Source organism: Rhodococcus sp. NPDC055112 (genome assembly GCF_053607505.1).
This window is the reverse complement of record NZ_JBSGTR010000046.1, coordinates 1-44,465: the sequence shown is the minus strand read 5'-3', so window position 1 is coordinate 44,465 and position 44,465 is coordinate 1. Positions and strand designations below refer to the sequence as shown.

The window sequence follows — 44,465 nt, the reverse complement described above, 5'->3', positions numbered from 1 at the left end:
GGCTGCACACCTACAATCACCATCGGCAACACTCCGCCATCGGCAGGAACGTTCCCTTCAGCCGTTTGACTAACGTCCCTGGGCAGTACAGCTAGTCCCGCGGACGGGCCTCGACGATCGCCCGCACGGCATCGGGCAGCCGGTCCCGGCGACTCTTCGGCGGACGCGCACCGGCCTGGAGGTAGCGTCCGGCGAAGCTGTACGGCAGGTCGACCAGGGCCAGCACCACCAGGTCCGTCTCGCGCTTGCCCGCCCGCCCGAACACCGCGCGCGCCAGCTCCGCGATCAGGCTGCCTGTCTGCTCGTCGGCCCGTCCGACCTCCGCGATCAGCTCGTCGCCCAGGTTCAGGTGCAGCACGTCCTCGCGGCGGAGCCGATCGAGCAACAGCATGTCGCCCGGCTCGGCGACGCAGTGGTCGTAGAGCGCGAGGGCCAGCTCCACCACCACCTCGACGGGCTCCCCGGTGGGCTCGAACCCGGTTGGCCGGACCTGCTGGGTGCGCCGCACGGCTCGCAGCCAGGTCCGCGCGAGCAGTTCGTCGATCGAGGCGAAGCGGTGGTAGATCGACCCGGTCGGCGCACCCGCCCGTGCGGCGATCAAGGCGACCGTCGCGGACCGCGGACCGCGCTCGAGGATCACCTCTCGCGCGGCGTCGAGCAGTGCGTCGGTGGAGAACGTGGTGCGGGCCATGCGCCGAGTATCGCAGAATCCGGGGCTGGACAGCCATCCGCTCTAGAAGATAGTTTCTAGAAATGACATTCTCAAACACTCCCGACGGCCTGCCGACCCTGAGCCGAGACGGCGACGTCTTCGTGCTGAGTCTGGGGTCCGGCGAGAACCGCTTCAACCCCGACTGGCTCGACGCGGTCGACGCGCACCTCGACACCGTCGAGGCCGCCGAGGGTCCAAGGGCCCTCGTCACCACCGCCGCGGGCAAGATCTGGAGCAACGGCCTCGACCTGCAGTGGTTGATGGCCAACGCCGACCAGATCCCGGTGTTCGGCGCGCGGGTCGAGGCGCTGTTCGCCCGCGTACTCGTCCTGAAGTTTCCGACGGTCGCGGCACTGCAGGGACATGCCTTCGGCGCGGGCGCCATGCTGGCGCTCGCCCATGATCAGCGGGTCATGCGTGCCGACCGCGGGTTCTTCTGCTTCCCCGAGGTCGACATCCAGATCCCCTTCTCGGCGGGCATGTCCGACCTGATCGCCGCCAAGCTCCCCGTGCGTACCGCGCACGACGCCATGACCACCGGCAGGCGCTACGGCGGGGCCGAGTCCACCGCCGAGGGCATCGTCGACGAGGCGGTCGACGAGCAGTCCGTCCTGCCCGCCGCGATGGACCGCGCCCGGGCCCTCGCACCCAAGGCGGGCGAGACCCTGGGCACGATCAAGCAGCGCCGGTACCGCGCGGCGCTCGCGGAGCTACGGAACCCCGCCTAGACCCGCTACTCCTCGGCGAGGTCGCCGTATTCGGGCTTACCCGAACGCTCGTAGGAGCTGATGACCACACCATTACCCGTGACGCGCGACTGCGCCAACGTGAAGGCGGACGGCAGCGCGTCGGTCGGGAACAGCCGCTTTCCGGTGCCGAGCAGGACCGGGAAGGACAGCAGGTGCAGCGTGTCGATCAGACCCTCCCGCAGCAGCCACCGCACGAGCTCTCCGCTGCCGTGCACCTGGAGCTCTCGACCCTCCTGCTCCTTGAGCGCGGCCACCGCCTTGCCCGGGTCGCCGGTGATCAGGCGGCTGTTCTGCCAGTCGGCCGCAGAGAGGGTGGTCGTGACGACGTGCTTCGGCAGCGTGTTGAGCCGGCTGGCGATCGGATTCGCTGGGTCGTCGTGATTCGGCCAGTACGAGGCGAAGATCTCGTACGTCTTCCGACCGAGCAGAAACGCGTCGGCCTGGTCGAACACCTCGATGATGAAGCGGCCGAAGTCCTCGTCTCCGTACGGCGCCGACCAGCCGCCGTGGACGAACCCGCCGCTGGGGTCCTCCTGGGGACCGCCCGGCGCCTGGTAGACGCCGTCGAGAGTGACGAAGGTGGTGACGGTCAGTTTCATCGTCGTGCTCCTGTGTGCTCGGTGTCGCGGGTGTCAAAGGTTCTGACTCCCGGACAGACCAAAACTCATCGGCTACCGAAACGTCCCGAGCAGCCGGTCGCGCTCCCGTTCGGCGGTGTCCCTGATCTCCTCGACCACGGCCGCCACCTCCCGCCTGCGTAGCGCCTCCGACCGGGCCACCAGCCAGTAGGTCAGCTTCGTCGAGACCAGTTCCGGCAGCAGCCGCACCAGATCCGGGTGCCTGTCGGCCATGAAGCAGGGCAGCAGCCCGATCCCCGCCGCGGCCCTGGTGGCCTCCACGTGCACGAAGACGTTCGTGGAACTCACCGACTCCCGCATCTCGGGAGCGATGCTCCGCGCGACGTCCAGGTCGTCGACCTGCAGCATCGAATCGACGAAGTACACCAGGGAGTGTTCGGCCAGTTCCGCGATCGCGTGCGGGGTGCCCCGCTCGCGCAGGTAGTCCCGGGAGGCATACAGCCCCAGCACGTAGTCCGCCAGCGGCAGGGCCTCGGCCCGGTGCACCTGCGGCCGTCCGACCACGATCTCCACGTCCATGCCCGACCGCTGCCTGGACGCCCGGCGGGTGGTCGCCACGATCTCCACCGCGAGGTCCGGGTGGCGCCTGCGCACCCGCGCGGCGGCGGGCGCGGCGATGTACGCGCTGAACCCGTCCGTCGCGGACACCCGCACGACCCCCTTCAGCCTGCCCTGTCCGGAGGAATCGGAGGCGAGCGCGTCGACCACCGCCTCGACGCTCTCCGCGGCGGCCAGCGCCTGCCTGCCGAGGTCCGTCAGCTCCCAGCCACCCGCCGCCCGCTCCAGCAGCCGTCCGCCCAGGCTCTTCTCCAGCGCGGCGATGCGGCGGGAGATGGTCGTGTGGTTGACGCCGAGGTCCTCGGCGGCCGAGGTGAAGCGCCCGGTCCGGCCGACGGCGAGCAGCACCAGGAGGTCGTCGGCGCTCGGACGACCCAGAGAATGCCGATCCACGGAATCCGCCATATCTGCATCCTTGCAGATCCAGGGTGCGATTTTCCTCATTGTGGGCCGCATCGCGTGCACCAATACTCATCGCAGGACGCCGAATGTGGACTGCATCACATGGCGAACGCGATTGTCGGGCCGAGCACACGAGGAGTCAGCGATGAGTACCGAACAACTGTCACGGGCGGGCGGGGGCGACCCGGCCCCGGCCCAGGACACCGCGCCGTCCGGGCTCAAAAAGGTCGTCGGTGCGTCGATGGCGGGCACCGTTGTCGAGTGGTACGAGTTCTTCCTCTACGGCACCGCCGCGACACTGGTCTTCTCCAAGGTCTTCTTCCCCGCGGGCGGCAACGAGCTCGATGCGATCATCGCCGCGTTCGTCACCTACGCGGTCGGCTTCGCGGCCCGGCCCATCGGCGGCATCGTCTTCGGACACTTCGGCGACAAGTTCGGACGCAAGAAGCTGCTGCAGTTCAGCCTGCTGCTCGTCGGCGCGGCCACCTTCCTGATGGGCTGCATCCCCACCTTCGGGCAGATCGGCTACTGGGCGCCGGCAATCCTGGTGGCGCTGCGATTCATTCAGGGCTTCGCCGTCGGCGGCGAATGGGGCGGCGCGGTGCTGCTCGTCGCCGAGCACAGCCCCAACCGCAGTCGCGGGTTCTGGGCCAGCTGGCCGCAGGCGGGCGTCCCTGCGGGCAACCTGCTCGCCACCGTCGTGCTGCTGGTCCTGACGACCACGCTCTCCGACGCGGCCTTCCTCAGCTGGGGCTGGCGCGTGGCGTTCTGGCTGTCCGCCCTGATCGTGTTGGTGGGCTACTACATTCGCACCAAGGTCAGCGACGCACCGATCTTCCTCGAGGCACAGAAGCTGGTCGAGAAGAACAAGGCCGCCTCGTACGGCGTCTTCGAGGTGCTGCGCCGTTACCCGCGCGGCGTGCTCACCGCGATGGGGCTGCGGTTCGCGGAGAACATCATGTACTACCTGGTGGTCACCTTCTCGATCACCTACCTCAAGGTGGTCGTGCACGCCGACACCAGCAAGATCCTGTGGATGATGCTGATCGCCCACGGCGTGCATTTCGTCGCGGTTCCGCTGTGCGGCCACCTGTCCGACACCCTCGGCCGGCGCCCCACCTACCTGATCGGCGCCGTCTTGGCGGGCACATGGGGCTTCTTCGCCTTCCCGATGATGGACAGCGCGCACAACGCGATCGTCCTGGCGGCCATCGTGATCGGGCTGATCATCCACGCCTTCATGTACGCCGGTCAGCCCGCGATCATGGCGGAGATGTTCCCCACCCGGATGCGCTACTCCGGCGTCTCGCTCGGCTATCAGGTCACCTCGATCGTCGCGGGCTCGCTCGCGCCGATCATCGCGGCCAGCCTGCTCAGCCGCTTCGACTCGTCCCTGCCGATCGCCTTCTACCTGCTCGGTGCCTCGGTCGTGACCGTCATCGCGGTCGCCTTCGCCCGTGAGACCAAGGGCATCTCGCTCGAATCCGTCGATGCCGCGGACGCGAGGACCCTCGCCGAGGAGAACGCGGCGGCCGCACCGCTCGTCACCGGCCAGAGCGCGGCGGTGGCCCGATGACCGCGCAGACCCTCGCCGGGCGCTCGGCCCTGATCACCGGCGGCGCGAGCGGGATCGGCGCGGCCACCGCCAGGGCGCTCGCGGCCAGGGGCGCCCGCGTGGTGATCGCCGATGTCGACGAGGTCGCGGCCAAGACGCTCGCCGATGAACTCGACGGCCGGGCCTGGGCCGTCGACCTGCTCGACACCGACGCGCTGGCCGGGCTCGCGCTCGAGACGGACATCCTGGTGAACAACGCGGGCGTGCAGAGCATCAGCCCCATCGAGGATTTCCCGCCCGCGGAGTTCCGCAAGCTGTTGACCCTGATGGTGGAGGCGCCGTTCCTGCTGATCCGGGCGGCCCTTCCGCACATGTACGCCAACGGATTCGGCCGGATCATCAACGTCTCCTCGGTGCACGGGCTGCGCGCCTCCGAGTTCAAGTCCGCATATGTCACCGCGAAACACGGCCTCGAAGGGCTGTCCAAGGTGACCGCGCTCGAGGGCGGCAGGCATGGGGTGACTAGCAACTGCGTCAATCCCGGGTATGTGCGAACACCCCTGGTGGAGAAGCAGATCGCCGACCAGGCCGCCGTACACGGCATCCAGGAAGAGGAAGTGCTCGCGCGGGTGATGCTCACCGAGAGCGCGATCAAGAGGTTGGTCGAACCGGCCGAGGTGGCCTCGCTGGTGGCGTGGCTCGCAGGCGACGAGGCCGGCATGGTGACCGGCGCCTCGTACACGATGGACGGCGGGTGGAGCGCGCGATGATGGACAAGACCGTACGCACGGCCGCCGAGGCCGTCGCGGGCATCACCGACGGCTCGAGCATGGCGGTGGGCGGGTTCGGGCTCTGCGGCATCCCCTCGGTGCTCATCCAGGCGGTGCTCGACGGCGGCGCATCGGATCTCGAGGTCGTCAGCAACAACTGCGGCGTCGATGACTGGGGCCTGGGATTGCTCCTCGGCGCAGGCCGGATCCGGAAGATGGTCTCCTCATATGTCGGGGAGAACAAGGAGTTCGAGCGCCAGTTCCTCTCCGGCGAACTGGAACTGGAGCTGACCCCGCAGGGCACGTTGGCGGAGAAGCTCCGGGCAGGCGGCTCGGGCATCGCCGCGTTCTACACCCAGAGCGGAGTCGGCACCCAAGTCGCCGACGGCGGGCTGCCTCGACGGTACGACGGCGCAGGCGGCATCGCGGTGGCCTCACCCGCCAAGCCGGTGCAATCCTTCGGCGGCCGCGAATACGTGCTCGAAGAGGCGATCAGCACCGACTTCGCCCTCGTCCACGCCGCGCGGGGCGACCGTCACGGCAATCTGGTGTTCGATCTCTCGGCCCGCAACTTCTCGCCGTTGGCGGCCATGGCGGGCCGGATCACCGTCGCCCAGGTCGAGGAATTGGTGGAGCCGGGCGAACTCGATCCCGACGCCGTGCACCTGCCGGGGGTGTACGTGCACCGCGTCCTCGAGGTCGGCCACGGCATCACCAAACGGATCGAGAAGCGCACCGTCAGAACGACTACCGAGAGCGAGCGATGAGCATGGCAGGCGGCAACAACACGGCGGGCGCCCGCACCCGCGAGGAGATGGCGGCGCGGGCAGCGCAGGAACTGCGCGACGGCTGGTACGTGAACCTGGGGATCGGGCTGCCCACCCTGGTGCCGAACTTCGTGCCGCCCGACTGCTCGGTGGTGCTGCAGTCCGAGAACGGAATCCTCGGCGTCGGGCCGTATCCGACTGAACCCGAGATGGATCCGGATCTGATCAACGCGGGCAAGGAGACGGTGACGGTGCTGCCGGGCGCATCCTTCTTCGACTCCGCACTCAGCTTCGGGATGATCCGGGGCGGCAAGATCGACGCGGCGATCCTCGGCGGCATGCAGGTCTCGGCGACCGGCGACCTCGCGAACTGGATGATCCCCGGCAAGATGGTGAAGGGGCCCGGCGGGGCGATGGACCTCGTGCACGGCGCGGGCCGGGTGATCGTGCTGATGGAGCACTGCGCCAGGGACGGCGCACCGAAGATCGTCGAGCGCTGTTCGCTGCCGCTGACCGGTCGGGCCGTGGTGCACCGCATCATCACCGATCTGGCCGTCATCGACGTCACCGCCGACGGCCTGGTCCTGCGCGAGGTCGCGCCGGGTGTCGAGGTGGCGCAGGTGCTGGCGTGCACCGAACCGGAACTGATCGTCGATCTGCCGCTCGCGGTGGCGTCGGCCTGAGCGGCCCGTCCGCACGGTCCGATGAACGCGTTGCATTTTTGATGGCGATCCGCAACTCGAAACCACCGAAATTCGGAGGCCGAATGGCCTCGGAGACCAGTTCGAGATGGCTTTCCAGGCGTTATCCGCAGTTTCTGACACAACTTGTTACCCGACCGTAACTTGCGGTGCCTGTAGTCAAAACTGCAACAAGTTCCCGATTGCGGTGGCACAGTGTGGGCAATTTCATCCAACCGATGCTCGACATCTCTCCCGCGAGTCGGGCGCAAGGAGTGTTATGTCCAAGTCCACAGTGCGGCAATGCGCCGTACCGGTCACGTCCGTGGCGCTGGCCGCGGGTCTGCTGTTGATCGGCAGCCCCGCGTCCGCGGCACCCACGACCACCTCGTTCAAGAACGCCTGCCAGGCCAGCGCGGTTCTCACCGTGCACAAGGTGGCCGACACGTCGATGACCGTCGACGCACCGGCCTCCGTGACGGCGGGTGAGACGTTCACCTACCGCATCCAGCCGAGCGGCTCGTCGTTCCCGAACAGTGAGTCGGGCGCGACCACCACCAACATCTCGCGACTCAAGGTCGACTACGCGATCCCCGCGAACGCGACCTTCGTCAGCGCCGCCGTCGTGGCGGGCAGCGGCATCAACCTCGACGGCGCGGCGCCGACCGTGGATCGCGTCAACGACGCGGGCAACCCTGATGGCGCCGGTGGGCTCCTGCGCCTGTCGGGCGGCAACCAGGTGATCGCCAACGGCGGATCCTCGAGCACCAACAGCGAGGGCGGCATCCGCGCGCCCAAGCTGAAGAAGAACCTCGACGGCAGCACGAACGGCAACGGCGACAGCTGGTACCGACTGCCCGCCATCGATGTCACCGTCACCGCGGGAGCGGCGGGCGTCATCACGCCGAAGGTGCGCACCGCGGGCAACGCCGCGAACTACAACGCGAACGAGAGCTACTACACCTTCCTGCCCAGGGCCACCTTCCTCGGCGGAACCCAGTGGGCGCCGACGCGCTGCACGCCTCGTGACGCGCAGGGCTCCGCGCTGAACGCGGGCGCAGGGCCGCTGGCCACGATCAACGTGGGCGCCGCTGCCGCGGACACCACCACCACCCTGAACGTCCCGGCCACCGCCAAGACCGGCACCGCCGTCGACCTCACCGCCACCGTCGCCCCCGCGGGCGCCACCGGCACCGTCCAGTTCAAGGACGGCACCAACGACATCGGCAACGCCGTCCCGGTCAACAACGGCACCGCCACGCTCAACCACACCTTCACCGCGGACGGGGCGCACGCCATCACCGCCGTGTACAGCGGTGACGCCGCCAACAAGCCGTCGACCTCGGCCGCGGCAACCGTGACCGTCAGCACGGACCCGGTCATCGTCGATACCACCACCACCCTGAACGTCCCGGCCACCGCCAAGACCGGCACCGCCGTCGACCTCACCGCCACCATCGCCCCCGCGGGCGCCACCGGCACCGTCCAGTTCAAGGACGGCACCGACAACATCGGCAACGCCGTCCCCGTGAACAACGGCACCGCCACCATCAACCACACCTTCACCACCAACGGGAACCACGCCATCACCGCCGTCTACAGCGGCGATGCAGGCAACAAGCCGTCCACCTCCGCGGCGTCCAATGTCGATGTCACCACCGATCCGGTCATCGTCGACACCACCACCACCCTGAACGTCCCGGCCACCGCCAAGACCGGCACCGCCGTCGACCTCAGCGCCACCGTCGCCCCCGCGGGCGCCACCGGCACCGTCCAGTTCAAGGACGGCACCGACAACATCGGCAACGCCGTCCCGGTCAACAACGGCACCGCCACGCTCAACCACACCTTCACCACCACCGGAAACCATTCCATCACCGCCGTTTACAGCGGTGACGCCGGCAACAAGCCGTCGACCTCGGCGGCATCGAACGTCGACGTCTCGGTCAACGCCGTCGACACCACCACCACCCTGAACGTCCCGGCGACCGCCAAGACCGGCACCGCCGTCGACCTCACCGCCACCATCGCCCCCGCACCCAGCGGCGGCACGGTCCAGTTCAAGGACGGCGACACCAACATCGGCGGACCGGTCACCCTCAACGGTGCCACCGCAACCCTGAACCACACCTTCACCACCGACGGTGCGCACCCGGTGACCGCCGTCTACAGCGGCGCCGACGGCTTCAACACCAGCACCAGCACGGCCTCCACCGTCGACGTCTCCACCGACCCCGTCATCGTCGACACCGTGACCACGCTCAACGTCCCGGGTGAGGCGAAAACCGGTGACTCGGTGGACCTCTGGGCCCTGGTGAAGGACAACGAGGGCAACAACGCCGCCGGCGGCACCGTGCAGTTCAAGGACGGTGGCACCAACATCGGCGGCCCGATCGGGCTGGTCGACGGCGGCGCGAAGCTGGCCCACACGTTCACCACCACCGGAGCACACTCGATCTCCGCGATCTACAGCGGCGCCGAGAACTTCAACGGCTCCACCGGACAGGCACAGACCGTCACGGTCACCGATCCGGCGCCCGTCGAGGTCGCGACGGTGACCACGCTGACCGCCCCCGGCACCGCCACCAAGGGCACGCCGGTGGACCTGTCGGCAGCGGTGAAGACCGAGTCCGGCGAGGCGGTGACCTCGGGCACCGTCACCTTCATGGACGGCAACACCGCGATCGGTGAGGCGGTCGACGTGGTCAACGGACAGGCCACGCTGTCGCACAAGTTCACCCAGACCGGTGACCGTCAGATCAAGGCCGTCTACAGCGGCGCAACCGGATTCAAGGAGTCGACGTCGAGCGCGTCGACCGTGAAGGTCTCCGGCGGCGGCAACCCGGGCGGCACCGGATCGCTCGGTTCGCTCGGCAGCATCTTCGGTTCCTAGCAACACCCTGACGAACGCCCCCACCCGCCAGGTGGGGGCGTTCGTCGTCCGTCCGGGTCGAGGTTTCACGTGAATCACCGGCGTCTGGCCGGTACCGCCGAGGCAGGCGAATTCTCCCTGAGCACAACCCTCTCGCGGGCCGGCGCAATGACCTATGTTGGCCGGATGACCATGGCTCCCCCACGGCTGAACAGATCGACCGTCACCGGCTACTCGCTCGGCTCGGTCGGTACCGGAGGCTTCGCCACACTGCCCGGGCTGGTACTCGCCTACTACCTCACCGACACGCTCGGGGTCGCCGCCGCTGCGGCCTCACTGGTGGTGTTCGCACCCAAGGCGCTCGACGTGCTGATCAACCCGTACATCGGTTCGCGGAGCGATGCCGACGCGGCCCGCACCGGGACCCGACGCCGGTTCCTGCTCCTCGGCGCGCTGGCCCTGCCGGTGTTCTTCGCGCTCACCTTCGCGGTGCCCGCGGGTGCCTCCACCCTCGTCGGCTGTCTCTGGGTGACCGCGGCCTTCATCCTCGCCGCGATCGCCTTCGGCCTGTTCCAGGTTCCATACATCGCGCTGCCCGCCGAGCTGACCGAGGACTATCACGAGCGTTCCCGGTTGATGTCCTGGCGCGTCGCGGTGCTCGCCGTCGCGATCCTGCTGTTCGGTGCGGGCGGCCCCGCGCTGCGCGAACTCGGCGGCGGGGGCAGGACGGGATACCTGCTGATGGGCGTGATCGCCGGGCTCACCCTCGGGCTCGGCATGCTCGGCGCCTGGCGGATCGCACCGCGCGGCGTCGGCGTCGGCGTCGAGCGCACCCCGGTCGAGACGTCGTCGGGTCACGGGCTCGCCGACAGCCTCGACGCTGTGCGCTCGAGCGGCCCGTTCCGATCCCTCCTCGGCACCTTCGCCCTCCAGGCCCTGGCCATCGGCTGCATGCTCGGCTCCGCCCAGTACGCGGCCACCTACGTGCTCGACTCCGAGGGCGCGGTGTCGATCCTGTTCGCCGCCCTGGTCGCCCCGGCGCTGGCGGTGATGCCGATGTGGATCCGGCTGGTGCGGGCGTGGGGCAAGCAACGCGCATACTTCCTGGCATCGGGCCTGTTCCTGGCGGCCTCGGTCGCGATGCTCGGTCTGATCGCCGCCCCGGGGCCGTGGGTCTACGCGGTGGTGGCGGTGGCGGGGATCGGTTATGCCGGCATGCAGATGCTGCCGATGTCGATGTTGCCGGACGTCATCAGCGACCACGAGAACACCACAGCCGGATCGGTGCGGGCCGGTGCCTTCAGCGGGGTCTGGACCGCGGCGGAGACTCTTGGCTTTGCGCTCGGCCCCGCGGTGGTGCTGGCCATCCTCGCCGTGACGGGGTTCGTGTCCTCGACCGGCGACCACCCCGTCGCACAGTCGGACGGGGCGATCACCGGGATCGTGATCGCTCTCGCCGCCGTGCCGGCGGTACTCGTGGCCGCGAGCATGGTGACCCTGCGCGGATACCGACTGGCGGCCGAAGAACGGAACAGGAGCAACAAGTGATCTTCGAACGCAGCACCGCCGAGGTGCTCGCCCAGCTCGACGAGCTGAGGAAGGCGGACGCTCCGACCGAGGGCGGACACCTGCTGTCCTACGTGTACGACCCAGGGGTCGAGGAACTGCACGAGGTGGCGGCCGAGGCGGCCCGAAAGGCCCAGCCGCTCAACGGACTCGACCCCACGACGTTCCCCTCCGTCGCGGCGCTCGAGCGCGATCTCATCGCGATGGCCCGCGACGTACTGGCCGCGGGTGTACCCGACGTCGTCGGCAGCGTCACCAGCGGCGGCACCGAGAGCTGCATCCTCGCGGTCAAGTCGGCCCGCGACACCTGGCGCGCGAACACCGGCAGCGAGGCGCGGCCGACCCTGGTGATCGGATCCACCGCGCACGCCGCGTTCATCAAGGCGGCGCACTACCTGGACCTGCGGCTGCGGGTGTTGCCGGTGGACCCCGACACCTGCAGGCTGCGGGCCGAGGACGTGGCGGCCGCGCTGGACGAGACCGTCGCGCTGGTGGTCGCGTCGACACCGTCCTATCCGCACGGCGCCCTTGACCCCGTCGCGGAGATCGCGGAAGTCTGTGCGGCCCAAGGTGTCGCCGTGCACGTCGACGGGTGCATCGGGGCCTGGGTGCTGCCGTGGTGGCCGGGCGCCGAGGACCGCCCCGCCTGGGACCTGCGGGTGCCTGGCGTCGCGAGCGTCTCGGTGGACCTGCACAAGTACGGCTACGCCCCGAAGGGGGTGTCGGTGCTGCTCTACCGGGACCGCGACCGGCACCGGCGCCAGTGGTTCGCGACCAGCGCCTGGCCCGGCTACGCCGTCGTCAATCCCACCATCCTCGGATCCCGGACGGTGATGCCGATCGCCGCGGGCTGGGCGGTGTCGCAGACGCTCGGGCGCACCGGGTTCGCCGAGCTGACCGGGCAGATCGCGCGGGCGGCCGAACAGGTGCACAAGGCGATCGACGGCATCGAGGGGCTCCGGGTCGTCGGCGACCCGATCGGACCGCTGGTCGCCGTGGCCGCCGACCCCGAGGTCGCGGCCGAGCGCCGGGTGGATCCGCACCGCTGGGCGGACGCCGCGAAGGACCTGGGCTGGACCCTGCAACCGCAGCCGGGCAGGACACAGTCGGACGGCACCACGCTGCCGCGCACCACGCACCTGACCCTCACCCCGGTCACGGAGCGGGTCGGCGTGGAGCTGTGCGACGCGCTGGCCGAGGCGGCCGATGCGGTGCGCGGTGTGCCGGGCGCGCAGGCACCGGCAGACGTGGTCGCGGCCGCGGGGCAGATCCGGCCCGAGGACCTCACCAGCGACAATTGCGCCGCCGTCCTCGCCCTCGTCGGGCTGGAGCCCGGCAGCGGGCTGGACGGGCCACTGGCCGAGGTGCTGGCGCTGATCGAGGCGCTGCCAGAGCCGGTCGCGGAGCGACTGCTGGTCGAGTTCCTCGCGCGTTTCATGGAGTAGGCGCCTGCGGCGCCTGTGCGCGCTTGACGAGGGTCAGGACTCGTCAAGCGCGCACGGGGGGCTACGCCCCCTGGGCCTGCCACATCCAGTGCAGCTGCTCGAGCCGCGCGGTGATGGCGATGAGCAGGTCCTGGGTGACCGGGTCGGCCTTCTCGGTGAGCTCGATGCGGGCGCGGAGGCGTTCGATGACCGCGGTCAGGTTCGCGACGATCGCGTCGACCACCTCGCTGTCCTTCGTCCAGCCCGCCCCGAAGCCCTTGGTCCCCGCGTCGGCGGCGACCGTGGCGGAACGCCCGTCCGGGCTGACCCCGATCGCGGTGGCACGCTCGGCCGCCTGATCGGTGAAATCACGTGCGGCGGCGACCAGTTCGTCCAGCGACGGGTGTACCGACAGGAAACTTCTACCGATCACGTTCCAGTGCGCCTGCTTGGCGATGAGACCGAGGTCGATCAGGTCCACGACGGTGCCCTGTAGGGCCTCCCCCGCGATCTGCTGCTGTCCGGTGTCGAGGGTGCTGACAATGGGGCTGGTGGTCATTGACTCACTCCTGCGGTTTCGTATGCGTTCGGTTTCGTAGTGAGCGCGGGTGACGTCATCCGCACTCACTACGGTCAACGAACGGCCCGCGCATCCGTTCCCGAATGTGGCGAAGGGCACGTCCACGGGACGAATCGCTACCGGGCGCCGACGCCCGAGGCTCCTCTCCGCCTGCTACTTCCGGCCTGCGCGCACGCCCTCCTCCACCTTCTTGCCGAGATCCGCGTCAACGTGCCTCCAATACTCGAAGACCTTGGACAGCACCGGTTCCCGCACCCCGTTCAGTACGTGGCCGACGATGTTGCCGACCAGGCGCTCGCGCGCGGCATCGTCGAGCACCTCGCGGACGAGCGTTCCCGGCTGCCCGAAATCATCGTCCTCGGGGTGCTCGATGTAGTCGAACCGCCCGAATTCGCCTGACGCCTCCCAGGAGGCCGGCGGGCCGGCAAGCGACGGGTCCGCGGCCGGCCCGTCGAACCCGTTCGGCGCGTACAGCGGAGTGTCCGGTGAGTTCCAGCTGTACCGCATGGCGCCGTCCTTGGAGTACGAGTTCACCTGCGCCTTGGGCCGGTTCACCGGCAGGTCCATGTAGTTCGTGCCGATCCGGTACCTGTGCGTGTCCGCATAGGAGAACACCCGGCCGAGCAGCATCTTGTCCGGCGAGAACCCCACCCCGGGAATCACATTCGACGGCTCGAAGGACGCCTGCTCGATCTGGGCGAAGAAGTTCTCCGGGTTGCGGTTGAGCGTCATCCGGCCCACTTCGTGCAGTGGGTAGTCCTTCTGCGACCACACCTTGGTCAGGTCGAACGGGTTGAATCGATAGGTCTCGGCGTCTTCGTACGGCATCAGCTGCACCTTGAGCGTCCAACTCGGGAAGTTCCCCGCCGCGATGGCCTCGAACAGATCCTTACGGTGGTGGTCGGGGTCACTGCCGGCGAGGCTGTCGGCCTCGGCCTGCGTGAGGAACTCGATGCCCTGGTCCGTCTTGAAGTGGAACTTGACCCAGACGCGCTCGCCCTCGGCGTTGACCCACATGTAGGCGTGCGAGCCGTAGCCGTTCATGTTCCGCCAGGTCTTCGGGATGCCGCGGTCGCCCATCAGCCAGGTCACCTGGTGCGCCGATTCCGGCGAGTTGGTCCAGAAGTCCCACTGCATGTTGTTGTCACGCAGTCCGGAATCGGGCATGCGCTTCTGCGAACGGATGAAGTCCTGGAACTTGATCGCGTCACGCACGAAGAACACCGGGGTGTTGTTGCCGACCAGGTCGTAGTTGCCCACCTCGGTGTAGAACTTCAACGCGAACCCGCGGGGGTCGCGCCAGGTGTCGGGGCTGCCCTGCTCGCCGGCCACGGTGGAGAACCGGGCCAGCATCTCGGTCCTCTTGCCCGGCTGGAAGCAGTCGGTCATCGTGTGGGCGCTCACGTCCGCCGTGACCTCGAACTCGCCGAAGGCACCGCCTCCCTTCGCGTGCACGACCCGCTCCGGGACGCGTTCGCGGTTGAACTGTGCCATCTTCTCGATCAGGTAGTGGTCGTGTAGCAGCACCCCGCCCTGCGGACCCTGGGTCAGCGAATGTTCGTCGCTCGCGACGGGGATACCTGCGTTCGTGGTCGTTGCTCGCTGACGTGCAGCGCTCATGACGAACCTTCCCTTGGCTAGTGGATCTGAGCTGCCCGCTCTCTCGCCGCGGCCTGGCACCGGGGGCAGCTCCCCCAGAACACGACCTCTGCCTCGTCGATCACGAAGCCGTGGGTGTCCGAGGGCTGCAGGCAGGGCGCGCTGCCGACGACGCAGTCGGCGTCGGACACCGCGCCGCAGCCGCGGCAGACCAGATGGTGATGATTGTCCCCGGTTCGGACCTCGAACCGGGCGGGCGAACCGGCCGGTTCGAATCGGCGGAGTATCCCGGCGGCCACGCAGGCCTTCAGCACGTCGTAGACGGCCTGGGTGGACACGGAGCCGAGCTCCCGACGCGCCTCGGTGGCGAGCCGGTCGACATCTGAATGCGGCTGCGCAGCAACAGCATTCAATACTGCGACCCGTGGAGCGGTCACCCGGAGTCCCGCCGTGCGCAACTGCGCCCGGGGATCGAGGTGACTGCCTCCGTGCCCCATGCCACCCAGTATGCGCCGGTTCTGGACCACGTCCAAGAAGCGACGATCGGCGGCGGCATGGCGACACCACGGACGCGATGAAGGGCCGCCCGAGAAGATCGGGCGGCCCTTCGGGTCGACGTCCCACAGGCGCCTCTCGGCGAGTGGTCGCTCGAAGCGACTAAAGGGGTGAGGCCCGGGGCATGTCCGGACGCCGACGAGGAGTTCAACGGGCGCGCCCCCGAGTTTGTTCCCCGGCGGCGGCGCCGGCCGGTTCCGAGCCGGTGACCTCGGCGTATGCCCCCAGATACGGGTCCGCCCGGACCGGGGGGGCCGGTCCGGGCGGATGGTCGCGCTCGGTGTCAGCTCAGCGCTTTGATCGCCTTCGCGACACCCTCGCCGTAGGCCGGGTCACAGGCGGTGCAGTTGTCGATGTGCCGCTGCACGACCTGATCCGAGGCACCGTTGATGGCGCGCGCGGTGTTGTCGAACAGCACCTGCTTCTGCTCGTCGCTCATGTTGTTGAACAACACCCGCGGCTGCGAGAAGTAGTTGTCGTCGTCCTCGCGGTAGTCGAAATGATCCGCGACCGCGCCGACCGCCTGCGCCGGGTTCCGGTACTGCGGCTGCTCCTGCCACTTGCCGTAGCTGTTGGGCTCGTAGTGCAGCGATCCGCCCTGGTTGCCGTCGACCCGCATCGCGCCGTCCCGGTGGAAGTTGTGCACCGGGCTCCTGGGCGCGTTGACCGGGATCTGGAAGTTGTTCACTCCCAGCCGGTAACGCTGCGCGTCACCGTAGGAGAACAGCCGGCCCTGCAGCATCCGGTCCGGGGAGAAACTGATCCCGGGCACCACGTGCGCGGGGTTGAACGCGGCCTGCTCGACCTCCGCGAAGTAGTTGTCGGGGTTGCGGTTGAGCTCCCACTCGCCGACCTCGATCAGCGGGTAGTCACCCTTCGGCCAGACCTTGGTGAGGTCGAACGGGTGGTAGGGCACCTTCTCCGCGTCGGCCTCCGGCATGATCTGCACGCACAGCTTCCACTTCGGGAAGTCGCCCGCCTCGATGGCGTCGAACAGATCGCGCTGATGGCTCTCGCGGTCGTTGCCCACGAGCTCGGCCGCCTCCGCGTCGGTGAGGTTCTTGATGCCCTGCTGGACTCGGTGGTGGAACTTCACCCAGAAGCGCTCGCCCTCGGCGTTGATGAAGCTGAACGTGTGCGAGCCGAAACCGTGCATGTGCCGGTACGAGGACGGGATGCCGCGGTCGCTCATGACGATCGTCACCTGGTGCAGCGACTCCGGCAGGTTCGTCCAGAAGTCCCAGTTGTTGTTGGCGCTGCGCAGGTTCGTGCGGGGATCGCGCTTGACCGCGTGGTTGAGGTCCGGGAACTTCAGCGGATCGCGGAAGAAGAAGACCGGGGTGTTGTTGCCGACGAGGTCCCAGTTGCCCTCCTCGGTGTAGAACTTGACGGCGAAGCCGCGGATGTCGCGCTCGGCATCGGCCGCCCCGCGCTCGCCCGCCACCGTCGAGAACCGCGCGAACAGCTCCGTCTTCTTGCCGACCTCGGAGAAGATCTTCGCGCTCGTGTACTGGGTGATGTCGTTGGTCACGGTGAACGTGCCGTAGGCGCCGGAGCCCTTGGCGTGCATGCGCCGCTCCGGGATGACCTCGCGGTCGAAGTGGGCGAGCTTCTCGAGGAACCAGACGTCCTGCAACAGCTGCGGCCCGCGCGGGCCCGCAGTGGCGACATTCTGGTTGTCGGGCACCGGTGCGCCGACCGCCGTGGTCAGCTTCTCGTCGGCACCCTTGGTGTGCTGAGGATCAATGCCATTGCTCATCTAGTGGATCCCTTCCTTACTCTCCGCGCCTCGCGGTATCAGCACGCACTCGGCTGTGGACCTCGGTCAGAATTTCCAATCCGGGCAGGGGCGACCCACCGCGACTTGGGCTGCGCGGCGTTGGGGCTGTGACTCGGTCACCCCGTCCCACTGCAACATCATTCCCCGAACAAGGCAAGAATTGGCGAAAGGGGCGAATTACGACGCCACCTCATCAAGACCCGCGCACGGGCCCGGTCACCATCCGCCCGGTGACCACGATGCCGTGATGGGTACCCGACATCAGCCAACTCCCGATGGTCGGCCCCTCCGCGCCGACTGCCACCCGCGCGTAGCGGAACCGCCCGCGCAGCCTCGCGGAGGCCGCCGCGGGCGCACCGCCCGCGGTCGGCTGAGCGAAACCGAGCGCGCCGACGATCGGCAGGCTCGGACCGCGCGGACTCGCGACGGTGTGCACCCGCCACCCGCCGCCGATCGCCTCACATGCGTCGTGCGTGTCGCCGCCGAAGCGGGCCAGCACCTTTGGCAGCTGCCAGTGCGCCCGGCCGCCGTGGACGGACGGCTCCGAGTCGACGGCGATGAACGGCACCGCCATCGCCGGGAGCACACCGACCCCACGGCCAGGCGTGCGCAGCACCGGGCTGGCCAGGACCTCCCGGTAGGGACCCACCGGTGAGTCCAGGTAGTCCACCATCATCGCCAGGGTCATCGGGATCGTCGACCCGCCGGGTCCGTGCGACGCGGCCGTGGCCGTACTGCGGTGCCACCACAGCACGGCACGGACCCGCGCCTGCCACGGCGGCGGCGGGCTGGCGGGCCAGTCGGTGCGGGGTGATCGGGATTCAGGAACGCTCCACATCGACGGTGCCCCCCTTCACCGTGAGGGGAAGCCTCAGCGCCGCAGGGGCATCGGGCGGGACCACCGGATGGTCCGGCGCCACCGGGTCAACCCGGACGTAGCGGGCTCCCGACGCGGGCCTGGGGTCCACATCACCCTTGTTCGGCCAGAGGGCCATGGCACGCTCGGCCTGCGCGGTGATCGTCAGCGACGGATTGACACCGAGGTTGGCGCTGATCGCGGAGCCGTCGACGATGTGCAGCCCCTCGTACCCGTAGGCCCGCAGGTACGGGTCGACCACTCCGGAGGCGGCGGAATCCCCGATGACGCAGCCCCCGAGGAAGTGGGCGGTCATCGGGATGTTCACCACATCGAAAACCGTTCCGCCCGCGTCGCCGCCGATCTTCTCGGCTATCGTTCGGATCACTTTGTGCCCCTGTGGGATCCACCTCGGCGGCGCCTCACCGGCGCCGCGGTGACTGGTCATCCTGCTGCGCCCGAACCAGCCACGGGCGCGGGTGAGTTCGAGCGAGTTGTCGTCGGTCTGCATCACCAGCGCGATGACGGTCCGCTCCGACCAACGTCGCACCGAGAGACTGCGCAGGAACGCCCCTGGATGCCGCGCCGCGACGGCCAACGTCTTCACCGGCCGGGGCAGCCTCCCGCCGCCATCGCTCAGCACGGTCTGCAACAGGGCGATCGAGTTGCTGCCCTTGCCGTACCGGACGGGTTCGACGTGCGTGTGGTCGTCCGGGTGGAACGACGAGGTGATGGCGACGCCCCTGGTGTAGTCGGCGTCGGTGCGCCCGCGCGCGGTCGCAGCGAGCACGGCCTCCGAGTTGGTGCGGACCACGCTGCCGAGCCTCTCCGACAGCCGCGGGAGCGCGCCCGACTCCCGCATCGCGAGCAGCAGCCTTTGGGTCCCGAAGGTGCCCGCCGCGACCACGACCTGGCCAGCGGTGAGAACGGCCTCGCGCCTGCGTATCCCGTCTGTTCGGCGCGTCCGCACCTCGTAGCCACCGCCCGCCCGCGGCCGGATCTCCCGGACCGTGGTCAGCGGGTGTACGACCGCCCCCGCCCGCTCGGCCAGATACAGATAGTTCTTGACCAGTGTGTTCTTCGCGCCCACCCGGCAGCCCGTCATGCAGCTGCCGCACTCGGTACAGCCGGTGCGGGCGGGCCCCTTCCCGCCGAAGAAGGGATCGGGCACCGTCACCCCCGGCTCGCCGAAGAACACTCCGACGGGGGTCGAGGTGAAGGTCTCGCCGACCCCCATCTCCTCGGCCACCTCGCGCATGATCCGGTCGGACGGGGTCAGGCTCGGGTTCATCCGCACCCCGAGCATTCGTTTCGCCTGGTCGTAGTACGGGGCCAGCTCGGCCTGCCAGTCGGTGATGTGACCCCACTGCGAGTCCTCGAAGAATCGTTTCGGAGGCTGGTACAGGGTGTTGGCGTAGTTGAGCGAACCACCCCCGACCCCGGCCCCCGCGACCACCAGGACATCCGGCAGCAGGTGCAGTCGCTGCACTCCGTACATGCCGAGCTGGGGTGCCCAGAAGTAGCGTCCGACGCGCCAATTGTTCTCCGGCAGCTCGTCGTCGGAGAATCGGCGGCCGGCTTCGAGCACGCCGACCCGGTACCCCTTCTCGGTCAGCCGGAGTGCGGCGACACTGCCACCGAACCCCGATCCGATCACGATCACGTCGTAGTCGTTCACGAGACGCGCTCCTGCACCACGCGCCGGGTCTGATAGTTCTCGACGTCGAATCTCTTTGTCCGGGATCGATACCGGAAGGTGAAGGTGGGCCACATGACGGAGTTGCGTCCTTCTTTGTCGAGGTACCAGCTGGAGCATCCGCCGGTGTTCCACACCGTGCTCCCGAGCTGGCAGGCGATCTCCTCGTTGTAGCGCGCCTGCGCGTCGGGAAGGACCTCGACAACCGCGCCGACGGCGAGCTGCGCCAGCGCGCCGTTGATGTAGGCGGCCTGCGACTCGAGCATGTACACGATCGAGCTGTGCCCCAGGTTCGTGTTCGGCCCGTACATGAGGAACAGGTTGGGGAACCCGGCGACGGTGGTACCCAGGTAGGCCTGGGGGCTGCCCGACCAGTGCTGCGCCAGTGTCCGCCCGTCGCGACCCCTGAGGTGCCGCGCCACGGGCGGTTCGGTGGGCGAGAAGCCGGTGGCGAAGATGATGGCGTCGACCGGTGTCTCCGTGCCCGCACCGTCGACGACGCCGCCCTCGACGACCCCGGCGAGCCCCGAGTCGACCAGGTCCACATCGGCTCGGGCCAGGGTGCGCAACCAGTCGTTGGACAGCAGGATCCGCTTGCAGGTGATGGTGAACGTCGGCGTCAACTTGCCTCGCAGGGCCCGGTCGGGCACCTGCCGCCGCAGGTGCGCCTTGGCGACCGCTTGAAATGCGGGCAACAGCCGGGGCGCCTTGGCCATCGCGAGCACGTACCCCTCGCGCAGCGTGTAGACGGCCGCCCGAACGATCTTCTGCGTGAACGGAATACGGCGATAGAGTCGCTTCTCGAGGCGGGAGAGTGTGCGGTCGCCGCGCGGCAGCACCCAGGCGGGCGTGCGCTGGAACACGGTGAGCCGTTCGACTCGATCGGCGATCTCCGGTACGAACTGCACGGCGGAGGCGCCCGTCCCGACCACGGCGACCCGTTTCCCGGTCAGGTCGTAGTCGTGATCCCAGTTGGCCGAGTGGAACACCTTGCCCCGGAAGGTCTCGATGCCCGCAACGTCCGGCAACCGTGGCGTCGACAACGCACCTGTCGCGGCGACGAGTGTCTGTGCGGTGAGCTCGCCCAACGTGGTGCGCACCCGCCACAGCGCGGCACCGTCGTCCCACGACGCGCCGAGGAGTTCACACCCGGTCAGGACCCGGTCGCGAATGCCGGTGTCGACGGCGGTCTTCCGCAGATACTCGTGAATCTCCGGCTGCCGGGCGAAGGTGTGACTCCAGTCCGGGCTCGGCGCGAACGAGAACGAGTAGAGGGCCGTGGGGACGTCGCAGGCGCACCCGGGGTAGGTGTTGTCGCGCCAGGTTCCGCCGATGTCTGCGGCCCGCTCGATGACCAGGATGTCGGCGGCCGGATCGTCGCGAAGCACGCGCTCGGTGACCGCGAGGCCCGCGAACCCGGCACCCACCACCAGCACGGCGACATGATCCGGCAGCGTCAGCGATTTCGGTGTGGCGGTCATTCCATCACCAGGCCCTTCCAGACCGGGAGCAGCCGCTTCCGGAACTCACTGTCGGATTCGGGGGTGCGGAACAGCGCCGAGACGGCGAGTCCGCGGGCCAGCTCGATGCTCAGGTCGATGGAGTCCATGCTCATCCGCCCGCCCATGACCTCGGTGCTGCCGAGCCGCAGGGCGTCGCCGACCTTCCGCTCGAGCGGGATCATGGCCTCGTGCAGGCCAGGATCGGTGCGCGCCGCCACCCACAGCTCGAGGGCGGCGTAGAACAGCGGCCCGGTGAACGCGTCGACCAGGGTTTCGACACCGTGGTCGGGATCGGGCTGGGCGCCGAGGATCTCGGTCAGGCGCATCTCCATCAGGTGCTCGACGGCCGCGACCACCAGCGATTCCTTGGTCGGGAAATGATGCAGCTGCGCCCCGCGGGAGACCCCCGCCCGGCGCGCGATCTCCTGGGTGCTGGTCCGGGCATAGCCGACCTCGACGAGCAGCTCGATTGCCGCGTCGAGCAATTTCGCCCTGGTCGCCGCCGTTCGTTGCGCTTGCGTGCGCGGGCCCTGATCGGTGTTCTGGGTCACACCGAGCACGGTAGCGCCAAATTTAAAAACAGTCCAGACTGTTGCTAAGTTTCGTTCTCGGTCTCGGGCGACCCGGCCGCGCCCCCGGCCGCGGCCAAGGCCGGCCGGGCGAGCACCTCGACGGCGATCAGCGCGAGCAGGGCCAGCAGCGCGATCGTGAACACCACCACCCCCGACGGGTAGGTCCAGAAGACCAGCACCGCGACGGCGATCGCGACGATCGCCACCCGCAGCGGGACCCGCAGTCGCGCGGTCCACACCTCGACCGGGCTCGGGGCCCTGCCCTCCCCCGTCTTCCGGATCTTGTCGACACCCCGGGTGAACCCGCGGCGCACCGCGAGCGCGGAGGTCGACCCCCCGGTCAGGTAGCCGATCAGGGCGACGACGATGCCTGCCAGGAACCAGGCACGCACCATCGTCTTGAGCGGAGCCGCCAGGGCGTCCACCACCGCAGCGGCCGCCGCAGGGGACAACACGTCCGACGGGATCTCGTCGATGTACACCGCGCGGGCGATGTGGAGCGATACGGCCAGCAGCGCCATGGCGATCGCGGCCCCGAGCCCCACCAGCGACAGTGCCCGCAGCCGCCTGCCGTGCGGCGCCGCGAACACCGCCCCGATCGCCGCCAGCACCGCGATCCACGGCAGCCAGGTTGCGGCCTTGTCCAGCGCGTTGACGGCCCGCTGCGCCTTCACGAGGTCGGCGGACTGGAAGATCACGAAGCTCGCGTCGACGTCGGGGATCTTGTCGGCGAAGGCGAACCCCCGCTGGGTCAGGTTCTCCTTGACGGTCTTGAGTATCGCGTCGAGCGGCACGCTCACCGTGCCCTTCTCGTCGATCTCGACCACACCGGTCTCGCCCGTCGCGACCGCGACGAGGTTCTCGTGGGCAATCCGGTTCGCGTCGACCCACGCGCTCTCGAACTGGTCGCTGCCCACCAGCGAGTGCACGGTGTCCCTGATGAAGCCCTCGGCCTGACCGGCGATCACCGGGGCCAGGCCGACGACCTGCTGCGGCACCCGCGGCGCGTTCTCGGTCAGCGCCGTCAGCGCCTCCTGCGTGATCTTCTCGACGTCGAGCCTGGTGAAGATCTGGCGCGTCACCTGGTCGGTGATCTCGTCCTGCACGGCCGGGTCGGCGCCGAGCGGCGCCACGGTCGCCACGTACCGGTCGGTGTCGAGGATCTCGCTCCGCGTGTACCGGGCCAGCACCGAGGTCAGCAGCAGCACCGCGACCAGGACGATCAGGAGTCCGGACGCCGTCCAGCGCAGCGCGCCGACGACGCCGCGCCGCTCGGCCACCTCGGTCTCGGCGACCCGGGCCCGCTCGGTCGCGGCGACCTGGGCGCGCAGGCGGATCAGCTCCGCCCGCTCGTCGGCATCGAGCGGCTTCGCATCGTCGGTCGGCGTCATAGAAAAAGCATGCGGCCTCGGGGGGCGATTCGACAGCGCCGATCCGCAATCTCACCCGCGCCGGATGAGGAGAAAACAACCGCGGCGCCCCCGACCGTCGAGGCCGGGGACGCCGCGTGGCGAAAGGACCGACGCCTAGGACTCGACCCGGGTCGAGTTGGCGTCCGCGTTGGCGTCGGCGAGCAGGTTCCTGATCTCGGTCAGCAGCTCGATGTCCGTCGCCTCCTTCTCCTCCTCGGTCATGAAGCGCTCCTTGACCGAGGTGAACGGGACGATGAGGACGAAGTACACGACCGCCGCGATGAGGACGAAGTTGATCACGGCGCTCAGGACGGCGCCGAGGTTCACGAAGGTCTCGGGACTGTCGGTGATCTGGAAACCGAAGCCCATCTCGTTGGAACCGCCCAACGACGCGACCAACGGGTTCACGATGTTCTCGGTGAACGCGGTCACGATCGCGGTGAAGGCCGCGCCGACCACGACGGCAACGGCGAGGTCCAGCACGTTGCCCCGCAGGAGGAAATCCTTGAATCCCTTGAGCACTTGGTGGTCCTTTCGTTGAGGAAATCGACCCGACTTGACGGAACGATATCGGTCGGCAGGGCACCGTACACGATTCCGCGCCCCATCTCACCCTGAGCGGATGACGCGGACCGCCCGTTCCCGGCCTTAGCGTGAGCGGCATGTCCAATGACCACAACCGGCAGGAAACGGCCGTCAAGACCATCGCGATCGTCTCGCTCGTCGCGATCGTCCTGACCGCGGCACCGATCCTCGTCGCGCTCATCTTCTGATCCGTCACCCGACCGACACCCCACCGAAGGAACCCATGGACGACAAGAGCCCCGGAGGCTGGGGCGTATTCGCCGGCCTCATGCTGATCATGCTCGGCACCTTCAACGCGGTCGAGGGCATCGCCTCCCTCACCGCGCCCACCCGGCTGTTCGTCGGGGAAGAGAAGATGCTGATCCTCGACTACGACCGGTGGGGGTGGGTACTCATCGCGTGGGGCGTCCTCCTCGTCGTCGGCGGTGGCGCGCTGCTGGCCGGAGCCACCTGGGCCCGGGTCTTCGGCGTCACCCTCGCGCTGCTGAACGCGGTCGGACACCTGACGTTGATCGGAACCCAGCCCTGGCTGTCGATCCTGGTGATCGCCGTCAACATCGGTGTCATCTGGGGCCTCACCGCCGGCTGGCCCGCGAACCGGGCGCCTGCGCAGAGCACCCCCGTCTGAAGCACCCCACCTGTGCCCGCCGCCCCGTCCCACAACAGGACGGGCGGCGGGCACGCGTTTTTCACCTACCCCGGATGAGGAGTCCGATCCGGCGGTCGCGTTGACTTGACCTCCGTGAAGTCCTCGAAACTCTCGGTGAGCCTCGCCAAGGAAGCGCTGGAGGTCCGGAAGCAGACCGCAAGGGGCTGGCTGAAGCGGACCTCGGCCGGGCGCACGGTGGCGCGGATCATCAAGGGAATAGTGGACATCGAGCTCGCCGACCGCTCGATGACCCTGGCCGCGCAGGAATTCACCTCGGTGCTGCCGGTCATCATCGCGGTCGGCACCATCGGCAACCTGGACGGCGTGGGCGACACCATCTCGGATCAGCTCGGGTTCGATCCGTCCGGACTCGACCTGTACAGCATCGCTCCCGGCGCCCTCGAGGCGAGCACGCCGACGTTCGCCACCTTCGGCGTCATCGGCATGTTGATGGTCATCCTGAGCGGGACGTCCTTCGCCCGGGCGCTGGGCCGGCTCTACGGGAAGATCTGGAACATCCCGACCCTCTCCATCCGAGGCAGTTGGCGGTGGGTGGCCGTGCTGTTCGCGGTCGCCTCGTCGGTGGCCCTGCTCAGCCTGGCTCGGGAACTGTCCGGACTGGACTGGGTCGGACCGCCGCTGGCGTTCAGCACCGAGCTGGCCATCTGGTTCGGGCTCTGGTCCGTGGTGCCCTACCTGCTCACCGAGGGCAGGCTCGCGGGCCGGGTGCTGTGGGCCACCGCCGCGCTGACCGCGCTCGGGCTGGCCGTGGTCCGCATCGGGGGACAGATCTACCTGCCGATGGCGGGTGAGTCCGCACAGGAGAAATTCGGCTCACTCGGCCTGGTGTTCACCACCATCACCTGGATGTTCGTCCTGTCAGGTGTGGTCGTCGCGGCGGCGACGATCGTCAAGGCCCTCGCCCTGGACGAGGGCTGGATCGGGCGACTGCTCCGCGGGCCCGCCCCGATCCTCGAACCGGCGAACGGCACCAGCATCGCCGAGGCGGTCTGACCGTCACCAACGCGGTCGCCCGCGAGTGTGCACCTCCCGACGCCCGCACTCGGGCGATGCGACGGTAGGTGCACACTCGGCGGACGGTCAGCCGACGAGCAGCTCCGCGATCTGAATGGTGTTGAGCGCGGCACCCTTGCGCAGGTTGTCGCCGGAGACGAACAGCGCGAGGCCACGGCCGCCGGGCACGCCCGGATCCTGACGGATGCGGCCGACCAGCGACGGATCGCCGCCCGCCGCCTGCAGCGGGGTGGGCACGTCCACCAGCTGCACACCAGGCGCGGCCGCCAGCAGCTCCTTGGCGCGCTCGACGGACAGCGGGTTGCCGAACTCGGCGTTGATCGACAGCGAGTGGCCGGTGAACACGGGCACCCGGACGCAGGTGCCGCTGACCAGCAGGTCGGGCAGGCCGAGGATCTTGCGGCTCTCGTTGCGCAGCTTCTGGTCCTCGTCGGTCTCGCCGCTGCCGTCCTCGACCAGCGAGCCGGCAAGGGGGATGACATCGAACGCGATCGGGGCGACGTACTTGTTCGGCTCGGGGAACGTCACGGCGCTGCCGTCGTGCACCAGCTTCTCGACGTCGTCGATCACCGCGCGCGCCTGGGTCGCCAGCTCCTCGACGCCCGCAAGGCCGCTGCCGGACACCGCCTGGTAGCTGCTGATGATCAGCCGCTGCAGTCCTGCCTCGTCGTGCAGCACCTTCAGCACCGGCATCGCGGCCATCGTGGTGCAGTTCGGGTTGGCGATGATGCCCTTCGTCGGGTTCTTCGCCTCCTCCGGGTTGACCTCGCTGACCACCAGCGGGACCTCGGGGTCCTTGCGCCAGGCGGAGGAGTTGTCGATCACGGTCGCGCCCGCCGCGGCGAACCGCGGGGCCTGGACGCGGGAGAGGGTCGCACCCGCCGAGAACAGCGCGATGTCGATGCCCTTGAGGTCCTCGTCCGAGGTCGCGGCGGTGTCCTCGACCACGATCTCCTCGCCGCGGAACGGCAACTTGGTACCCGCCGAGCGGGCGGACGCGAAGAACCGCACCTTGTCGGCGGGGAAGTTGCGTTCCGCGAGGAGCGCGCGCATGACGGCGCCGACCTGTCCGGTCGCGCCGACTACAGCAACAGTTGTCATCTCTAGCGTCCCGTTCCCGCGTGGACGACGGCCTCTTCGTCGCCGCCCAGATCGAATGCCTTGTGGATTGCCCGAACGGCGTCGTCGAGATCGTCGTCCGCGACCAGCACCGAGATGCGGATCTCCGAGGTCGAGATCAGGTCGATGTTGATGCCTGCCTCGGCGAGTGCCTCGCAGAAGGTGGCGGTGACGCCCGGGTGGCTCTTCATGCCGGCGCCGACCAGCGACACCTTGCCGATGCGCTCGTCGGAGAGGATCTGGGTGAACCCGATCTCACCCTGCAGCTCCGTCAGCTTCTCCACCGCGGCAGGCACGTCCGTCTTCGGCAGCGTGAAGGTGATGTCGGTCTTGCCGGTCTCCACCTTCGAGATGTTCTGCAGCACCATGTCGATGTTGATCTCGGTCTCGGCGACGGCACGGAAGACCTTGGCCGCGTAGCCCGGCACGTCGGGCAGCCCGACGACGGTGACCTTGGCCTCGCTGCGGTCGTGCGCGACGCCGGTGAGGATGGCTTCTTCCACGGGAATGTCCTCCATCGATCCGGACACCATGGTGCCGGGCTTTGTGGTGTACGAGGAACGAACGTGCACGGGCACGTTGTAGCGGCGCGCGTACTCGACGCAACGCAACATGAGCACCTTCGCGCCGCACGCGGCCATCTCCAGCATCTCCTCGAAGGAGACGGTGTCGAGGCGCTGGGCGTCGGGGACGATTCGCGGGTCCGCGGTGAAGATGCCGTCGACGTCGGTGTAGATCTCGCAGACGTCGGCCTTCAGCGCGGCGGCGAGGGCGACGGCGGTGGTGTCGGAACCGCCGCGACCGAGGGTCGTGACGTCCTTGCTGTCCTGGCTCACGCCCTGGAAGCCGGCGACCAGGACGATCGAGCCGCGGTCGAGCGCGTCGCGGACGCGGCCGGGGGTGACGTCGATGATCTTCGCGTTGCCGTGCGCGCCGGTGGTGATGACCCCGGCCTGCGACCCGGTGAAGGAGCGGGCCTCCTCGCCGAGGGAGTGGATCGCCATGGCAACGAGCGAGTTCGAGATGCGCTCGCCGGAGGTCAGGAGCATGTCCATCTCGCGCGCAGGCGGACCCGACGGGCAGACCTGCTGAGCCAGGTCGAGCAGCTCGTCGGTGGTGTCGCCCATCGCCGAGACCACCACGACCACGTCATTGCCCGCGCGTTTGGTCTCCACGATCCGTTCGGCGACGCGTCGGATGCGCTCGGCGGATGCCACCGAGGATCCGCCGTACTTCTGCACGACGAGCGCCACGCTAATCAACCTCCGGATCTGGGAACTGGGTACGAAGTCCAGTTGGCAAGCTTACCGACGACACCGGGCCCGTTCGCAGTCAGCCGGGGCGACCGGGCGGCGCCCGGCCACCCGACGGGACAATAGTGCTCCCGGACCCCCTGCGCAGGCCCTTTCGTGGTGGCACAGTAGCCGAGTGGAATTTCCCAGGCGAACCCATATGCAGGCAATGCAGGAACGGTCCTCCGTCTCCCCGCTCGAGCTGTTCTTCGACCTCGTCTTCGTCTTCGCGTTGACCGGCGTCACGGCGCTGATGGCCGGCGACACCTCGGCCAGGAATCTGGTGCGCGGTGTGCTGGTGATGGCTGTCCTGTGGTGGTCCTGGATCGGTTACACCTGGCTGGCCAACGTGGTGCGCGCCGACGAGGGTTTCGCACGGGTCGCGATGTTCTTCGCGATGGGCTCGATGTTCATCGTCGCGCTCACCATCCCCGAGGCGTTCGACGACCTGCCCGGCGGGCTCCCCGGCCCTGTGGTCTTCGCCGTCGGCTACTTCTTCGTCCGGCTGATGCACCTGGTCACGTTCTGGCTGGCCAGCGCCGACGACGCCCAGCTGCGCGGCCAGCTGCTGCGGTTCGTGCCGTCCATGGTCGCGGGCACCACCCTGCTGCTGATCGCGTCCCAGCTCTCGGGCACCGCGCAGACCCTGATGTGGCTGGCCGCCCTGGTCGCCGACTATCTGGGCACCCTGTTCGGCGGCGCGGGCTGGCGGCTGAACTCGGCGAGCCACTTCGCCGAGCGGTACGGACTGATCATCATCGTCGCGCTGGGTGAGTCCATCGTGTCCATCGGCATCGGAGTGACCGCGCTGCCCATCTCCTGGCCGATCGTGGTCGGCTCGCTGCTCGGGCTGGCCGTCAGCGGGCTGCTCTGGTGGGCGTACTTCGACACCACCACCCTGGCCGCCGAGCGCGCCCTCTCCGCGGCCACGGGCGAGACCCAGATCAGGCTGGCGCGCGGCGGGTACACGTTTCTGCACCTACCGATGGTGATGGGCATCGTGTTGATCTCGCTCGGGCTGAAGAAGGTGCTGAACTACGTCGGCGACGGGAGCCATCACACGCTCACCGACCCGCTCTACGGCATCCCGCTGGTGGCGCTCTTCGGCGGTGCCGCGCTCTTCCTGCTGGGGCTGGCCGCCTTCAAGGTGTACGTGACCAGACTGATGGGGCCGGTCAACCTCGGGCGGATCACCACCGCGGTCGTGATCGTGGCGCTGATCCCGCTGGCCTGGCACCTGCCGGCGCTGGCCTCGCTCGGGCTGCTCACCGCGGCCCTGCTCGCCCTGATCCTCTTCGAGACGGTGCGCTTCGCCGAGCACCGCGACGAGATCCGGCACGGCGCGCACTGACCGATCACGGGCGTTGTCACACCCGCACGGCAGACTGGGCTCCGTGCGAATCGTGTTGGTGCCAGGACCCGAGCACGCGCTGGCGATCCGCACGGACGACCGCGGGCGCGCGCTGGGCGACCCGCTCCCCTTTCCCGACCCGTCCGCGGCCGTGCGGGCCCTCGAACCGGGCGAGCACCCGCGGTGGGTATGGGCCGACACCGCAGCCGTCTATCCCGCCGTGCTGCGCGACGGCCTGCACGTGCAGCGCTGCCACGACCTGGCGCTCACCGGCGCCCTGCTGAGCGTGCGGGCCGGCGGGCCCGCCGTCTCCCCGCAGCCCCCGGCCGACGAACGCCCCGGCCTGTTCGACGCCGCACCGCCCCTCGACCCCGCCGCGGTGGTAGCCGACCACGGCGCGCAGCTCGCGCTGATCGGCGACGATCCGCGGCTGCGCCTGCTGGTCGCCGCCGAGTCCGCAGGCGCTCTCGCCGCCGCCGAGATGAGCCACCACGGGCTCCCTTTCTCCGCCCGCGAGCACCACCGGCTCCTGGAACGCACCCTCGGCCCGCGCACCACCGGCGACGTTGTGCCGCAGCGGATTCGGGAAATCAGCGAGGTGATCAGCGCCGCATTCGGACGGCGGGTCAACCCCGCGTCCCACATCGAACTGGTCGAGGCCTTCGCCCGCGACGGCGTCGAGCTCACCTCCACCCGCGCATATCTGCTGCGCGACGTCGACCACCCGGCGATCGAGCCCCTGCTGCACTACCGCGACCTGGCCAAACTGCACGCCGCCAATGGCTGGACCTGGCTCGACACCTGGGTGCGCGGCGACCGATTCCGTCCCGTCTACGTTCCGGGCGGGGTGGTGTCGGGACGCTGGGCCAGTCGCGGCGGCGGGGCGTTGCAGATCCCGAAAGCTTTGCGCACCAGCGTGATCGCAGACCCCGGGCACACCTTCGTCATTGCCGACGCCGGGCAACTCGAGCCCCGCATCCTGGCGGCCATGTCCGCCGACCCGCTGATGGTCGCCGCGGCCGGCGCGGACGACCTGTATGCGCCGGTTGCCGCCGAGGTGTTCGACGGCGATCGCGGCAAGGCCAAGGTGGCGATCCTCGGGGTCCTCTACGGGGCCACCGCAGGCGAGTCACGCGCGCTGTTGACCCTGCTGCGCAAGCGTTTTCCGGTCGCGGTGCAGTACGTCGAGGATGCCGCGCGGGCGGGGGAACGCGGTGAGGTCGTGCACTCCTGGCTGGGCCGGGCCTGCCCGCCACCGGACGCCGACTGGTGGTCCGGGGGCGACGCACACGCGCGCGGCCGGTTCACCCGCAACTTCGTGGTGCAGGCCACGGCGGCGGAGTGGGCGTTGTGCCTGCTGGCCGAACTCCGGCGACGAATCGCGGACGACGACACCGCCGAACTGGTGTTCTTCCAGCACGACGAGGTGGTCGTGCACTGTCGTGATCCGGAGTCCGCCACCGCGCACGTGCTGGCCGCGACGGAGGCCGCCACCCGGCTGCTGTTCGGCGACACGAGGGTGCGCTTCCCGATGGACGTCGCGGTGCGGGACTGCTACGCCGATCCGCTCGAGACCTGAAGCGGCGCTGCCGGTTCCGCCTGCCGCCTGATCCCCCGCGGCGAGGCCCCGGTGATGTCCCTGACCGCGCGGCTGAACTGGCTCAGGCCGACGAAGCCACTGCGGAGTGCCACCTGGCTGACGGTGAGGTGCGCGGCACCCGGATCGGTCAGCAGGGCGACGCCCCACCGCACCCGGCGTCGACGGATCAGCTCGTAGACCGAGTACTCCTCGTCCTCGAACAGTTTCTGCAGATAGCGGGGGCTGACGTTGATACTCGAGGCGACCTGGGCGATCGTCAGCCTGGGGTCGGTGAAATTGCTCTCGACGAATTCCCTTGCCCGCGCACGATTTCGGATACCGATCTCGTCACGAACCTGGGTATCGCCGGTCGACTGGTGGATCACCGCCAGGCACAGGTCGAGGATGGCACGCTCGATCAGCGCGGCCTCCGCAGAACCGGGGGCGCACACATCGGTCGCCGCGAAATGCTCGATCGCGGCGGCGATCGTGTCGCCGAGCGGCGAGGCGGAGACCGCGGCCCCGACCAGCGTCCTGGTGTCAACGGACCGCGCGGTCAGCACGTCGTGCGGCAGGTAGACGAAGACGTAGTCCCCGCGATGGGAGAGCTCGACCTCGAAGGGCGCGGCGAAGTCGACGAAGGCGATCTGGCCCGCCTCCGCACAGCTGGCGACGCGGTTCTGCCGGATCCGGATCTCCCCCGCCCGCACGCACACCATCGACAGGTACACGCCGTGGTCGTCCGCCAGCCGGTCCGGCGCCCTGATGCCCGAAACCGCCGAGGTCCGAAGCCTGTTCACCCGGATCGAGCCGAAATCCGCCGAGTGCATGACGGCACGGAAACGGTCAGGGTTGATCGCCACCATGTCGGCCGCAGCCGACAGGGTCTCCAGGCCTTCCGGCCCGCTGAGCCGCAGACCTTCGGCGAACTGCTGCGTCAACGACCCGGCCTGCGGTAGAGACTTCCCCTTCATACGCACCCCTGCCCACCCCCGACAAAGGAACCTTCTGTGCGGTGAAGACTACAGCCCGAGCGGACCGTACGGTCTCGTACGAGACCTATTCACCAGGCCGGAGCGGCAGCGACCTCGTCGAGCAGGTGCGCCACCCACTCGGCGCTGACGTCGGTGCCCCCGACGGCGGTCCGGTGGATGATCTCCGCAACGGGCGAGGGCGCCCGCGCGTGCAGCGCCGCGGCACCCGTCCCGGAACGATCCCCGGTCGCGAGGGTGGCGAGCGCCACGCCGAGACCACGCACGTCACAGGAGCGGTCCGCATCCGGGAGCGGACCCGGAAAGGCCAGGAACACATGCCCTTCCATGCTCACGCGGAGCCGATCCGGATCGTCGAGGGCGAGCACGCCGTCCACCTCGTGTGCCCGGCACACCGCGTGCGCCAGGGGCCGGACCGCGGCGGCGGCGTCGACGGCCGACAGCCGGCCCTCCACGACCTCGGACAGCGAGCAGCTCGGCACCCACTCGGTGACGACCGCCCCAGCCGACTCCGCATCGACCATGTCGACGATCCGCGGGACGGCCGAGGCGCGGATGCCGCACATCCACACGGTGCGGGCGAAGACCTCGTCCGTGTCCACCAGCGGGCCCGCGTCGCCGCGGACACCGTCACCGGTGAAGAGGGTCAGCCCGACCTCGCGCCCGGTGACCAGGTCGAGTCCGCGCCAGAACTCCGCCGACGGCACCGCGCCACAGCAGGAGAGCAGGCGGTACCGGCCGACCGCGAAGGTGCTGCCCGGGATCCGTCCCGACGGCGCGACGCACCCGGGGACATGTGGCCTGACGAGACCGGTCGAATTCGCTGCGACGATGGGCAGCCGTTCGGTGTCAGCGCGCATAGACCGGCATTCCGCCCGGCGAATGAGTGACATCCAATGTCATCGGTGCATCCTCACACAGGGCAGAAAGTAAATGACCCCTAAACCCATGGGTTTTCGGACCGCCGAAATGGAGGGTCAATGTCGAGATCGACGGAGTGACTCGAACTCGCAGGTAGGACCCGCCTGCGGACAGCGGCGGCCGAAAACGGCGCCCGCACCCAGGCGCGAATTGTCGAAACCTCGTGCGCGAATCGCACGGTCCCGCGAACCGATTCCGCGACCATTTCCGCTGTCCCGCACGAACGCGGCACCGCCGACCCCCGCGGACGCACGTGGTGGCTCCCGAATCGAGGTGGAGTTGAATTGGACGGTGCCCGATGCCACCCCCGACCCCTCACACCAACCCCCGCTTCCTCCTGCGCCGCGGACCCGGTCGCTGGCGTTCGGCCTCCCACCCGCGGGCAGGCGATGGCCGGGCGGGGTGCGGGCAGCGCTGGCGTTCGGGGTACCCGCGCTCCTCGCCGTCGCGTTCGGCCACCAGGAGCAGGCGCTGATCTTCAGCCTCGGCGCCTTTGCGGTCATCTACGGCGAGGGCAGGCCCTACCGGGCCCGCTGGCGAGTCGTCCTCCTCGCAGGCGCCGCCCTGTTCACGGCCGCGGGCCTCGGCGCACTGATCGGCGGAACCGTCTACCGGACTTGGCCTTTCGACTTGGCACTGCCGGCGCTGATCGAGGTCGCGATGCTCGCCGCGGTCGCGCTCGTCGGGACCTATGTGGTGTCCGCGGCGAGGCTGGGCCCGCCCGGATCGTTCTTCTTCGTGCTGACGTGTGCGGTCGCCACGATCATGTCCAGGTCCGGGATCTCGGTGGCGGTCATCGTCGGCTGCACGGCAATCGGCGTGGTCAGCGCGCTGGTCGTCGCGATGGCGGGGGCGCTCCTGGACCGCCGGACACCCGAGCGCGACGCCGTCGCCGCGGCCGTACGGTCGGTGAACACCTACGTCGAACTGCGCGCGAAGGACGCACCCGCGATCGGCGCGAGACACCAGGCCGCGACCGCGGTGCACGCCGCCTGGGCGGCGGTCTACGACGCGGGTCTGCCCGAGCGCAGGCCCGAGTCGGATCCTGTCCGGTCGCTGCTGTCCGCGCATCTGCGACTGGTGGGGGTCGCGCGCGCCGACGCCGAGGACGGTCCGGATCTCGAACTCGACGCACCTGCCCCGCAGATTCCGTTGGCACGCCCCGACTTCCGGTACCGGCTGCGACGCTCGTTCACCCTCGACTCGCACGCCTGCACCACGGCGTTGCGGGTGCTGCTGGCGAGTCTCGTCGCGGGTTCGCTGAGCGTGGCCGTCGGCCTGGACCGGCCGGATTGGGCGGTGATCGCGGCGGTCCTGGTCCTGCACCAGGGACCCGACCGGATCCGCGGCACCGTGCGGGGACTGCACCGTTTCGCAGGCACCGCAGTGGGTCTGGTTCTGTTCGCTGGGTTGTACGCCCTCGAACCGAGCGGTGCAGCGCTCATCCTGTTGCTGATGTCCCTGCAGTTTCTGATCGAGTTGTTCATCGCCCGCAACTACGGGCTCGCGGTCATCTTCATCACGCCGCTGGCCATGCTCATCGGGGGCGCCTCGCATCCCGACGCGGACATCGGGCCGATGATCCGCGACCGCTTCCTCGAGACCCTGCTCGGCGTCGCTGTGGCGCTGGCTGTCCTGTGGTCGGTGGCGCCCCGGGCGCACCGCCGCGAACTCCGCTGGGCCGAGACCCGCACGATCGACACCGCGCTCACCCTGGTGTCCGGGCTGCGCACCACCGCGCCGACCGCGCCTGCCGTGATGGCGCTGCGGCGGGACGTCCAATTCGAGCTGATCGGTGCGGGTTTGAGCGCAGCCGATGCCGCCCACAACGAGCGGGCCTGGACGCAGCGGCAGTGGCCGCGACACCTCGAGATCTGCACGCTGGGGTACGACCTGCTCGCGCAGTGCTGGGCGACGGATCCGAACGGTCGGCTCGCCGATCCGGACGGCTGGGAGACGCGACTTCGGGACTGTGCGCGTGGGTGAGCAGTGCGATTCACCCGGGAAGCATGAGACGCCGACCGGCGGGGCGGGTTTGACTGGGTGTCCGTCGAGCGGAAGGACCGCCATGGTCGACACCACGGCCCTGACCGAGCTGTACAAGGATCTGCACGCCCACCCCGAACTGTCGTTCCACGAGACGCGGACGGCGGGCATCGTCGCGGACCGGCTGCGCGCGCTGGGTTTCGAGACCAGCACGGGGGTGGGCGGGACCGGCGTCGTCGGGACGCTGCGCCGCGGTGACGGCCCCACCGTGCTGCTCCGCGCCGACATGGATGCGCTGCCGGTCGCGGAGGAGACCGGACTGCCCTATGCCAGCACGGCACGCGGCACTGATCCCGACGGCGAGGACGTGCCGGTGGCGCACGCGTGCGGTCACGACATGCACGTGGTGTGCCTGCTCGGCGCGCTGGAGGAGCTGGCGGACGACCGTTCCGGCTGGCGCGGAACAATTCTGGCGGTGTTCCAGCCCGCCGAGGAGCTCGGCGGCGGCGCGCAGGCCATGGTGGACGACGGTCTGTTCGACAGGTTCGGCACCCCGGACGTGGTGCTCGGCCAGCACGTGGCCCCGTTTCCCGCCGGCATGCTGGCCGTTCGGCCGGGGCCCGCGTTCGCCGCCACGGACGCATTGAGAATCAGGATGTTCGGCAAGGGCGGTCACGGCTCGCGGCCCGAGACCACGATCGATCCGGTGGTGATGGCCGCGTCGACGGTGCTGCGGTTGCAGACCGTGGTGTCCAGGACCGTCGCCGCCACCGACACCGTGGTGCTTACGGTCGGTTCCCTCCGAGCGGGCACCAAGGACAACATCATCCCGGACGAGGCCGTGCTCGAGGTGAACATCCGCACCTACGACAAGGCGGTGCGCACCAGGGTCCTCGACGCGGTCACCCGCATCGTCGATGCCGAGGCCGCCGCGGCGGGTGCGACCCGCACGCCGGAGATCAGTCCGATCGACAGCTTTCCAGTCCTGGTCAACGACCCGGCCGCCGTCGAGCGCACCGCGACCCTGTTCCGGTCCCGGTTCGGGGACGAACGCGTCGTCGACCCCGGGCTCGTCACGGGCAGCGAGGACGTCGGCGTCTTCGCGACGGCGTCCGGGGCCCCGTGCTGCTATTGGCTGTTCGGCGGCGCGGACCCGGAGGCGTTCATGCGGGCCGCGGCGGCCGGGACCACCGAACGGGACATCCCGTCGAATCACTCCGCACGCTTCGCACCGGTCCTCGAGCCGACCCTGTCCGTCGGCATCGAGGCTCTGGCGATGGCGGCTCGGGAGTGGCTGGGACAGAGCTGAATCCGCTCAGCCGACCTTCACGATCGGCGGGATCTCGTAGGTCCCGTCGAACACCTCGGGCCGCGGGCTGTACATCCGCAGCAGCGGCCGGAAGCCCGCGGCCGGGGTCGGCAGCCAGTTCGCCCGCGCGGTCGGGTCCGTCGGTTCGGTGGCGCTGAGGGTGATCGTCAGCGAGCCGTCCTCCGCGTACACCAGCCCTGCGGTGCGGTCGCCGATCGAGTAGCGGTCGATCTCGTTGTCCACCAGGTAGAACTCCGGCAGGTCGTACATGGTGATCGACCAGAACGCGTCCACCGGCGGGCTTTGGGCAAAGGTCAGCGTGTAGCTGCGCTCACCGGTCAGCTCGTCACCGTCGCCGTCGAGGTAGACCGGGGCGTAGGCCGCCTCGTAGCCGTGGTTGCCCCACAGCCCGCCCATCGCGGCGGCCGCGCGCAGTCCGATCGCCCTGGTGCGGTCGGCGATTCGCCACTCCGGCGAGTTGACGGTGCCGACCTCGAAATAGTCGTCGTTGTAGTCGAAGATGTGGAACGGCTGATGCCAACCGTTGACGATGGTGTCGCCTGCGCCGGACTTCAGCGCGGCCACCAGTCCGTCATGTCCCGCCTGCGCGCCGGCGGTGAGCGCTGCGGCCAGGTCCGGGTTCCCGTCCGCGTACGGCGACGGGCCCCAATCCAGCAGGCCGAGCGGCTCGAAGGACGCCTGCAGCGGGAGATCCTGCGCCGCAGGCGGATACGCCTGCAGACACACCCGCAGCTTCTCCCAGAACGCCAGTGCCTCTGGGACATTCGGATCGGGGATGGGCAGCCCGGCGGGCTGGGCCTGGGCCCCGGCCGGCGTCAGCGTGAGCTGCTCCTGCAGCGCGTGGACGCGGGGCAGGTCCGCCTCGCCTGCGCAGGCCCACCGCCCCACGATCGACGCGACCGTGGTCGGGAACGCGATCCGGGTCACGCCGCCCGGCGTCTCCCCCGACCACCCCGGGGGCGTCAGCAAATAGCGTCCCGCGACCGTCCCGGTGGCACGCTTGCCCACGTACGCGAAATTGTTCGTCCACGCGTCCACGAACTGCAGCACGTAGTAGGCGCCGTCCGTGTCAGGGACCTCCAGCAGCAGCGGACCGTCGGTCAGGTCCAGCTGGGCCATCGAGTACACGGTGTCGTTGTTGATGGAGACGAAGGTGTCCTTCGGCCCGGCCAGGGAGCCGGCGTGGCTGAACGTGTTGAACGGCGCGGCAGCGTTGGCCCCGACCCCCGTCGTCACGTAGCGGTGCACCTGGTCCAGGTTGAACACGAGCGGAAATCCGAACACGTAGGCCTTCGCGGCCAGATCCTTCAGCTCGGTACCCATACGACTCTCCCCTTCGCCGACACTTCCTCCAGATCATCACGAGACCCGGACCGGCCACCTCACCCGTCCCGTGTGAGGCTGCCGCCCGTGCGCGGTTCGCGAGTCCCCGGACCCGTCAACCGCGCACGGGCGCGTAGCGCCTGGCGAGGCTTGCCACCCAGTCGGCCGCGTCGCCCGGATCCGCCGGCGGTGCCTCGACGAGCACGAGTTCGCCGACACCCAACTCCTCCAGGGCGGCAACGTCACCGGGGCCGGCGTCCCGCAGCGCGACCGACAGCCGCAGCTCGCTCGGCTCGCGGCCCTCCTCACGACAGAATTCGCGCAGGACGCCGATCCGCTCGGCGACATCGGCGATGCCGGCCAGGTTGAACCCGTACCAGCCGTCTCCCCAGGCCGCCACGCGACGCAGCGCGGCGTCGCTGTTGCCCCCGAGCACCACGGGGATGCGGCGGTTGTGGACCGGCTTCGGGTTGACGCGGACCTCGTCGAAGGCCACGAACTCGCCGTCGAACGACGCGACGTCGTCGGACCACAGCCTCCGCATGGCGGCGACATACTCCGCGGTGCGCTCGCCGCGACGCCCGAACGGGACGCCGAGCGCGGCAAACTCTTCCCGGGACCAGCCGATGCCGACGCCGAGTGTGAGCCGGCCACCGCTGAGCTGATCGAGGGTGGCCGCCTGCTTGGCGACGAGGACCGGATTGTGTTCGGGCAGCAGGAGCACCCCCGTCGCGATGCCGATGGTGCGCGTGGCCGCGGCGGCGAAGCTGAGCCCGATCAGCGGATCCAGCCAGGCCGCGGCGGCAGGCACCGCGATCCGGCCGTCGTCGGCGTAGGGATAGCGCGACGCCGAACGGTCCACCATCACGACGTGCTCGCCCGACCACAGGGTGGCGAACCCGTTGCCCTCCGCGGCTGTCGCGACCGCGTCGATCACCCCGCGGTGGGCACCGGTGCCGATACCCAGTGCATGCAGACCCAGTCGCATACGGCGATCGTCTCACGCAGGACGGCGGCAGCCCCGCTGTTTCCGTCCCCCGGACTGTGCGTGAGTTGCACCCCAACCGGGGTACAACTCACGCACCGGCGCGAAGCGCCTGGATCGCCTCGTCGACGGTCGCGAAGATCCGCCCCGACTCCGCGAAGTGCCGACCGAGCTCCGTCTTGCGGGCGGTCTCGAGATCGCGCTGCGGGACGTCAGTGAAGTAGATGGTGACGCCGCGGGCGGACAACTCCTGCTCGAGGTCCCGGAAATGGTGCATCACCGTGGTGGTGATCTTCCATGCCCGCGAGCAGTCCAGCACGACGGTCTCCGAGCCTGCGGCGTCGATACGTTCCCGGATCACCGTGACGTTGGCCAGCACATTCGCCGTGTACAGGGCCGAATCGATCCGCAGCACCAGCGGATCGGCCGGAGTCGTCGGAGCGTCCTCGTCGCCGCCGACCCACCGTCCGTCCGCTGCTCGGCGCAGTTGCACCACGTGTGGGCGGTCGAGCTCACGCAGCACCAGGTACAGCGTGAACAGCACGCCGACCGCGACCGCGGGCAGCAGGCCCGCCGTCAGCCCGATCAGCGCCGTCGCCAGGGCTATCCAGAACTCCAGCTTGTTGATCCGCCAGAACCGGGCGAACGCCCCGAGGTCGACCAGCCCGAGCGTCGCGACCACCACCATCGCGCCGAGCGTGGCCTGCGGCAGGTCGCTGAGCACCGGGGCGAGGAACAGCGCCACCAGTACCGCCAGCGCCGCGGTCACCAGACCGCTGGCCTGGGTGCGAGCCCCGGCCCGCAACGCAACCGCCGTCTGCGAGAACCCGCCGGCGGGCGGCAGGGTGTGGAAGAACGCGCCCGCCGCCGAGGCGACACCGTTCGCGAGCATCTCCTGGTCGCTGTCGATCTGCGGTTCGCCCGGCCTGCGCACCCCGCGCGCCACCGACACCGTCTCGAGGAAGGCCATCGCGGCGATGGCGAGCGCGCCGGGGATCAGCGCGCCGACGTCGTCGAGGCTGGGGATGCCCGGCAGCGGGATGCCTTGTGGGACCTCCGCGATCAGCTCGACCCCGCGGCCGTCCAGTCCGGCGAAGGCGACCAGCGCGATCCCGACCGCGACGACCACCAGCGGTCCGGGAATCCGTGGCACCAACCGCGCCATCGCGTACAGCGCACCGATGGAGCCGGCCGCGAGGAGCACGGTGGCCCCGTTCGCGTCACCGATCTGTCGCACCGCCGACCACACCACCCGGAAGAAGCCCGTCGCGTCCGGATCGGAGGGCACGCCGAGCAGCTTGGGCAGCTGGCTCGCGGCCACCGTCAACCCGACGCCCACCTTGATGCCGGTGAGCGTCGCCTCGTTGATGTTCTCGACGATCGACCCGAGCTTGAGCACGCGCGCCAGCAGCAGGATCACGCCGACCAGCAGGGTCAGCGTCATGAGCGAGCTCTGCGCGTCGTCCGAGCCTGCCGCGATCCCGGCACCGATCATCGTCGAGGCCGTCAGCAGGGCGATCGTCGACGTGGTGCTGACGCTGACGGCCCGCGCCCCGCCGAGCATCGCGTACACGACCATCGGCACCATGCAGGTGTACAGGCCGATCTGCACCGGCATGTCCGCGATCGTCGCGTAGGCCATCGCCTGCGGGATCACCACCGCCCCGGCGCTGAGTCCCGCCACGACATCGGAACGGAGCCAACGCTTCTGGTATCCGACCAGGGTCGGCACCAGCACCGGGGCCTTCCGCCGCAGATCGAGTCCGGTCATGACTTCTGCTCCATCATCCCGACGTTCACGTCAGGCCCTTGGCCGCGACCCCCTCGAAGTTCGGCGACCGCCACGTCAGATTCCCGAACCCTGATCGGCGAGGGCCTCGGCGACGGTCGGGTACACCCCGAGGCGCCTGCCCTCCGGCGCCGCCCGCTTGAGCGTGTCCCGGAACTGACCGATGTCGCGGGCAACTCGTAGTTCGATACCCTTGCGCCCGAGCGTATCCCGCAACTGCAACAGCATCTCGGTGGCGCTGACGTCCACGAACGGCGACGTCTCGGCGTCCAGCACGACCGTGCGGGTGTCCTCGGTGCACAGCGCCTCGATGCGCTCCTTCACGTGGTCGGCGTTCGCGAAGAACAGGCCGGCCTCCACCCGCACCACCACCACGTCCGGACGGGTGGCGATGTCCGGATGGCGCTCGGCATCGACCCACAGCGACCCCTCCTTCGCGAGCGCCGCGACGTGCGGGCGCGACGAGCGATAGAGCAGCAGCAGCATCGACACCCCGATGCCGATCACCAGGCCCGGGAGGGTGTCGAACAGCAGCACGCCCATCATCGCGGCGACGGCGCCCGCGAAGTCGGCGCGGGCGGCGGGGCCGTAGATGCTGCCGAGCCGCTGCGTCCACACGCCGTAGAGCCGCTTGATCGCGGACACGTCGACAAGCTCGATGACCGCGGCGATGACGACCGCCGCGAGGGTCGCCTCCGGCAGGTTCTCGAACAGCCCGGTGAGGAAGAGCAGTGTGACCACGGTCAGCGCCGCGACGACGAGGCCGCTCACCTGGGTCTTGGCGCCGGCCCCGCCGTTGACGGCGGTCTTCGACAGGCTGCCGTTGACCACCATGCCCGAGGTGAGACCCGAGCCGAGGTTCGCGGCGCCCATCCCCATCAGCTCACGGTTGGCGTCCACCTCGTAGCCCGCCTTGACCGCGTAGGTCTTGGCCGCGCCCAGGCCCTCCGCGAAGCCGATGAGCAGCACGCCGACGGCAGGCCCCAGCAGGTCCACGTACTCGTCGAACCCGACGCCACCCGGCAGCCCGACCGAGGGCAGCCCGGAATCGATGTGCCCGACGATCTCGACGCCCTCGCCGTCCAATCCGAAGGCCGCGACCGCCGCGATGCCGAGCAGCACGGCGAGCAGAGATCCCGGGACCAGCGGCAACCAACGTTTGAGCCCCAGCACCACCGCGAGGCTGAGCAGTCCGACAGTCAGTGTCCGCCAGTCGGTGTCGCCGAGGTTCCGGATGACACCCCAGGCCTGCTCGAAGAAGTTGCCGTCTGACTTCGGCACCCCGAACAGCTTCGGTACCTGGCCGATGATGATGGTCAACGCGAGGCCGACGATGAAGCCCTTGAGCACCGGCTCGGAGATGAAGGACGCGATGAAGCCGAGCCGGATCAGTCCCGCCAGCAACCCCACGATGCCGGTGGCGATGGCCAATACCGCAGACAGCGCCACGTATTTTCCGCCGTCCGCACCCGCGATCGGCGCGATGATGGCCGCCGACAGGGCCGCGGTCGCGGACATCGGACCGACCACCAGGTGCCGCGAACTACCTACCGCGGCATAGAGAATAAGCGAGGGGATGGCGGCGTACAGGCCGACCACCGGCGGCACCCCCGCGATGGTGGCGTAGGCCAACGCCTCCGGCACCAGCACCGCCCACACCGTGAGGCCGGCGATGACGTCGGGCCGGATCCATTTCCTCTGGTAGCCCTGCAGGGAGCCGAAAAGGAGCCACCGCTCGCGCTTGTTCTCCGTCGTGTTCACTCCCGCCGGCCCCTTTCGCCACAGTCTCCCCATGGTGTGGCAATCGATCCGTGGCCGCTTCACCTCAAGCGGGTGAGGCGTGAGAGGCCGGTCGAGGCGACCATCGGTGACACGGACATTCCGACGGAAGTGGAGCGATCAGTGACCAAGGAATTCAAGGGCAGCATCAACCTCGACGTCCGGGACTCGGTGTCCGACTGGGATGCATTCCTCCCCGACAAGACACCGAAGGGCGCACCGAACGTGCTGGTCGTCCTGTACGACGACACCGGGCAGGCGAGCTGGTCGCCGTACGGCGGGCGCATCAACATGCCCACCATGGACCGGCTCGCGCAGAACGGCCTGACCTACTCGCAGTGGCACACCACCGCGCTGTGCTCGCCGACCCGCTCGACCTTCCTCACCGGGCGCAACCACCATCTCAACGGGTTCGCGACGATCTCCGAGTCCTCCACCGGATTCCCCGGCTACAACTCGCACATCCCGCCGTCGAACGCCACCATGGCCAACGTCCTGCGCGACGCCGGGTGGTCGACGTTCTGGGTGGGCAAGAACCACAACGTGCCGATCGACGAGTGGACCGCGGGCGCATCGAAGAAGAATTGGCCGCTCGCGCAGGGCTACGACCGCTTCTACGGCTTCATCGGCGGCGAGACCAACAACTGGTACCCCTCCCTCGCCGAGGACAACCGGTACATCGACCAGCCTTACTCTCCCGAGGAGGGCTACCACCTCTCCAAGGACCTCGCGGACCAGGCGCTGAAGATGATCCGCGACGTCAAGCAGACCGAGCCCGAGAAGCCGTGGTACCTGTGGTTCTGCCCGGGCGCAAACCACGCACCGCACCACGCGCCGCAGGAGTACATCGACAAGTACAAGGGCATGTTCGACGACGGCTACGAGGCCTACCGCGAATGGGTGCTCGGCCGCATGGTCGAGAAGGGAATTCTCCCCGAGGACACCGAGCTCACCCCGCTGAACCCGATGCCCGAGGGCACGTTCTCCCACACCGACGAGGTGCGGCCGTGGGACGAGTTGAACGACGAGGAGAAGCGGATGTTCTCCCGGATGGCCGAGGTGTTCGCCGGCTTCTCCGAGTACACCGACGCCCAGGTCGGCCGGATCGTGGACTACCTCGAGGAGTCAGGGCAGCTCGACAACACGCTGATCGTCTACTGCGCCGACAACGGCGCCTCGGGCGAGGGCAGCCCGAACGGTTCGGTGAACGAGGGCAAGATCTTCGGCGGCTACCCGGACGACGAGGAACAGAACCTCACGATGGTCGACAAGCTCGGCAGCCCCGACACCTACAACCACTACCCCACCGGCTGGGCGGCCGCGTTCTCGGCGCCGTACAAGATGTTCAAGCGCTACACCTACCAGGGCGGCGTCTGCGACCCGCTCGTCATCCACTGGCCGGCGGGGATGAAGGCGCGGGGCGAGGTGCGCCACCAGTACCACCACTCCACCGACATCGTGCCGACGATCCTCGAGGCCTGCGGCGTCGCGTTCCCCGACACCTACAACGGGGTCGAGCAGACCCCGCTGTCGGGCGTCTCGATGAGGTACTCCTTCGACGCGCCGGCCGACGGTCCGACGACAAAGGAGACGCAGTACTACGAGATGCTCGGTCAGCGCGGCGTGTGGCACCGGGGCTGGAAGGCCGTCGCCGTGCACGGCCCGATGGCGGGCATCGGCAACTTCGACAAGGACGAGTGGGAGCTGTACCACACCGACGTCGACCGCGCCGAGGCACACGACCTCGCGGCCGAGCACCCGGACAAGCTCGAGGAACTCAAGGCGCTGTGGATGTCGGAGGCCGAGGCGAACAACGTCCTGCCGCTCAACGACCTCCAGATCATCGGAAGCCCCAAGGACTTCGAGACCTTCATCGGGATGGAGTTCCACCAGCCGGTACCGCCGAGCGGCCAGTATGTGTACTACCCCGGCACCAGCGAGGTGCCGGAGCGTTCCGCCGCGAACGTGCACGGCGTCTCGTACAAGATCCTCGCCGAGGTGGACCTCACGCCCGACTCGCAGGGCGTGATCTTCGCGCACGGTTCGCGGTTCGGTGGCCACTCGCTGTTCGTCAAGGACGGCACGGTCACGTATGCGTACAACTTCCTCGGCATCCCGCCGGAGGACCGCATCTCGGCCCCTGTGCCGACGTCGGGCAAGCACATCATCGGCGTCGAGTTCACCAAGGAGGGCATGGGCCCGAACCGGGAGGGCATCGGACCGCTGAAGCTCTACATCGACGACAAGCTGGTCGGCGAGCAGAAGATCCGGACCGTGCTCGGGCACTTCTCGCTCTGCGGCGAGGGGCTGTGCATCGGGTACGACAGCGCCGACCCGGTGTCGAGCGCCTACCCGGAGCCGCGCTTCGAGTTCCGGGGTGGCGAGATCGCGAAGGTGGTCTTCGACATCGCCGACGACGCGTACGTCGACGTCGAAGCTCACCTCGCCGCCGCGATGTCACGCGACTGACCCGGCCGACGGCGGTGGCTCCGGATCTCCGGAGCC

36 protein-coding genes are annotated in these 44,465 nt (G+C 69.2%); 15 read left to right on the top strand and 21 right to left on the bottom strand.

Going from position 1 to position 44,465, the window contains the following annotated elements; translation table 11 throughout:
• Window positions 1-91 precede the first annotated feature (91 nt).
• Window positions 92-691, bottom strand: a complete 600-nt coding sequence (locus tag ACWFRB_RS19055) for a helix-turn-helix domain-containing protein (protein ID WP_452642771.1) — start codon at window positions 689-691, stop codon at window positions 92-94.
• Between the two features lie 89 nt (window positions 692-780).
• Here ACWFRB_RS19055 and ACWFRB_RS19050 point away from each other — a divergent pair, with 89 nt between their 5' ends.
• Window positions 781-1,440: an enoyl-CoA hydratase-related protein gene (locus ACWFRB_RS19050; protein ID WP_452642780.1), complete on the top strand. Its 660-nt coding sequence runs from the start codon at window positions 781-783 to the stop codon at window positions 1,438-1,440.
• 5 nt (window positions 1,441-1,445) lie between these two features.
• On the opposite strand, the gene ACWFRB_RS19045 is transcribed toward ACWFRB_RS19050, so the two are convergent.
• The gene (locus tag ACWFRB_RS19045; protein ID WP_452642769.1) at window positions 1,446-2,060 is read right to left on the bottom strand and encodes a dihydrofolate reductase family protein; all 615 of its coding nucleotides are present in this window, start codon (window positions 2,058-2,060) and stop codon (window positions 1,446-1,448) included.
• 72 nt (window positions 2,061-2,132) lie between these two features.
• Window positions 2,133-3,062, bottom strand: coding sequence for a LysR family transcriptional regulator (locus ACWFRB_RS19040; RefSeq protein ID WP_452642767.1), 930 nt, complete (start codon window positions 3,060-3,062; stop codon window positions 2,133-2,135).
• A 142-nt stretch (window positions 3,063-3,204) separates the two neighbouring features.
• Here ACWFRB_RS19040 and ACWFRB_RS19035 point away from each other — a divergent pair, with 142 nt between their 5' ends.
• From ACWFRB_RS19035 to ACWFRB_RS19005, 7 genes are all read left to right on the top strand, one after another.
• Entirely contained in the window at window positions 3,205-4,635 is a 1,431-nt protein-coding gene (locus tag ACWFRB_RS19035; RefSeq protein WP_452642766.1) for an MFS transporter, read from the top strand.
• Complete coding sequence (locus ACWFRB_RS19030; RefSeq protein ID WP_452642764.1) at window positions 4,632-5,384, top strand: 3-hydroxybutyrate dehydrogenase; 753 nt, start codon at window positions 4,632-4,634, stop codon at window positions 5,382-5,384. The genes ACWFRB_RS19035 and ACWFRB_RS19030 overlap by 4 nt, the downstream gene beginning before the upstream one ends.
• Window positions 5,384-6,151, top strand: a complete 768-nt coding sequence (locus tag ACWFRB_RS19025) for a CoA transferase subunit A (protein WP_452642778.1) — start codon at window positions 5,384-5,386, stop codon at window positions 6,149-6,151. The genes ACWFRB_RS19030 and ACWFRB_RS19025 overlap by 1 nt, the downstream gene beginning before the upstream one ends.
• Window positions 6,152-6,153: 2 nt before the next feature.
• A complete protein-coding gene (locus tag ACWFRB_RS19020) occupies window positions 6,154-6,834 on the top strand; it encodes a CoA transferase subunit B (RefSeq protein WP_452642776.1) in 681 nt (226 codons plus the stop codon).
• Window positions 6,835-7,111: 277 nt separating this feature from the next.
• Window positions 7,112-9,724 carry a beta strand repeat-containing protein gene (locus ACWFRB_RS19015; protein WP_452642762.1) on the top strand — a complete coding sequence of 871 codons (2,613 nt, stop codon included), beginning with the start codon at window positions 7,112-7,114 and terminating at the stop codon, window positions 9,722-9,724.
• A gap of 165 nt (window positions 9,725-9,889) precedes the next feature.
• A complete protein-coding gene (locus ACWFRB_RS19010) occupies window positions 9,890-11,251 on the top strand; it encodes an MFS transporter (RefSeq protein WP_452642760.1) in 1,362 nt (453 codons plus the stop codon).
• Entirely contained in the window at window positions 11,248-12,714 is a 1,467-nt protein-coding gene (locus tag ACWFRB_RS19005; RefSeq protein ID WP_452642759.1) for a pyridoxal phosphate-dependent decarboxylase family protein, read from the top strand. The genes ACWFRB_RS19010 and ACWFRB_RS19005 overlap by 4 nt, the downstream gene beginning before the upstream one ends.
• A 61-nt stretch (window positions 12,715-12,775) precedes the next feature.
• On the opposite strand, the gene ACWFRB_RS19000 is transcribed toward ACWFRB_RS19005, so the two are convergent.
• The 10 genes from ACWFRB_RS19000 to mscL form a co-directional block, all read right to left on the bottom strand.
• On the bottom strand, window positions 12,776-13,252 hold the full coding sequence (locus ACWFRB_RS19000; protein WP_452642757.1) for a Dps family protein: 477 nt from the start codon (window positions 13,250-13,252) through the stop codon (window positions 12,776-12,778).
• A gap of 174 nt (window positions 13,253-13,426) precedes the next feature.
• Window positions 13,427-14,893: a catalase gene (locus tag ACWFRB_RS18995; protein ID WP_452642756.1), complete on the bottom strand. Its 1,467-nt coding sequence runs from the start codon at window positions 14,891-14,893 to the stop codon at window positions 13,427-13,429.
• A 17-nt stretch (window positions 14,894-14,910) separates the two neighbouring features.
• Window positions 14,911-15,369: a Fur family transcriptional regulator gene (locus ACWFRB_RS18990; protein ID WP_452642754.1), complete on the bottom strand. Its 459-nt coding sequence runs from the start codon at window positions 15,367-15,369 to the stop codon at window positions 14,911-14,913.
• A gap of 341 nt (window positions 15,370-15,710) precedes the next feature.
• Window positions 15,711-17,186, bottom strand: a complete 1,476-nt coding sequence (locus tag ACWFRB_RS18985) for a catalase (protein ID WP_452642752.1) — start codon at window positions 17,184-17,186, stop codon at window positions 15,711-15,713.
• Between the two features lie 214 nt (window positions 17,187-17,400).
• Entirely contained in the window at window positions 17,401-18,045 is a 645-nt protein-coding gene (locus tag ACWFRB_RS18980; protein WP_452642750.1) for a hypothetical protein, read from the bottom strand.
• Window positions 18,029-19,741 (bottom strand): GMC family oxidoreductase N-terminal domain-containing protein, encoded by a 1,713-nt coding sequence (locus ACWFRB_RS18975; protein WP_452642748.1) that lies wholly within the window; start codon window positions 19,739-19,741, stop codon window positions 18,029-18,031. Before ACWFRB_RS18975 ends, ACWFRB_RS18980 begins: the two co-directional genes overlap by 17 nt.
• Complete coding sequence (locus ACWFRB_RS18970; RefSeq protein ID WP_452642774.1) at window positions 19,738-21,219, bottom strand: flavin-containing monooxygenase; 1,482 nt, start codon at window positions 21,217-21,219, stop codon at window positions 19,738-19,740. Before ACWFRB_RS18970 ends, ACWFRB_RS18975 begins: the two co-directional genes overlap by 4 nt.
• Window positions 21,220-21,236: 17 nt before the next feature.
• Window positions 21,237-21,821 (bottom strand): TetR/AcrR family transcriptional regulator, encoded by a 585-nt coding sequence (locus ACWFRB_RS18965; RefSeq protein ID WP_452642746.1) that lies wholly within the window; start codon window positions 21,819-21,821, stop codon window positions 21,237-21,239.
• A 35-nt stretch (window positions 21,822-21,856) separates the two neighbouring features.
• A complete protein-coding gene (locus tag ACWFRB_RS18960) occupies window positions 21,857-23,224 on the bottom strand; it encodes a hypothetical protein (protein ID WP_452642744.1) in 1,368 nt (455 codons plus the stop codon).
• Window positions 23,225-23,359: 135 nt separating this feature from the next.
• The gene (gene mscL / locus ACWFRB_RS18955; RefSeq protein ID WP_452642742.1) at window positions 23,360-23,767 is read right to left on the bottom strand and encodes a large-conductance mechanosensitive channel protein MscL; all 408 of its coding nucleotides are present in this window, start codon (window positions 23,765-23,767) and stop codon (window positions 23,360-23,362) included.
• Between the two features lie 286 nt (window positions 23,768-24,053).
• Here mscL and ACWFRB_RS18950 point away from each other — a divergent pair, with 286 nt between their 5' ends.
• Together ACWFRB_RS18950 and ACWFRB_RS18945 are read left to right on the top strand one after the other, a co-directional pair.
• Window positions 24,054-24,458: a DUF7144 family membrane protein gene (locus tag ACWFRB_RS18950; RefSeq protein ID WP_452642741.1), complete on the top strand. Its 405-nt coding sequence runs from the start codon at window positions 24,054-24,056 to the stop codon at window positions 24,456-24,458.
• A 114-nt stretch (window positions 24,459-24,572) separates the two neighbouring features.
• A complete protein-coding gene (locus ACWFRB_RS18945; RefSeq protein ID WP_452642739.1) occupies window positions 24,573-25,493 on the top strand; it encodes a hypothetical protein in 921 nt (306 codons plus the stop codon).
• Between the two features lie 87 nt (window positions 25,494-25,580).
• Here ACWFRB_RS18945 and ACWFRB_RS18940 read toward each other — a convergent pair whose 3' ends face one another.
• Both ACWFRB_RS18940 and ACWFRB_RS18935 read right to left on the bottom strand, forming a co-directional pair.
• A complete protein-coding gene (locus ACWFRB_RS18940; protein WP_452642738.1) occupies window positions 25,581-26,615 on the bottom strand; it encodes an aspartate-semialdehyde dehydrogenase in 1,035 nt (344 codons plus the stop codon).
• 2 nt (window positions 26,616-26,617) lie between these two features.
• Window positions 26,618-27,886 carry an aspartate kinase gene (locus tag ACWFRB_RS18935; protein WP_027500313.1) on the bottom strand — a complete coding sequence of 423 codons (1,269 nt, stop codon included), beginning with the start codon at window positions 27,884-27,886 and terminating at the stop codon, window positions 26,618-26,620.
• Window positions 27,887-28,094: 208 nt separating this feature from the next.
• Between ACWFRB_RS18935 and ACWFRB_RS18930 the strand changes: the two genes are divergently transcribed.
• Window positions 28,095-29,276: a low temperature requirement protein A gene (locus ACWFRB_RS18930; protein ID WP_452642773.1), complete on the top strand. Its 1,182-nt coding sequence runs from the start codon at window positions 28,095-28,097 to the stop codon at window positions 29,274-29,276.
• A 43-nt stretch (window positions 29,277-29,319) separates the two neighbouring features.
• Window positions 29,320-30,855, top strand: a complete 1,536-nt coding sequence (locus ACWFRB_RS18925; RefSeq protein WP_452642736.1) for a bifunctional 3'-5' exonuclease/DNA polymerase — start codon at window positions 29,320-29,322, stop codon at window positions 30,853-30,855.
• Here the strand turns inward: ACWFRB_RS18925 and ACWFRB_RS18920 are convergent.
• Entirely contained in the window at window positions 30,831-31,829 is a 999-nt protein-coding gene (locus ACWFRB_RS18920; RefSeq protein ID WP_452642734.1) for a helix-turn-helix domain-containing protein, read from the bottom strand. The genes ACWFRB_RS18925 and ACWFRB_RS18920 overlap by 25 nt on opposite strands.
• An 89-nt stretch (window positions 31,830-31,918) precedes the next feature.
• A complete protein-coding gene (locus tag ACWFRB_RS18915; protein ID WP_452642732.1) occupies window positions 31,919-32,707 on the bottom strand; it encodes a hypothetical protein in 789 nt (262 codons plus the stop codon).
• 352 nt (window positions 32,708-33,059) lie between these two features.
• On the opposite strand from ACWFRB_RS18915, the gene ACWFRB_RS18910 reads away from it, so the two are divergent.
• Together ACWFRB_RS18910 and ACWFRB_RS18905 are read left to right on the top strand one after the other, a co-directional pair.
• A complete protein-coding gene (locus ACWFRB_RS18910; protein ID WP_452642730.1) occupies window positions 33,060-34,754 on the top strand; it encodes an FUSC family protein in 1,695 nt (564 codons plus the stop codon).
• An 82-nt stretch (window positions 34,755-34,836) separates the two neighbouring features.
• A complete protein-coding gene (locus tag ACWFRB_RS18905) occupies window positions 34,837-36,063 on the top strand; it encodes an amidohydrolase (RefSeq protein ID WP_452642728.1) in 1,227 nt (408 codons plus the stop codon).
• A 6-nt stretch (window positions 36,064-36,069) separates the two neighbouring features.
• Here ACWFRB_RS18905 and ACWFRB_RS18900 read toward each other — a convergent pair whose 3' ends face one another.
• From ACWFRB_RS18900 to ACWFRB_RS18885, 4 genes are all read right to left on the bottom strand, one after another.
• The gene (locus ACWFRB_RS18900; RefSeq protein WP_452642726.1) at window positions 36,070-37,407 is read right to left on the bottom strand and encodes a DUF1254 domain-containing protein; all 1,338 of its coding nucleotides are present in this window, start codon (window positions 37,405-37,407) and stop codon (window positions 36,070-36,072) included.
• Window positions 37,408-37,522: 115 nt separating this feature from the next.
• Window positions 37,523-38,395, bottom strand: a complete 873-nt coding sequence (locus tag ACWFRB_RS18895) for an LLM class F420-dependent oxidoreductase (RefSeq protein WP_452642724.1) — start codon at window positions 38,393-38,395, stop codon at window positions 37,523-37,525.
• Window positions 38,396-38,483: 88 nt separating this feature from the next.
• Window positions 38,484-40,163 (bottom strand): SulP family inorganic anion transporter, encoded by a 1,680-nt coding sequence (locus tag ACWFRB_RS18890; protein ID WP_452642722.1) that lies wholly within the window; start codon window positions 40,161-40,163, stop codon window positions 38,484-38,486.
• A 75-nt stretch (window positions 40,164-40,238) separates the two neighbouring features.
• Window positions 40,239-41,942: a SulP family inorganic anion transporter gene (locus ACWFRB_RS18885; protein ID WP_452642720.1), complete on the bottom strand. Its 1,704-nt coding sequence runs from the start codon at window positions 41,940-41,942 to the stop codon at window positions 40,239-40,241.
• Window positions 41,943-42,083: 141 nt separating this feature from the next.
• Here ACWFRB_RS18885 and ACWFRB_RS18880 point away from each other — a divergent pair, with 141 nt between their 5' ends.
• Window positions 42,084-44,429 (top strand): arylsulfatase, encoded by a 2,346-nt coding sequence (locus ACWFRB_RS18880; protein WP_452642718.1) that lies wholly within the window; start codon window positions 42,084-42,086, stop codon window positions 44,427-44,429.
• The last annotated feature ends 36 nt before the right edge of the window (window positions 44,430-44,465 follow it).

Excerpts from the sequence above, each read along its gene's own strand:
- ACWFRB_RS19040 (WP_452642767.1), bottom strand. The coding sequence starts at position 3,062 with ATGGCGGATTCCGTGGATCGGCATTCTCTGGGTCGTCCGAGCGCCGAC.
- ACWFRB_RS18995 (WP_452642756.1), bottom strand. The coding sequence starts at position 14,893 with ATGAGCGCTGCACGTCAGCGAGCAACGACCACGAACGCAGGTATCCCC.
- ACWFRB_RS19015 (WP_452642762.1), top strand. The coding sequence starts at position 7,112 with ATGTCCAAGTCCACAGTGCGGCAATGCGCCGTACCGGTCACGTCCGTG.
- ACWFRB_RS18890 (WP_452642722.1), bottom strand. The coding sequence starts at position 40,163 with ATGACCGGACTCGATCTGCGGCGGAAGGCCCCGGTGCTGGTGCCGACC.
- ACWFRB_RS19010 (WP_452642760.1), top strand. The coding sequence starts at position 9,890 with ATGACCATGGCTCCCCCACGGCTGAACAGATCGACCGTCACCGGCTAC.
- ACWFRB_RS18930 (WP_452642773.1), top strand. The coding sequence starts at position 28,095 with ATGCAGGAACGGTCCTCCGTCTCCCCGCTCGAGCTGTTCTTCGACCTC.
- ACWFRB_RS19055 (WP_452642771.1), bottom strand. The coding sequence starts at position 691 with ATGGCCCGCACCACGTTCTCCACCGACGCACTGCTCGACGCCGCGCGA.
- ACWFRB_RS18900 (WP_452642726.1), bottom strand. The coding sequence starts at position 37,407 with ATGGGTACCGAGCTGAAGGATCTGGCCGCGAAGGCCTACGTGTTCGGA.
- ACWFRB_RS18950 (WP_452642741.1), top strand. The coding sequence starts at position 24,054 with ATGGACGACAAGAGCCCCGGAGGCTGGGGCGTATTCGCCGGCCTCATG.
- ACWFRB_RS19025 (WP_452642778.1), top strand. The coding sequence starts at position 5,384 with ATGGACAAGACCGTACGCACGGCCGCCGAGGCCGTCGCGGGCATCACC.
- ACWFRB_RS18980 (WP_452642750.1), bottom strand. The coding sequence starts at position 18,045 with ATGTGGAGCGTTCCTGAATCCCGATCACCCCGCACCGACTGGCCCGCC.
- ACWFRB_RS18960 (WP_452642744.1), bottom strand. The coding sequence starts at position 23,224 with ATGACGCCGACCGACGATGCGAAGCCGCTCGATGCCGACGAGCGGGCG.
- ACWFRB_RS19045 (WP_452642769.1), bottom strand. The coding sequence starts at position 2,060 with ATGAAACTGACCGTCACCACCTTCGTCACTCTCGACGGCGTCTACCAG.
- ACWFRB_RS19035 (WP_452642766.1), top strand. The coding sequence starts at position 3,205 with ATGAGTACCGAACAACTGTCACGGGCGGGCGGGGGCGACCCGGCCCCG.
- ACWFRB_RS18985 (WP_452642752.1), bottom strand. The coding sequence starts at position 17,186 with ATGAGCAATGGCATTGATCCTCAGCACACCAAGGGTGCCGACGAGAAG.
- ACWFRB_RS19030 (WP_452642764.1), top strand. The coding sequence starts at position 4,632 with ATGACCGCGCAGACCCTCGCCGGGCGCTCGGCCCTGATCACCGGCGGC.
- ACWFRB_RS19000 (WP_452642757.1), bottom strand. The coding sequence starts at position 13,252 with ATGACCACCAGCCCCATTGTCAGCACCCTCGACACCGGACAGCAGCAG.
- ACWFRB_RS18895 (WP_452642724.1), bottom strand. The coding sequence starts at position 38,395 with ATGCGACTGGGTCTGCATGCACTGGGTATCGGCACCGGTGCCCACCGC.
- ACWFRB_RS18920 (WP_452642734.1), bottom strand. The coding sequence starts at position 31,829 with ATGAAGGGGAAGTCTCTACCGCAGGCCGGGTCGTTGACGCAGCAGTTC.
- ACWFRB_RS18990 (WP_452642754.1), bottom strand. The coding sequence starts at position 15,369 with ATGGGGCACGGAGGCAGTCACCTCGATCCCCGGGCGCAGTTGCGCACG.
- ACWFRB_RS18905 (WP_452642728.1), top strand. The coding sequence starts at position 34,837 with ATGGTCGACACCACGGCCCTGACCGAGCTGTACAAGGATCTGCACGCC.
- ACWFRB_RS19020 (WP_452642776.1), top strand. The coding sequence starts at position 6,154 with ATGGCAGGCGGCAACAACACGGCGGGCGCCCGCACCCGCGAGGAGATG.
- ACWFRB_RS18940 (WP_452642738.1), bottom strand. The coding sequence starts at position 26,615 with ATGACAACTGTTGCTGTAGTCGGCGCGACCGGACAGGTCGGCGCCGTC.
- ACWFRB_RS18915 (WP_452642732.1), bottom strand. The coding sequence starts at position 32,707 with ATGCGCGCTGACACCGAACGGCTGCCCATCGTCGCAGCGAATTCGACC.